This window comes from Acinetobacter baylyi DSM 14961 = CIP 107474, from assembly GCF_000368685.1.
GTDB classification, from domain to species: domain Bacteria; phylum Pseudomonadota; class Gammaproteobacteria; order Pseudomonadales; family Moraxellaceae; genus Acinetobacter; species Acinetobacter baylyi.
On record NZ_KB849627.1, the window covers coordinates 24,963 to 82,633 of the forward strand.

Genomic DNA, 57,671 nt, shown 5'->3' on the forward strand with positions numbered 1-57,671 from the left:
AAGTCAACATCATCTTTGGTGGCAACGTTATACACGGTTTGACCATTGGCGCCTGTCGTTGAGGTCACTGTAACATTTTTGCCTTCGGTTACTTCAGTTTGAGTATTTTTGATTTCTTTCGCTAAAGTATCTGCAACCGCATATAGCTGACTACCATTGACAGCATCTGTCGATGTTGAACTCACTTCACCTGCTGCGACATTTTTGATCTGACGTTCATTTCCAACACTACCCACTGAAACCTGATCACCTGAATCAATATTGCTATTTCCTGCAAACTGACTTGCCGAAATTGTAATATCGTTACCATTTCCATCTTTAATAGTAACATCACTAGCAGCTGTAGCATTAGTTGCAGTGTTACTACCTGCACCCAATGCCACTGCGCCAGTTTGACTCGCTAATGCAGAATCACCAATCGCGACTGCATTATCTATACCTTTAGTATTTGTTGCACCGTTTCCTAAAGCTAAGTTATCCGCAAAAGTTACAGAAGATAGCGTAGCTGCTAAAATATAAACCCCCAAAGTGGTTTTTTTAAAAGTCGTGTCAATTTTTTTCATACGTACAATCAGCCTTGAATTTTAAAAATAAAGTAATAGAGAGTGTTTTAAATTTATAAATTCACTCAATGCATCCCCAAAAACAATTCTATTTTTTATCGTTATTATAAGTTAATTGCATATTTTAATTTTATTAACACAATATTAAATTCAATATAAAAATCACTTCATAATATTTATATGTTTTTAACATAAAAAACATATAAATATTTTTAACAAAATAATTTGAGAGATAAAAAACAAATATTTAAAGAAAAAATCAATGGCATAAAAAAATAATTTTAATATATATCAAAAACTTATATGATAATTTTACACTAAAAACAACTGAAAGCAAAATACATTAAACAAATATTTATTAATTTTATCAGCAACTTAAAATTTACTCACTGTATATTTCATGTGAATTATTATTAAAAAGAAATTTTTACCAAAAAAAACACAAGAAATATCCTAAAAAAACATAAGCATTACACATTTTAATAAAAAATTAGTCATCATGATTATTTTAAAATAATTAAAGCAAACCATATCACAACAACAGAAAAATTATTTATTTATTTTATAAAAAATCATTCAATTTTTTATAAAATAAATGTGAAAAATAACATGAAAAAATAAAAAAGTAAAAATAAAAACGATACAGTATGTTTATAATTTTTAATGATTATTTTAAATAATGACTAGAAAATATAATTTTAATTCTATTAAAATACTTTTTTATAAAAAATTTTTAATAGAATATTCATATGAAGAATTAAAATTTCAAAAAAATTCCAATATAGAAGAAAAAATTATAGTATAATAGAAAAAACTTTCTCTTATAGCTGATGGATATAAATCAACACCTCTCACAGCGTATTAAACAGCTTCGCTTGGAGCGAGGCTATACGCTAGATGAACTCGCAAATCGTAGTCATGTAAGTCGCGCGATGATTTCAATGATTGAGCGTGCAACAACCAACCCGACAGCCGTAGTTTTAGAAAAACTTGCTGTAGCATTAGATATCACACTTGTAAGCTTATTTAATATTCAAACAAGTGATTTAAAAACCCAACCATATACTCGCTATTCTGAACAGCCTGTGTGGACAGATCCCGAATCAGGTTATACCAGACGTGTTATATCGCCTTTAGGCGTTGAATCACCCATTCAACTTATTGAAGTCGATTTTCCAGCATTCGCTAAAGTCACCTTTGAAACTCCAATTCGACATTCTGTGCAAAAGCAACAAATCTGGATCATTAGTGGTTGTATGACGATTTTAGTCGCTGGATGTACCTTTCATTTAAGTACAGGTGATTGTTTGGCTATGGATTTAGAAGGTCCAATTATATTTAGTAATCCTCACCCGACCAGCACGCGCTACATTCTAGCCATTGCAAATCCCTCTGCTTAAATGATGTAGCTGAAAATTACGTTTAATCGCATTTATTTTAATTAGGACTTTTCTGGCATGTTTTCTCCATCCACTACAACCTTATTTCGTTTTGTTGAATGTACAGAAGATCAACATGCGTTAGAAATCTTAGAGATTTTAAATGATGCCATTATCAACTCAACTGCCTTGTATGACTATAAACCACGTAGTAAAGAAAGCATGGCAGCATGGTTTGCCACTAAAAGACAAAATAACTTTCCTATTATTGGTGCAGTAAATGAAGTTGGTCAACTTCTTGGCTTCGCAAGTTGGGGATCATTTAGAGCATTTCCAGCGTATAAATACACCGTTGAACATAGTGTCTACATACACAAAGATTATCGTGGATTAGGGTTGAGTAAACACTTGATGAATGAACTGATCAAACGAGCTGTAGAAAGCGAGGTTCATGTGATGGTTGGCTGTATCGATGCCACGAATGTTGCAAGTATTCAATTGCATCAGAAACTGGGATTCATACACTCTGGTACAATTCAACAAGCTGGATTTAAATTTGGGCGTTGGTTAGATGCAGCATTTTATCAACTTACGCTAGACACACCATTACACCCTCAAGACGATTAATAATCATACTTGAAAGCGAATTTCACACTGAGTTCACACCCTTTAATTTAAATTATGACGGATAAAAGATAAATCAAAGGGTAACATCCATGATGAAAACCATTACCACATTAGCTTTATCAACAATAACAATATTCAGTCTGACCGCATGTAAAAGCATGCCAAGTTATTCTGCCGATTATGCAAAAGCACGTCAGCAAACCAAAGGCATAGTGCTAGATACGCAACAAGCCTCAGATATTGGTTCGCGTTTTGTTGCAGCTTTTAATACCTTAGGTACACCCGCTTTTGTCAGTAATGCTGCCCACCTATATGCAGATCAACTTTATATTAATGATACTTTGTCACAGTTTTCAAACAAGCAAGAATTGATCAAGCACTTTGAAGGCATGAATAAACGGGTCAGTAATGTTAATGTTAAATTGCTTAGTGCAACTTACCATGACGATTCTGCTTACATTCACTGGCATATGGCTTATGACTTTAAAATGTTTGGCAGCACCAAAACCATGGATTCTTACGGAATCAGCGAAATCAAAGTTAACTCTCAACGACAAATTATCTTCCAGCAAGACTTTTGGGATCCAGCAAATGGATTGTACCGTTCACTGCCAGTATTTGGAGGAGCATATAAATGGGTATTACCATTCAAAAAGTCTTGATCACGGCTACGGCTAGTCTGTTATTGCTATCTAGCCACTCCGCCTTGGCAAATCCACTTAAACAGTGTAGTACGGCACCTTTGATCGTGACGCTCAAGAATGTTGGGAAAGTGACTTATTTTGCTGAGGACTGCGAGAAATCCTGGGAAAATCAGGACATCCGTCTTGATTTTCATTATACCCACGATATTCCAGAATGGGCCTTTAAAAAAGCTGCAACTTATTATTTGAAAAAGAATATTGCCGATTTTAATAATCAATCAGCACTTAACCAAGTCACGGCATTGTACAAACCCGTAAAATCTGGTGATACCTATAGCCTCTCATATCACCAAGATAATCAAAAACTTGATTTAATCCTGAATCAGAAGTTGCTGGGTTCTATTCGTGACGCTCATGCAAATCATTACTTTAAAATCTGGTTTGGCAGTACTCCATTTAATGTTAAGTTAAAACAACAACTACTAAACTGATGAGATAAAAGATTAAGTTATGGGTCAGCATTTTATTCTTATTGTCGAAGATCATTTCGAACTAGCTGCAACGGTATGTGAATTTCTGGAAACACATGGTTATGTCGTTGATCATGCGCGCAATTTAGATGCAGCCCGCACGCGATTAAAATCACAGCCTTATCATTTATTACTTTTAGACATCAATTTACCTGATGGTTCAGGATATAGTCTATGTGACTGGTTACGTGTCGAGCAAGGACTGGATTTGCCTGTATTGATGCTGACAGCCCGAGATACTGTCGGTGATAAACTTAAAGGTTTCTCAGCAGGTGCTGACGATTACTTGGTCAAACCTTTTGATTTTAATGAACTGGTTGCCCGTATTCGTGCGCTCATCAAACGCGCTTCAGGTGAAGTGTCTAACACTCAGCTCAAGATTCACGATCTTGTATTAGATACCTCGACTCAAACTTTAACCCGAATGGGGCAAACTATCGAACTGCCCCCGATACAATTTAAATTATTGAAAATCCTGATGCGCCATTCGCCCAAAGTTATTACCAAACAGGAACTTATTATGGAACTTTGGGGCGAAGAAGAGCCAGAAAGTGATGCCTTACGTAGTCATATCTATAATTTACGTAAAATGATCGATAAACCGTTTCAACAAAAATTGCTGCATACGGTCTCTGGTGTAGGTTTAAAAATTGCGTTGGACTCTTGAGCTTATACAATATTTAGCAGAGATAGACCACCACGATCAATCCTGTGGTATGTGCAAGATTTAATTCCGAATGCGTAGATAAATAATATTCACGATCAAACAGCTCAACCCGCCAATTGAGTTGTTTGCATAGCTTTTGTACGAGCTGTAGTCCAATGCCATGACCTTTTACATTCACATCAAGCTGAGACTCATTCAATGCCTTCACTTTAACATCTTCTGGTAAATTCAGACCGATTCCATCGTCGGCAATCAAAATACTGTTTTTTTGAAGAACAATATCAATGCTCTTTCCTTGAGAGTAATTGAGAGCATTTCGAAGAATATTACCAAACACCATTTGAGTCATGGACGGATATAACCAACGAGGCTGTTCTTCCACATCATGCTGAATCTGGGTATCAATTCCTTTAGCTTGACTAATGGGCTCAAGATCTATTATCAGGTCATGAATAATTTTTGATAGCAAATATTGCTCGGCATTCAGATTCTCCACAGTATTTCGAGCAATCGCCAGTAAGGTATCGACTAAGAGCTGCATATCCTCAATGGTATTATGAATTCGGGTAAGAGCTTTATCATGTCCATAACGTGTCTGGCATAACTGTACATTCCCTTTCAAAATAGTGAGTGGCGTTCTAAGTTCATGACTCACATCTCCTGTAAATTCGCGTTCACGGCGAATAAACTGGCTAAGTACCTGATGATATTTTTCCAGTGCTGCTTTAAGGTATTCAGCCTCCATATTGCCATTGGTGCTGATATCAGAAAATAGAGAATCCTGTTTATCTTGATGTGTCCAGTCAATTTGCTCTAAGGTATTAGCCAAACGGGTGATCGGTGAAAAATAGCGTTTTGCACGACGGTTTGACCACCATAAAAAGCTATACAAGACAAATAAACTAAACATGAGCGGCGCAAGGCCAAATAACCACACCAGTTTGTTGACATTACTTTCGCCAAATACGAGCAACACATGTTGACCACTTTTTTCACCATATACGGTCATGCGCTCTTTACCATCAATAAAAATACGATGAACACCTGTTTTCAAATGCATATCTTGAAACCGTAAAGGTGTTTGCGCGCCATTCCATCGATAGCCATAAAGATTTTTAGTATCGGGTAAATCTGCTTTTGGATTACGCTCTATGCGTAACCAATAATGCTCCATTTCCTGCTCAAGCGCTGTCTTGAGTAAAGACCCCTTAATTACCCACGCACTACACGCCAATCCCACCACAATCGATAAGGCAATTAAAGCAATTTGCAGCCAATAGTAACGATTAAAGATTTCCGCTACACGGTGGCCTGAAGAATCATTGCGGTGGGGTTTCAACATATCGTAATCAATACTTCCTTACTGTTTCAGTTAAATTTTAATTTAACTTATAATCACTTTCTTTTTAAACAAGAAGTGACCAATGACCCATTCCTGTCCTTGTTCCAAACCAAACAGTTCTGCACAGGCCATGAAAAAAATACGCCAGCGTTGCCACCAAGCATCAGCGTCTTTTGCATAAATTTTTTCAAACAATGGCTTGAGCTGGGCTTCATGCGTATCCATGTTATTTAACCATGCATTGGCCGTTTTTTCATAATGTTCTCCAGACCATTGCCATTGTTGGGTCAATTCTAAATGCTGTTGAAAATGTAAAAATGTAGACACTGCTGGCATTAATCCGCCTGTAAAGAAATATTTTGACATCCAATCATATTCGTTCTTAATTTCAAAAGGATAATGCAAAAATCTGTGGCAAAAAATATGACACCATAATAAACCTTCTGGCTTCAGCCAGTTTTGTATTTTTTCAAATAAGCGCTGATAGTTCCGTACATGCTCAAACATTTCGACCGATACCACCCGATCAAAATGACCATTTTGTAATTCAAGAACGTTGACATCGCAAGTGACAATCTCGATATTACTTAGCCCACGTTGTTGCGCTTGTTCGAGAATGTGCTGACGCTGGGTAGCAGAATTGGAAACACCGGTAATGTGAGATTGCGGATAATGCTCTGCCATCCATAAGGTAAATGACCCCCAACCACACCCTAACTCTAAAACCTTCTGACCATTTTGAAGCTTGGCACGTTCACTATAAAGCTGTAATGAAAATTCTTCTGCCTCATCTAGTGTGGTTTTGGCGTGAGGAAAATAGCACGCACTATATTTTAGACGCTTGCCGAGTACAGTCTGAAAAAATTCGGTAGGTAACTCATAATGCTGTTCATTGGCTTTGTCTGTTTCAATGGCAATTTCACTATTTTTAAGCATGGTGAGCACATCCATATAGCGCTGTGCCGCTTGCTCTGGGTCGTAACGACCTTCCTGAATTAAACGTTTTTTACTCAATGCTCGAATTGCGGTACGAATTGCCTGATCAGGCACCAAACCACTTTCGACCAGCTTGAGCGACTGCTGAATAATAAATTCCATAATGTATGCCTGCCTATTGTTTTGGTTTTCGTGGAATAAACATTGATGTTCTTTGCTGATAATCACGATAATTTTGTCCGCGATTTTTTAGCGCTTGTTGTTCACTAAATGGAATGCCTGTCACGTAATATAAAAATAACCACATCAGTGCTGGATAAATCCAGAGTACATATTGCTCTGCTGCCAGACCAAGAACAGGATAGGCAAACCAGTGCAGCCATTCAAAAAAATAATTAGGATGTCGGGAATATCGCCATAAACCCTGATCCATAGTTTTGCCATGATTATGTTTATCTTGTTTAAAGCGATAAAGTTGCTGATCGGCAACAACCTCTCCACAAAATGCGATCAACATGATTGCGCCTGCAATCAGCATTAACGCACCTGTCCAATTTGACCATTGCGATTCATTGGCGTTCAGTAATAGCCACATTGGAAGAAAAAACAACCATGCTAGTCCTGCCTGAAAGATAAAAAACAGTAAAAAACCAATATGCTGAAATTTCCCCATGGCTTGTCGCATATTGGCATAACGTCGGTCTTCTTCGGTCTCACCAAGATAGCGCCTCAATAAATGCCAACTCAAACGCAAGAACCACGCGCCACTGAATACACCAATAAAGATTCGGATAGAAACAGGTGCGGATTCAATCAGCCATGCACTTAACACGACATTTACAGCAATACAAAACGCCCATGTAACATCCACAATACCCACACGGCGATTAAAGGTGGCGATGAGCCAACTGATCAACATCATAGCTAAATTCAGGATGACCAAATTCCATAACATCGCCTCTCTCCTTTATCCTATCTTTTATGATGATCAATAGGCACTTGCTTCAAACAGCATGTGGACATCACTAATCACACCTTCTTTAAAGCCACCCTCGCAGTAACACAGATAAAAGTCCCACATACGGATAAAGTTTTCATCAAAACCCAGTGCAAGCACTTGATCTTTCTGAGCAAGAAACCGTTCTCGCCAATGATGTAAGGTTTTGGCGTAACTTAGTCCAATATCATCCAGTTGCTTGAGACGTAATTTTTGCTCTGATGCCCGTTGAGTCAGTACACTAATTGAGGGAATAAAACTTCCTGGAAAAATATAGCGTTTGATAAAGTCTACTGTGTTAAGTGCTTTTTGATAGCGCGCATCTTCAATGGTAATGGCTTGTATTAATGCCAAACCGTGTGGCTTTAATAAATTTCGGCATTGATTAAAATAAGTCGGCAGATACTGCTCACCAACAGCCTCAATCATTTCGATGGAAACCAGTTTGTCAAATTTTCCTTCAAGTAATCGATAATCTTTTAATTGAACATTTACTCGATGACTTAAACCTGCTGCGTTCACTCTGGCTACTGCTTCATCGTATTGAGCCTGTGAAATGGTAATCGTGGTCACCTGACAACCATAATTTTGTGCAGCGTAAATTGCAAATCCGCCCCACCCACTTCCAATTTCCACCAAATGATCCAGTGGTTTTAATTGTAATTTTTGACAAATACGTTCTTTTTTTAGATCTGATGCTGCTTCCAACGACATGCTGTCATTTTCAAATATCGCACTGGAATACATCATTGATTCATCCAGAAACAACTTAAAAAAGTCATTACTGAGGTCATAGTGATCGGCAATGTTTTTTTGACTACCACTCAGCGAATTTTGACGAGATTTATACCAGACTTTTAAGACCGCCTGACTGGCTTGCGCCACCACATTCTGGTTGAGTTTATCCATGACGTCACGATTACGTGACAAGATTTGAATCAACTCAACCAGTTGTTCGGTGGTCCAGTCACCACGGATATAACCTTCCGCGGCACCCAATACACCGTTTTTAAAGATAAGTTGCATTAGCGCAGGATTATGTACATCAATAATTGCATGTAAATCGGAAGCTTCACCAACCGTACCCTGCCATGCACCGCGAAACGTAATCTGGCCATGCTGAATTTTTAACAGGCTTCTTAACCAAAGTGGTAATGCATCTTGCTCACCGTAAAGAAATGTTTTAATCATCGCTTATGCATCCTTATTTTTCTTGGGGTGACGATAGAATGGAATCTTTTTTTGCCAAAGCCGAAAAGCCTGCACATAAATAGAAAACAGCATCTTTATAGGCTCCATACTATATTGAAAAGCATAGCGATACTGCTGTGAAGGAAACGTGATGGGTTCAAGGTGAAAACGCATTGTGGCATCAAACATCAATGCGTGTTGCTGATAAAGCTGCATGTGAATTATATTTTGGGACTCTGAAAAGCTAAATTTCCAACAATAACCAAGCTGCATTGGCATAAATGGAGACACATGAAACGCTTTATCAAAATCAAACTCAAAACTTTGATAATCTCCAATGATTTGTAATGCCTCACGACAATCATGTACATACACCGTACGTTCATTCCAAGGCGTATTGGTAATCTCACTCAAAATAAATTGAAGTTTGCCATGTTCATCCAATACAAAATAAAACACCACAGAATTGAAGCGAAATCCTAAGCAGCGTGGTAAAGCCATAACTCGAATTTGCCAATGCGAGGCAATAAACGTATTCGCATGCTGCAAGACAGCTTTTTTGACTTTTTCCCGAATACTTCCGCTATACATCCTCAAAAAATCAGATGCTGTAATCTTTAAAAGATTCCAGCGAGAGGTCGACCAGAATAAACAGGATTTTGATTTTTTTTCAATCTGGTCTGGATCAAACCATAGATAAGTGAGTTTGGCCTCAAAGTGATGTGCCTTAGGCAAAAAACGCCGATGTCGGATTTGGGCTGGGGCAAAAGCAAGTGGAGTCAATAACATCATTGCCTCCGGATACTAATCAGTATATTGCTGTAAATGCTGAACGACACGCTCCGAACTACGCGCGCCATCTTCATGGAACCCCCAGCCCCAGTAAGCACCACAAAATGAGCTGCGCTGTAATCCATTAATTTCTTGCCAGCGTGACTGTGATTGTATGGCCATTGAATCAAATACAGGATGTCGATAATGCCGCTCAACTAATATACGTTTTGGGTCAATTGGCATATTGGGATTAAGTGTTGAAAATATCTGGGTTTTACAAGATAAATTCTGCAAAGTGTTCATCCAGTAAGTAAACCCATAATGAGCCTGATGCTGTATCTGCCGATCTCGCGTTACATGAACATGCCAGCTCGCCCACTGAGAACGGGATTTAGGCATAATCGACTGATCTGTATGAACCACCATTCGATTATTTTGATAACCAAACTTCTCAAGAATGTCCTGCTCCAGCGTTGTGGGGTCTTTTAATATCGACAAAGTGTCATCTGCATGAGTCGCAAAAATTACCCAATCAAATGATTGCTGCTGCTGATCAGTTTCAATCAGCACATGATCATCAAATCTTTGTACACCTTTTACCTGCGCATTTTGCCATTTTATCGAGGGACATTGTGCTTGAATTGCACTGATATAACTGGCGGAACCATGTTTCACTGTTTGCCATTGTGGACGATCTTTGAGCTGCAACATACGATGATGCTGAAAAAAGCGAATTACAAACTTATATGGAATTTGCCCGACTTGCTCGACTGGGCTAGACCAAAGTGCCCCACACATTGGATACAAATGTTCACGACGAAATGCCTGAGAATAATCATTTTTGTTTAAATAATCTTCAATGGTCATATCAGAATCAAGCTTGTCTACATCAATGGTTTTATTATTTTCATAAAATCGTAGTAAATCTTTGATCATGATGCGAAATGTTTGATTTATAAAATTCTGAGGTCGGGTGAGCAAAGACCATTTTTTTGAAGGATTGTATTGCAGACCCGTAATTTGATTATTAACCGAAAAACTCATATCACTATGTTGCGAAGAAACGCCTAGTTGTGCCAGCATCTTGCTAAATAGTGGATAATTATATTGATTAAATACAATGAACCCGCTATCGACGGCCACATGTTTGCCATCAATGAACAAATCGTGCGTATCTGTATGCCCGCCGAAATAGTGATTCTTCTCGAAAATCGTCACCTGATGATGTTTCGAGAGCTTCCACGCAGCGTACATACCAGAAATACCAGAGCCCACAATGGCAATCTTCATTAAGTTTCCTCGCCTTAAATATTGGTAATATTAATTTTTTTATCTTTTAATGAATTTGATTTTTTTGAACTGGTATAAATTCGCTCTGGAACTGGTTTGATTGCCCACACCAACCCACACCACGACATAATTTTGAGCAAATAATAAGTCACATCAATCTGCCACCAGAAAAATCCTTGTCGGGTACTGCCTGCGTAGAAATGATGATTATTATGCCAGCCCTCACCTAAGGTAATAATCGATAAGAAAAAGTTATTGCGACTTTGATCATCTGTTTCAAAATCTTTTGAACCATAACGATGCGCCAGTGAATTTATACACAATGTAGCGTGAGTTAATAAAACGGTTGACACTACAAAACCCCACACCAGAAGTTGCAATCCATTGGTTTTAAGTTGTGGTGCATAAATCGCTAAAACCTCGCCCAAAGCATAGATAGCAAAAGCCGTTGCTAAAACCACAGGCAAGCTAAAACGGTCTAACCATATCAGTTCTGGGTATTTGAGCCAGTCTTTAATAATTGACTTTCGAATCGCAAAATTTTCTTCATTCAAAAACCATCCGACGTGACTATACCAAAACCCTTTGGTAGATGAATGCGGATCCTGATCTGTATCAGTAAATCGATGATGATAACGATGATGCGCAGCCCACCATAATGGTCCTCTTTGAGCACTCATTGTACCAATCAGAATAAATAAGAACTGAACTGGACGCGAAGTTTGAAAAGTTTTGTGGGAAAGATAACGATGAAAAAAAGCAGTAATTGCAAACATGCGAATGACATAAAAACCCAACATGAAGAAGATCGCAAACCAGGAAAATCCGATCCAGAACACAGCTAGACAGGCAATATGCAACACAATAAATGGGATAATACGCAGCCACTGTATCCGTTGAGGTTGTGAAGAATACACTTGCGTCGATACTTGCGTATGGTTTAAATTTGACCAGCTATCGATCCATCGTAGAAAAAATTTAGGCATTGATTTTCTCGGTCTGCTGCATTTCTTTTATTATGATTTTAAGATATGCGATATGAATTTTATGTGAAGCATAACATATGCCCCAGTTGAACCGAAAAATCAAATCGGTTCAACTCGATTTATACTTATTTGTGCTGCGGTGTCTGTACCAGTTTAGATACGTCATACCCATAATCGCGCGCAGTTTGTACATATGATTGATAAGTCGATGCATCTATATGAGGATCTCGCGATAATATCCATAGATATTTGTGCGATGGCCCACCAACCAGTGCAACACGATAATCTGGATCTATTCGCAATACCCAGTAATCACCTTTTGTAAATGGGATCCATCTTAGACCTGCCGGTAAGAAACTCACTTTTAGCTGACTATTTCCTGCATTTTGAGAATAAGCCACCCCTTGCGAGCTGATCATTTTACCTGTTTTGGTACGGCAGCTATTCAGTACTGCAATTGTTTTATCCGAATTCACTGCATAATTTGCGGTCGTATCACTCACGCATTTACGCTGAAAATACATCGGGAAGTGTGCAATTTCGTACCATTGACCTGCATACTTGTTTACGTCAATCTGTTCAACTGCTTTTGGCATGGGACTTTCGGCTTGTAAAGCAAAAGAACTGAATAAGCTCGCACAGGCAATCAAACTAGAAAAAATAATAGAATGATCAGTAGCTTTCATAGAGAACACCTTTTATTTCTTTAATATCTCTAAAATAGCGTATTCAGGTGTGAATAAAGCGTGAAAACAGGCATTGATACTGATCAAGGACTACTCATTTATTATATATAAAGAAATTTCATTAATTGTGGCACGTTGTTGGGTGACACAATTAAGATAATCTTTGTTTTGCGAAATAATTTGAGAACGATTTAAGAACCCCAATTAAGTAGAAAAAGGTAAGTAAATGGCAATAACGAATACGACCAGTGCAAAAATACGCTGTACAGTTTGCACCTGAATTGACCGACTGATTAAGCGTCCACAGAGCATACCCAGCATACATGCTCCAATAAAACCCATGGTGATCTCTAAGGGATAATCGAATCCATTCACTGCATGAATTGCAATACTTACTCCGCCTACTAAAAAAATGATCATTAGCGAGGTAGCCACAATACTTTGCATATTTAGATTAGTCACTTTTCTAAGCGCAGGCACAATGACAAAACCACCACCAACACCCAACAACCCAGTAAGTAATCCAGCCATCATTCCTAAACCACCTAATACCAAAGCTGTTTGCAGATTCCAGATAAACTGTCCAGTAGATGGATTGATCTTACAAGGCGGATTTTGAACATCGTGTAACTTATTAAAAAACACACGATAGGCAACAATTAACATGACAACACAAAAGGCGATTGTCAACCAAAATGCAGATACTAATCCAGCAAGATGAACCCCATACCTCGCAAATGGAATACTAAATAAGGCGATCCAGATCGCTGCTTTGTAACGCACCATTTTTTTAATTAAGCCTTCACTTGCACCTAGCATTGCTGCCAACGTTACAGCCAAAAGGCCTACGGGTGCCGCTTGACTAACAGTCCAGCCTTGACTCAGCATCAATGCTGGAACTGCTAATATTCCACCGCCTGCTCCAGTCATGCCAAGCAGCAAGCCAATCACTGAACCTTCGAGTACGAGTATCCACATGTTAATGTTTATCCATGTAAGTCAAAAAATATATGCTGCTCAAAAGCCTCAAACCTCTTGATTGATTGCCGAATACATAAACTCAGATTTCTATATTCATATTTTGCAAATAAAATGCCAATGTAGAGCATTATTTTTATATAAAATAAAATCAAATATTTATATCAATTCATTGAAATTTATAATTGCTAATTGTTTAATTTGTTCCATAATTTAAAACTAAATATTCTATTTTTGAAACATATAATGAAACAGCATATCGAACTTCAATCAAGGTTCCATAGTGAATCTGCTAAAATGCAGCATATGTTTTCAATTATAAAAAAAGTTGCCATAACTGAGTTTCCAGTATTGGTTCGAGGAGAATCTGGCAGTGGCAAAGAACTTGTGGCGCGTGCCATTCATGATTTGAGTCACCGTAAAAATGAGGTATTTATTGCGGTCAATTGTGCGGCTTTAAATGAGAATATTCTTGAAAGTGAGCTTTTTGGACATGTTAAAGGTGCATTTACAGGTGCAATCCGTGAGCATAAAGGTGTGTTTGAACGCGCCAAAGGCGGTACACTTTTTCTAGATGAAATTGCAGAAATTCCAATGGCTTTACAAGCCAAATTATTACGTGTTTTGGAAGCTGGAGAATTTACCCCATTGGGTGGAGAATATGCGATCAAATCTAATGTACGTATTGTGACTGCAACGCATCGTGCCTTAAGAGAAGAAGCAAAAGTTGGAAATTTTCGTCAAGATTTACTCTATCGTTTACGCGTGATTCCAATTTTTGTTCCACCTCTACGTGAGCGTAAAGAAGATATTGCTCATATCGCTCAGTATATTCTTGATCAACAACACCATGATTCGACCTCTAAACCCGCGTTGACTCAGGCTGCACTTGAAGTTTTGCTTAATTACGACTGGCCAGGCAATGTACGTGAACTTAAGAACACTTTACTCTATGCACTCACCATGACAGATCATCCCTCAGCAATTGATGTTCATGACTTACCTGATGAAATATATAATTTAGAAGATTATTCTGTGCAATCATCAAAATCTATTAGCGAACACTTTCCAAAGTATGGAAAATTTACTTATCACTTGATTCAAGAAACACTCATAAAATATCACTATGATTTAGCTTTAACCGCTAAAGCATTAGGAATCGGGCGTACGACCTTATGGCGATATAGAAAACAATATAATTTATAGTCTTTTCACATCAAGTATTCAACTTAACTTGGATGTTGATACAACATGAATATGCTGGATCGTCTGATTACAGATTGGTGAACAGATATTGGAGATTTATAGGCCAACAGTATCAACCTTAGCATTTGCCATATGAAGAATTTTTAAATCAGTGATTCTTAATACAATTAGTATTTTTTATTGCGTTATCAAGCACTTGCTCAGTTAAGCTTAGTTTGTGCTTGCAATTAGCTGCCTAGATACAAAAATAGTGCTCTTATACTTATGCAACTATCTTCCCAGCATATCTTTTGGATTAAATATGCAACAAAATAAGATATCTTCGCCAACAACAAGAGCACATGCACATTTTTGGGCACATTTCTTTAATCTTGGTATATCAATAAGCAACTTTATAAACAATCCAGCAAATGCTTAATCATTAACCCAAACTTAACTACTACTCAATTTTTTAAAATCTTCTCTTGGTGAAATGCCAAAGGCTTTTTTAAATGCATGGCTAAAATGTGAAAAATCAGTAAAACCATAGTCTAGCGCTGCTTCTGATACACTGGTGACTCTACCACTTTTCAATGCTTCACGGCTTGCATTAAGTCTTTCAGACCAAATGACAGACATGACTGTTTTCTGATGTCTGGCAAACGCTCGACTTAATGTACGTACTGATACACAGTGGGCTTGGGCGACTTTTTCTAAGTTTAATTCTGGGTCACATAGATGTCTTAAAATAAAATTCATGGCCTTGCTATACAAGTCTCGTTCAATCGCTACTTTGCTTAGATCTTGTACTTCCAGACTTAATACCAATAATTCTAAAGCTGATTTGGTAAAGCGTTCAGCAAAATCTATATTGCTAAAATCATAAGTCGCATCCACAGATTGACGTAACATTTCACGTAAAGGAATAATACCAGGTCGGCTTTCATCTAAAACCTGAGCTGTTAATTGCTCAATATTGGGCACTCGGTTTGCCAATAAATGGCGGGGAATTCGAATGAGATGATTTTTTTGACCTGACAAATTAAACTTGAATGTTTGTGCTGCATCGTAAAGCATCAAGCTGTTGTTTTGATATTTTGTGCCACGTCCTCCCTGAACCAGCTCTCCATTTCCATCTTCCATAAATCCAAGCCATAAGTCATCATTTGGGCCAGTACGTAAATGTTTTTCTGTACGCTCCCAAAAGTGCATAGTTGATGAAACTGTACAAATGTCAATCAAACCTACGTGACGCACATTTAATTCGCCATTAAAATTTCTTTTATCTTCAGGCTTGCTTTGGGCGGGGATGCAGTGCCGTAACACCACATCATTCCAGTATTCAAAGCGTTCAGATGCATGTATATCTTGAGTTGAATAATGAATCGGATTTAATGACTGATAATGATTCATGGTAATTTAATCCCTTATACGACTACACAAGATGTCAAAAAATATGGCCTTGCTTTTATAAAGCAAATTTCAAGCCAATTTTTATCTACCCTGTCTCTGCATAGTTAAAGTCTTTTCCATAAGACTCATCTGTTTTATTCATCTCGTTATTTTTTACACATTGATCAAGCAATCCTGCCGCATCAATAATTACTATAAATTAAACGATACCTTCTTTTAGATCAAATTAAAACCTGTCTTTTTCAAACAAGAAATTGTCTATTCTGAACAAGTTTCATTTTATGCCTTACGTAATATCAATATAACAACGGTACTCCAGAACGTACTTCACCGTTAAAACACTGCCTAATTTTTTGATTAAGGCAATACACGTTTTGCGATAGAAACCACTGCAATAAAAGATGTAGGAGAAATAAAATGGAATCAGCAATCGACAAACATCTCAAGTGCCCCAGAACACTTAGCCGCCGAATTCATGATGAATATGAGCCGCCATTTGCCATGTGGGTTGCACGCGCTGACGAAAGTCTTCAACAGGTTGTCATGGCTTACTTTGGTGTTCAGTTTAAATCTGAACAAAAAGCCATTGCCTTAAAAGCGATGCAGCATATCGTGCAGAGTTTCAGTTTGGACAATGGACCACAAAACCATGATATCACCCATCATACAGATAATCAGGGCTATGAAAATTATATTGTCGTTGGATACTGGCGTGACCCTGGTGCCTATTGTCGTTGGTTTCGCTCAACAGAAGTGAGTCATTGGTGGGATTCTGATGAGCGTCTTAATGATGGTATTGGTTATTTTCGTGAAATTGTGATTCCACGCGCGGATCAATTTGAAACGTTATACGCTTTTAAAGAAGATTTACCAGGTGTCGGTGCTGTGATGGATGATATCAGTGATGATATTCAAGAGCACGGATATTGGGGATCAGCACGAGAGCGCTTTCCAATTTCCCAAACAGATCGAATGCTAGCGAACGGCGAGCTCCATATAATTTCGGGTGATCCTGAAAAAGGTGGCCGCGTATTGGTGCAAGGCCATGACAATATTACGCTCATTCGTTCGGGTCAGGACTGGGTCAATGCCGATGAAAAAGAACGTGAATTGTATTTTAATGAAATGCTACCTTCACTTCAGGCAGGTATGGATTTTCTTCGTGATGAAGGACAAGCTTTAGGCTGCTACAGCAATCGTTTTGTTCGGAATGTTGATATTGACGGGAACTTACTGGATATTGCTTACGATATTGGATACTGGCGCTCTCTGGATAAACTTGAACGCTGGGCAGAATCTCACCCTACCCACCTTAGAATTTTTACCACCTTCTTTAAAGTCGTCACTGGATTACAAAATCTACGTCTCTATCATGAAGTTTCGGTCAGTGATGCAAAAAACCAGGTGTTTGAATATATCAACTGTCATCCTCAAACTGGAATGATGCGTGATGCACAAATGACCTAAGCCACGCTAAAAAACATTGTCTAACAATCACAAAAGTACAGTTTTACTGTGCTTCTAGCCAACTGTTATCTAAAGGAAATTCAAATGAAAAAAAAATATGATAACTATGTCATCATGTTGATTGCCTTACTCGCAGTTTACGCAGAATCTCATGCAGCAGAAGTAACTCCTGGCGATTATGAACAAGTCCCAGGCGGTACAACCTTAGGCTTAATTTACTATCAACATGCCACGACAGACTCAGCATATGCGCAAGGCTCAAAAATTGCGGATGATTTCAAAGTAGAATCTGATGTTGGTATTTTCAGATTTATTCACTCATTTCAATTAAATGATCGCACCACTATTGATCCCCAATTTTTACTTCCATTTGGCAAAGTTTCTGGAAAAGACAATGCCAGCAGTTTAGGAGATACATCAGGTATAGGTGACGTCATTTTCACCGCCCCAGTACGTTATCGCTTAAATGATGCCAAAGATATTATTGCTGGAGCATTTTATATCAATGCGCCAACAGGAACTTACGATCGAGATAAGCCCTTAAATCTCGGAAGTAATCGATGGAAGTTAGATTTTCAGGGTGCTTACGTCAAACACTTTAATCCTTACTGGGCACTCGATCTCATTGGAGATGTCGTCTGGTACAGCGAAAACGATGATTATGGCCCAACTTCGGCCAATCTTGAACAGAATCTTTCGTTTGAATCACAAATTATGGGACGCTATATGCCTGATCCAACGACATCATTCGGTCTTGGTTTGGGGTACAACTGGGGTGGCGAAACAAAAATAAATGATGTCAAACAGGATAATCAAATAAAAACAACCAATATTCGTTTCACCGCAAGCAAGTTTTTTACAGCAAAGGATCAGCTTCAAGTTCAGCTTGGAAAAGATTTATCTGTAGAAAATGGAGTAAAAGAAGATTTTCGCCTAAATCTGCGTTATCTCAGAATTTTTTAATATGAATATCGGGACAATCATGATTTAGGTTGTCCTTTATAAACAAATGTCTGGCGTTTTAAATCAAGTTTTCAAGAAAAGAACAGACTAATTTAAAGCATATCTTCAGTCAGAATGATCAGTGGACGGGTAAAAACATGGCAATTCAACGACCAACAATTGATGTTTTAAAACAGATCGCAAATGATCTACATATACAGTTGACTGATACAGAAGCCGCAGAATACTTAAGTATTATACAAAGCAATTTCGATGCCTATGATCTCATTGATGAACTAGATGATGAGATTCCAGAAGTTCGTTATCCTCGCGCGAATAGTTATCGTCCTGATGCAACAGAAAATCCTTTAAATGCATGGTATTACAAAACTGAAGTAAAAGGCGCCCTATCTGGAAAACTTTCAGGAAAGACCATTGCTCTGAAAGATAATATTTTTCTTGCTGATGTTCCAATGATGAATGGTTCAACAACGCTAGAAGGCTTTGTACCTGAGTATGATGCAACCATTGTCACCCGAATGTTAGATGCTGGTGCCACCATTTTAGGCAAAGCCACATGCGAACATTTCTGTCTCTCTGGTGGCAGTCATACTTCTGACCCTGTTGCTGTCCATAATCCTTATCGACATGGATATTCGGCAGGAGGTTCCTCCTCTGGAAGCGCTGCTTTGGTTTCAAATGGTGACGTCGATTTAGCAATTGCATGTGATCAGGGAGGCTCTATCCGTATTCCTGCTGCTTTTTGCGGTATCTACGGTATGAAGCCAACGCATGGTCTCGTTCCATATACAGGGATTATGCCTATTGAAAATACCATCGACCATGTGGGCCCAGTGAGTCGTACCGTTCGAGACAATGCATTATTACTTGAAGTAATTGCAGGTGGTGATGGGCTAGATCCACGTCAATATCATGTCAAAACAGAAGACTATACAAGTTATCTGGATCGCGGTGTAAAAGGATTGAAAATCGGAGTTGTTCGCGAGGGTTTTAATTTAGCCAATATGGATCCTAAAGTTGCTGAAAAAGTCCGTAAAGCAATCGTCGAATTTGAAAAAATGGGGGCAATTGTTGAAGACATTTCTCTGCCTGAACATGCTCTGGCTGGTGCTCTCTGGTCACCTGTTGGCTGTGAAGGTTTAACCGCACAAATGATGCATGGCAATGGAATGGGATTTAACTGGGAAGGTTTATATGGTGTCAAACTTATTGATAAACATAAAGATTGGCGCAAACAAGCAGATCAACTTTCACCTACCTTAAAAGCATGTATGTTTGTAGGCGAATATGGAATCAAAAATTATTCTGGTCGTTACTACGCAAAATCAAAAAATATCACGAGACGTGCTCGAGCTGCGTATGACCAGAAACTGGCTGAATATGATCTATTGTTAATGCCAACCGTCCCTATGGTTGCACAGCCTCTTCCAGAACCAGGCTGTTCTCTCACTGAATATATTAGCAAAGCATTTGAAATGATTGGCAATACGGCGTCACAGGATATTACAGGCCACCCTGCCATGAGTATTCCGTGTGGATTAGTCGATGATTTACCTGTAGGTCTGATGCTCATTGGACCTTATTTTGGCGAGGGCAAAATATATCAGGCAGCAGCAGCATTCGAAAAAAATGTCGATTGGAAAACAATTTAATCAACAGCAAGATCACATCAAGGATTGCAACATTCTCTTTCTAAGTGAGTTGTTGTATTTCATCTCTACCAAGGAGCGTTACACATGAGTATATCTGTTTCTGAAACATCAAGCTCAACCCCAGGCGAGAGAGCATGGGCGTTACATAAGGTTCTTACCAATAAAGGTTTAATTCCAGAGGGCTTTATTGAAGGTTTAACCGACCTTCTTGCCAATAAATTTGATCCAGCCAATGGTGCTCAAGTTGTTGCCAAAGCATGGACCGATCCTGCTTATCGTGAACTTTTATTGCGTGACGGTACTGCGGCTTGTGAAGAATTTGGTTTTACTGGCCCACAAGGTGAGTACATTGTCGCACTCGAAGATACTACAGATGTAAAAAATGTCATCGTTTGTAGCTTGTGTTCATGTACAAATTGGCCTGTTCTAGGGCTTCCACCTGAATGGTACAAAAGCTTTGAATTCCGTGCACGCTTAGTTCGTGAAGGTCGTACTGTTCTTAAAGAACTCGGAACAGAATTACCCGAAAATATGACCGTCAAAGTTTGGGATACCAGTGCAGAAACCCGCTATCTTGTTTTACCTATGCGTCCTGCTGGAACTGAAAATATGACCGTAGAGGAACTGCAAAAGCTGATTACCAAAGACGTCCTCATTGGCGTTGCACTGCCAAAATTACCTTAATTCTTTTGTAAAAATATATCGTTACTTATATGGAGTAAAATTATGGATGGTTTTCATGATTTAGGTGGTGTACAAGGCTTTGGTGCTATTGATCATAAGATTAATTCTAAAAGCTACAAACCTGTCTTTAAAAAAGATTGGGAACATCTTGCCTACACTTTAATGTTTTTAGGTGCTGGGCATCTAAATAAATTCAATATTGATCAGGTTCGCCATGCCGTTGAACGTATTGGATTACGTCAACATGTTGGAACTGAATATTATGAACGTTATGTGATCGCAACAGCTACATTACTGACCGAAGCAGGTGTAATTACCCAGCAAGAACTGGACGAAGCCCTGGGTTCACATTTCCAGCTTGCGACTCCGAATCATTCTACTGGCAGATCAGCTATTGCAGATCGTCCACCTTTTGAAGTGGGTGACCAAGTGACTGTGCGTGATGAATACGTTTCGGGCCACATTCGAGTGCCTGCTTATGTACGAGGTAAAACTGGCGTCGTGGTTCATCGTACGACAGAAAAATGGCCTTTCCCAGATGCGGCTGGTCATGGACATACTGATGCACTCCCTCAACCTACCTATCATGTGGAATTTAACACCCAGGAATTATGGGGTGATGCAGCAGATGCTGGATATGTAGTAGTCGATTTATTTGAAAGTTATCTCGACAAAGCCACAGCATAGTTGATCAATACAAAATCACTGCCTTTAGGAGAATAAAAACATGACTGACGTTATATTGAATCCCACTAAATATGTTAACTCCACACGCATTCCAGTGACTGTTTTATCAGGTTTTTTAGGTTCTGGTAAAACAACTCTACTCAATTATATCTTGAACCATCAAAAAGATATGCGAATTGCTGTGATCGTGAATGATATGAGTGAAATCAATATTGATGCAGAAGATGTACGTCGTCATGTTAATTTAAATAGAGGCAGTGACCAACTTATTGAAATGAGCAATGGCTGTATTTGTTGCACATTAAGAGCTGATTTACTTGAACAAGTCAGCCTTCTCGCTCGCCAGGCCGAATTTGATTATATATTAATCGAATCTACAGGTATTTCAGAGCCTATGCCCGTTGCCGAAACCTTTGCATTTTTAGACCAACATGGATTTAGTTTAAGCGAATTAGCGCGCCTGGATACCATGGTTACTGTCGTCAATGGTGAAAATTTTGAGCAAATGATTCAATCTCGTGACAAGATCGAAATGGATCATCCTGATGAGGTTTCAGTTCAACGACATTTATCAGATTTGCTGTTGGAGCAGGTCGAATATGCAAATGTTATTTTAGTCAGTCGCATAGATATCATTGGTGAAGATCGATTCAAACATTTACGTTCTTTACTTGCAGAGCTTAATCCATCCGCCAAGATTTTTCCAATTTCTCATGGTGCCATTGACCTCAACAACATTTTAAATACGTATACATTTGATTTACCCGATTTGGTTAAATCACCAGGATGGATGAAACATCTGGATCAGGAACAAGCGGTTCATTCTGAATCTGAAACTTATGGGATCTCGTCATGGGTATACAGTGCGCGCTTACCCTTTCATCCTCAACGGTTCCAGCACTTTTTAGCACACCCCTGGACTAACGGTACGCTACTCCGTTGTAAAGGTTATATATGGAATGCCAAGTGTTATCAGGACATTGGCATGCTTGTTCAAACAGGTGGTCAGTTTGAATGGGAAATCGTTGGGCGCTGGTGGAACTTTATTAATCAATCAGACTGGCCTCAAGACCATTATCGACGCGATAGTATTTTTGAAAAATGGGATGAGCGTACAGGGGACTGTCGTCAGGAAATTGTATTTATTGGCCAAAATATTGACTGGAACACACTCAAACATCAACTTGATGATTGTCTGTTAACACTTCAGGAAATTGAAGATGGCCCCGAAGCATGGCTTAATTATTAATTTTTATCTACCCGCTTAAACATTCATGCACATTTCACAAACTACAATGTGCATGAATAATACAAAGCAATATAATTACAAACTTCTAGAAATGACTATACGCTGCACATCGCTCGTTCCTTCGTAAATTTGTGCAATTCGGACATCTCGATAAATCTGCTCAACTGGAAAATCTTTCAGATAACCATAGCCACCCAAAGTCTGGAGAGCACCTGAACATACTTTTTCAGCCATTTCTGATGCAAATAACTTTGCCATTGAAGCTTCAACCAGTGATGCTTGATTTGATTCTCTCAGACTTGCAGCATGCCAGACCATTTGTCGTGCCACTGCAACTTGAGTTGCCATATCTGCCAAGCGGAAGCCAACAGCCTGATGTTCAATAATGGGTTGACCAAAAGCAGTTCGCTCTTTGGCATATTTAATTGCCACATCCAATGCTGCCTGGGCCATCCCCACCGATTGTGCTGCAATACCAATACGACCACCTGCCAAATTATCTAGCGCAATCTTATACCCCTGACCTTCTTCACCAAGAAGATAATCTTTTGATAAGCGAACTCCATCAAGCTGGATCTGACCTGTGTCAGAGGCATGCTGCCCCATTTTTTCTTCAAGTCTTACAACACTATAACCAGCCGTATCAGTGGGTACAAGAAAAGCACTAATTCCTTTTTTACCAGCATCAGGATTTGTTACGGCAAAAACAATAACAACATCTGCATGCTGTGCCGAGGTAATAAACTGCTTGCTGCCAGTAATAATGTAATCGTCACCGTCTTTAATCGCTTTGGTTTTTAAATTACTGGCATCTGTACCCGCTTGAGGCTCTGTTAGTGCAAAAGCACCTAACATCTGACCTTGCGCCAAAGGAATTAAAAATTGATGTTTTTGCTGGTCATTACCATATTTCAGGATTGGCATACATACGACTGAATTATGTACACTCATAATGGTAGAGCAAGCGCCATCTGCCGATGCAATTGCTTCAATAGCAGTCGCATATGCGATATAGCCTGTATCTGATCCACCCCATACTTCAGGAACCAACATCCCCATCAATCCAAGTTGTCCCATTTCTTTAATGATATCGTGGGGAAATTGATGTTTTTGATCCCACTCTGCCGAGAGTGGCTTAATTCTTTCTTGAGCAAATTGTTGAGTCATCTCTCTAATTTGCTGCTGTTGTTCTGTCAAAATCATGTTCTGTCCCTAGAGTTTAATCAATTTCTATTGCAAGAGCTAACGCTTCCCCACCACCAATACAAATAGCAGCAATACCCCGTTTTAGTTGACGTTGTCTGAGTGCATGAATGAGGGTCACCACAATGCGTGCCCCAGAAGTACCCAGTGGATGCCCTAAGGCACATGCGCCACCATGAACATTCACTTTGGCATGTGGAATGCCTAACTCGTGCATTGCAATCATAGGTACAATGGCAAAAGCTTCATTAATTTCAAATAGATCAACTTGGTCAATGTTCCAGTCACATTGTTTAATCAGTTTCTGAATTGCATAAACTGGAGCAGTCGTAAATAAATGGGGTTCACCAGCGTATGATGTTTGTCCAACAATACGAGCTAAAGGCTTAAGCCCTTGGCTTTGTGCATAATTTTTACTGGTCAGAACCAATGCTGCTGCGCCATCTGAAATTGAACTCGCATTGGCTGCTGTAATTGTTCCACTACTGCTAAATGCTGGTTTGAGTTGAGAGATTTTTTCAGGTTTAGCTTTTAAGGGTTGTTCATCTTGCTGGATAATGTGTTGTTGATCTTTATGATGTACAGTTAAAGCTACAATTTCGGCCTTAAACTGATCTGTTTCAATAGCATCACGTGCTCGTTGCAAAGATGTGATTGCAAAATGATCTTGCTGTTCACGACTTAGCTGATAATGTTGTGCACTATCTTCTGCGAAGGTTCCCATGAGGCGGCCAGGTTGGTAAGCATCCTCCAGGCCATCTAGAAACATGTGATCCAACACTTTACCATGCCCCATACGATAGCCAGCACGCGCATGCTGTAACAAATAGGGTGTATTGGACATGCTTTCCATCCCCCCTGCAATCACCACCTGTGCTTGTTGAGTTTCTAGTAAATTTTTTGCAAAAATAATACTTTGTAGACTTGAGCCACAGACTTTATTCAGTGTGGTACAGGCGACAGATACACTTAATCCCGCCTTCAACGTTGCTTGACGTGCAGGTGCTTGCCCTTGACCTGCGGTTAAGACGCATCCCATCAATACCTGATCGATTTGATCAGACTCAATGCCCGCCTGTTTTACCGCTTCCTGAATAGCAAAACTTCCAAGTTCGGTGGCCGAAAATGGTTTTAACTCACCCAGAAAACCACCCATAGGTGTGCGTATTGCACTCAAAATCACAACTTCATTGTTCATTGTCTATCTCTAAAGAACGAATACCTTAATGCTCTGCCTGATGATCAAAAATTTAACCCGATAACTGCATACGGGAGATTTCCTGTTGTTTTAAAACTCCACGCTGGATTTTGCCACTGGCTGTTTTAGGTAATTGATCTACAAATTCTATTTCTTTAGGATAAGCATGCTTTGAAAGGCGTCCGCGGACATATTGTTTAAGTTTTTCGCTCAGTGATTGATCAGCCTGAGACTTGTATTGTGATTTTAAAACAACAAAAGCTTTTACAATTTCAGTTCTGATTGCATCAGGCTTACCAATCACCGCAGATTCAAGAACCTCTTGGCACTCAAGTAAAGTACTTTCAACATCAAAAGGCCCTACACGATAACCCGATGTTGTAATTACATCATCTATACGCCCGACAAAGTCGATACTGCCAAACGCATTCATTTTCACAGTATCACCCGTAATATAATACTGACCAACAAATGCGCTTCGATTGTTTTCGCCGTACCCTGTAAACCAGAATAATGGAGAGGCAGCACTATCTATTGCTAATACACCAATAGAATCAGATGATAGTTCTTGATGATGTTCATCTAATACGACAAAACGATAACCAGGAATTGCATATCCAGCAGAGCCAATCTTTACATGATGCTCAAGTGCATGGTGATTTGCGATGACCATACCCAGTTCAGTTTGACCATACTGATCATAAATATTGATGTCTAAATCATTCTTAAACCAATGGACGACCTCTGGTGTTAAAGGTTCTCCGGCACTACTCACCACACGTAAATAATCTTTAATTTCAGCATCAAATTTTTCTTTAAATCCAAAGAACATCCTAAAGGCAGTAGGCGATCCAATCAAATTAGAGACTTTGTATTTTTTAATTAATTCAATTGCACGATCAACACTAAATCCTTGTTCATCTAAAATGATGCTATGGCCCAGGCTTAAAGGCCCTGTTATCCCGTAGTACAAACCATAGGCCCAGCCAGGATCTGCGAGATTCCAGAAAGAATCTGACTGATTTAATCCAACAGCGTGCGTCATATAGCCTTTAAAAGATAAAATTGCTTTGAGTGGCACAGGCACAGGTTTAGCCAAACCAGTCGTTCCAGACGTAAACATCATCAAAAAATGATCATTAAAGGTAATCATTTCAGATTGATATTGGGCATCAAAATGCTTAAGTGCATTCCAAAAATCAGGTTGATCTAAAATATCAAATGAATCTTTTTCTACTGTTAAGACTTTTAAATTGTTCACAGCATTTAATTTTGCCGCTTGTTCTTTGTTGGTCACAACCAGTTGTGTCTGAGCTACACTCAAACGATGTTCAATTGCTTTTGATTCAAATGCAGTAAATAACGGTTGATAAATAGCTCCCATTCGCCAAGTGGCTAAAATTGTAATCAACAATTCGGGAGTACGAGGTAATAGACCCGCAATGCATTGTCCGGGTTGCACACCTTGAGACTTAAAATAATTTGCCAATTGACCAGAATAAGTTGCCAACTCATCGAAGGTGAATTGCTTTGTCTCACCCTCAAGCCCTTCCCAAATCAATGCGATTTTATTTTGTCCCACATAACGGCCACAACATTCTTCATAAGCATTGATCGATTGGGGATGGCCTATCAATTGCTGCTCTATTAATTGATTCAAATCAAATGCTTGATATGCTTGCTCTAATGTTTGCATTTCATTATTCTCCCTTTTTTCCCTGTTATTCTGATAGATGTATCAAATACAAAAATCGTATTTCCTATATCATCTATAGTCCTTTAAACCCTTATATATCCTGATGATATTATTCAATCCATATATAACTTAGCAGCACATCGTATTTTTTCAATTTCAAAAAACTGCAATTAAATTGCAAGTTTTAGCCATAAATTTGTGATTATTTTAGCATCGTGCTGCATACACAATTTAAGTCAAGTTTTTGAAAAAAATAACTGCTCAAATAGAATTTGACCCTGATCACCCTGCTTGTGGGCAAGACGTAAGCTGCTCAAATAACTACTGCTTTTAAAGCAATTTTGTTTTGATTAAAGTACAATTTCAAATGGTTTCAATTGCTTTGAAGGTTGTAAAAAAGCATTCTAATCAAAGTAAAAATTAAAGGATTAAGGTTGTAATATGGATTTATTATCCCATTCCAATAAAGGGACAATTTCAATTGCTCTGGTTAATGAGGCTTTGCAGGGAGCTTATACGACAGGCTTGGATGTCGAAAAAATTGTGAAAGCTGTAGGGATTTCGCCCGAACTGCTGGCATTTCCCAAAGCTCGTGTCACTATTGATCAATATGCCCGCCTTTGGATTGAATTAGCCGACGTTTTGAATGATGAGTTTTTTGCAATGGACTCTCATCCCATGCGCAGAGGAAGTTACCGATTACTGGCCAAACTTGCCATGCAATCAGAAACTTTAGAAAAAGCCTTACAAGATATTCTTCACTATTTTTCGAATATTCTGGATGATATTCATCCGCAACTTAAAATAGACAATCATCAGGCTTATATTGTTTTACAGGATCGTCAGCACCCTAAACGCATGTTTGTTTACGCAACACTGATTATGTTAATTCATGGTTTATTATGCTGGTTATCTGATCAAAGAATTAGTATTGATCATATTAAAATAAAATCTGTCAAACCTATCTACCCTCAAGATTATTACATTCGTTTTTGTGAAAAAATTGAATTTTCTTCAGATGAGAATCTGATCGCGATTAATTCAGCATGTTTAAAATTAAAAATCAAAAAAAATAAAAATGATCTGATTAATTTTTTAAAACATACCCCTCATAATTTGTTAGTTCGCTACAAAAATGAAGATGCACTTGGTCTTCTCATTAGAAGGCACCTTATTCGTCATCATCCTTCAGAATGGCCAGAGTTAAAGCAACTTTCCCATGAATTACACATGTCGGAAGCAACCCTTCAACGACGTCTCAAAGCTGAAAATATGAGCTATCAAGCTTTAAAAAATGAAATTCGTTGCGATATTGCGATTGAGCAATTGATTAATACCAAACATACTTTAAATGAAATCAGTGAAGCACTGGATTTTCATGATCCAAGTGCTTTCCATAGAGCATTTAAAAAGTGGATGGGAATGAGTCCAAGTGCATATAGAAAAGCATATTTCCAGCACAAAATTCCGCCTGTCTCTGCATAAAAGCATATTTAGAACTAGCGGAATAGCAGCAAGAAATCTCTTACGCTTGCCAGTAAGTCAGTCTGAAATGACTAACCTAATTGGCCTAATATATTATCTAAAGTCGCATTATGCTGCTGCCATTGCGGTTGTTTATCTTTATCAATAATCAACGCTCGAACACCCTCAATCATATCACCATGTTCAAACCAGATATCCTGTAATTTTCGCTCGATACGCATACATTGCTGTAATGACCATCCACGCCCTAGCAGCTGTAACTTTAAACTGGTTTTTTTTGCAATAGAGGAACGTTGTTGCAAAGTATTTAACACTTTACTTGTCCATACTTGATAGTTGGGATCTTGTTCATTTTTCAAACTTTCTTCGATATCTTGCACATTTTTAAGACCAAAATGCTGACGAATGGCTTCAAGCCATAGACTGAGTTCACTCTGAACAGGGCTGGAGATATAAGCAGAAATAATCTTCTGAATATGAAATTTATCTAAGTTCTGTGATTGGCTGAATGCATTTTCTAGTCGCTCAAAATTCTGACTCGGAACATGATAATCAATCAGATCTAAATACAATGCATCACTACTACTGATTTGATCACCAGTCAGTGCCAAATATACCCCAACATCATCTAAACGAGATAAGAAATAAGTCGCTGCAACATCTGGGAAAAAACCTATTGCTGTTTCTGGCATTGAAAATCGTGATTTTTCACTACTCACCAAGATATGACAAGCCTGTGCTAAACCAAAACCACCACCCAATACATATCCATCCAATAAAACAATCACTGTTTTTTTAGACGTTCGAATGCTATTGAGCATCTCATATTCAGCAATGAAATAATCTTTATACTCTTCTGATCCACTTTTATAACTTTCATAAAGATAGCGAATATCACCACCTGCACAAAATGCTTTAGGACTATTTGATTTAATTAATATGGCCTGAACATTTACATCACCTTGCCAATCCTCAACTTGTTGACGAATCGCATTAATCATTTCTAGAGATAGCGCGTTCAGACTCGCTGGACGATTTAAAATAATTGTTCCTAAAGCGTTTTTATGTTCAATGAGTAAATGATTGTCAGTAGTAGTCATCGCTTCATCCTATTATTGATGTTTAAATTGGGCTGGACGTTTATCAATAAATGCTTGCATGCCTTCTTTCTGATCTAAGGTCGCAAAAACTGAATGGAACATTCGGCGCTCAAAACGTAAACCCTCTGCTAAACTCACTTCAAAAGCTCGATTAATTGACTCTTTAATCATTATGGTAGATACCCGTGATTTTTCCGCTATTTTTTCGGCAGCCTGTAAGGTTTGTTCTAAAAGTTCTTCTTTACTAAAAACGCGTGCCACCAAACCACTTTGTTCTGCCTCAGCAGCCTGCATTTGCCGTGCAGTCAAACACATTTCCATGGCTTTGGCTTTGCCTATTGCAAGCGTTAGACGCTGTGTTCCACCAATACCAGGAATGACACCTAAAGTTACTTCTGGTAGTGCAAACTTGGCATTGTCGGCACAATAAATAAAGTCACACATGAGTGCTAACTCACAGCCACCACCTAAAGCATAACCACTCACTGCGGCAATTAAAGGCTTACGACGCTGTGCAATACGATCTGCAAGACTAAAAAAATCATCAAAATAAATATTTGGAAAAGTTAATTCTGCCATTTCTTTGATATCCGCACCTGCGGCAAAGGCTTTTTCTGAACCTGTAAGGACGATACAACCAATCGTTTGATCATTTTCTAAATCGTCTAAGGCTAAATTTATTTCATAAATTAATTCTGAGTTTAAAGCATTTAATGCTTTTGGACGGTTAAGTGTAATCAAGCCCACACCCTTACGTTTTTCCAATAAAATTGTTGCGAATGTCATTTTTAGAATCCTTATCTTAATTTTATGATAAAAATACAGCAGCAAAGGTCAGTTATAGGCTTCTTGCTATCACTAAACGCTGAATATCACTTGTACCTTCATAAATCTGGCAAATACGTGCATCACGATAAATTCGCTCGATGGGAAAGTCTTTTAAATAGCCATAGCCACCAAAGATTTGCAAAGCAGCAGAACATACGCGTTCGACCATTTCAGATGAAAATAATTTCGCCATTGATGCTTCATTTAAACAAGGTTTTCCAGCTTCTTTAAGCCGCGCTGCGTAATGAACCAATTGTCGTGCTGCTTCAATTTCTGTGGCCATACTGGCTAAACGAAAGGCTAACGCCTGATGCTCAAAAATAGGCTTTCCAAAGGTCACACGCTCTTTGGCATATTTTGTCGCTTCTTCTAGTGCAGCACGTGCCAAACCAACGGCTTGCGCTGCAATCCCAATACGGCCACCTTCCAGATTAGACAATGCTATTTTTAGTCCCTCACCTTCCTGACCAAGCATTAAGCTGTGATGTACTCGAACATCCGTTAAAGCAATTTGGCACGTATCTGACGCATGTAAACCCAATTTTTCTTCGGTGCGAATCACCTCATAACCCAAGGTTTCACGCGGCACAATAAATGCACTCAGCCCTTTTTTCCCTGCATTCGGATCTGTCACAGCAAATACAATAATCACGCCCGCATTATGACCTGATGTTATAAATTGTTTAGCGCCATTAATAATCCATTCATCACCTTGTTTAATTGCTCGGGTTTTAATGGCTGCGGCATCGGAACCTGTATGTGGTTCCGTTAAAGCAAATGCACCGATCATTTCACCTTGTGCTAAAGGCACTAGATATTTCTGCTTTTGCTCCTCTGTACCAAATTTAGCAATGGGTACACAGCCAACAGAATTATGTACACTCATAATGGTTGAAGTCGCACCATCTGCGGCAGCGATTTCTTCAAGTGCCAGCACATAAGCTAAATTTCCTGTATTTGATCCGCCCCATTTCTCACTCACCAGCATTCCCATAAAACCCAATTGCCCCATTTGGGACAAAACGTCTTTTGGAAAAATGCTATGCTTATCCCATTCTGCTGCATTAGATTTAATCTGTTCATTGGCAAAACTTTTCGCCATATCCTGAATTAATAGCTGTTCTTCATTAAATTGCATTTCACATTCCTTGGCTCATTTTTATACAATGCATTAAGCAAAACTGCTTATTTTAAGCAATCATTTTTTAGGTTGAATTGATTAGGATTGCTTGGCAATCTCTTGATTACGCAACAAAAACCGTTGAATCTTACCACTTGGAGTTTTAGGCAACTCTGTCACAAACTCAACTTGTCTTGGATAAGCATGTGCCGATAAACGCTTTTTAACAAATTGGCGTAGTTCCTCGGCCAATTGCTCTGATGGGCTCGTCTGTGCTGTCAAAATCACAAATGCTTTTACAATTTCCGTTCTTTCTGGGTCAGGCACACCAATAACTGCTGCTTCAATTACAGCTTGATGTTCAATTAATGCACTTTCAACATCGAAAGGACCAATACGATAGCCTGATGTGGTGATGACATCATCACTACGCCCTACAAAACTCATACTGCCATCCGCATGTAATTCGGCTGTATCACCTGTTAAGTAATAATGCTTTAAAAAAGGAGATTTTCGACTTTCTTGATAACCACCAAACCACATCATCGGCGACTTTTGAATATCGACGGCCAATATTCCAGCCGTATCCGCTGGAAGTTCATTGCCCTGCTCATCCACTACGGCCACACGATAGCCTGGACTTGCAAAACCTGCTGTTCCTGCACGCACATCATGGCTTAAACCGTGATGATTACATACCACCATACCCACTTCAGTCTGACCATAATGATCAAAAATAGGGGCATCTAAAGTGTGTTTAAACCAACGAAATACTTCTGGATTGAGTGGTTCACCTGCACTACTTATCACACGTAATTTACCCTTTAGGCAGGCGATTTTCGCTGGATCTGCTGCCATCATCATGCGGTATGCAGTCGGTGCACCTGCCAAATTGGTAATTTTATAATCCTCAATAATTTGGCACAAACTATCGATACTAAAACCACCCTCATAAAATAAGGTTGCATGCCCCAAAAGCAGTGGCCCGGTTATGGCATAATATAAACCATATGCCCAGCCAGGATCTGCAAGATTCCAAAAGACATCATCGGTGCGTAAACCAATGGCATCTTTCATATAATGACCAAACGCGATTAATGCCTTTAAAGGCACTTCCAAAGGCTTTGCAGGGCCTGTGGTTCCCGACGTAAACATCAGTAAAAATGGTTTTTGAATGTCTTGTAAAACCAAATCACAGTGGTCAGACGCTTGACTCACTTGCTTCCAAAAATTTAAGTCTTGATCATTTACTGCATGATCTTTTTCGCCAATAACCGTCATGATGGGTGGACAATGCGCTACTTCATCAAGCTTGCTCCGATTACCCAAATCAGTCACAACCAATTTACTTTTTGCAAGCTGCACGCGATGCTCAATCGCTTTCGGGCCAAATGCCGTAAAAAGTGGCTGATAAACTGCACCAATTCGCCAAGCACCTAAAATCACCACCAATAATTCAGGTGTTCTGGGTAATAAACCTGAAATACGATCGCCTGTTTGAACCCCTTGTGATTTTAAAAAATTGGCAAATTGACTGGACCACTTTTGTAATTGTGCAAACGTATATTGATATTGACGACCATCTTTGCCTTGCCAATATAATGCTATTTTTTCGGGGTTTGATTCTGCATGTCGATCACAACATTCGTAACATGCATTAACTTGATCCAGTGAACCAGATAACATTTCATTTGCTGCTCTATGAAAGTCAAATGAGGTTGCGACCGTTTGATAATCCAACATATCAGATACTCCATCCTAGATGTATTGTTATTTTTGAATCGAAATTTCTACTGTTTAATTGCTTTTCTTCGCCTGATTTTATTGCGAATTTTGCGGTAAATATTGCTGAATAATACTTGAAAAATCCAGTTGTGCATTTCCTTGCATACATAACTGTTGATATTGTTGTTGTACCAATCCAGCCAAAAGTACAGGCTGTTTGACTTGTCCTGCCGCTTCTATCGCTAGTCCAAGATCTTTCAACATTAATTGCGTCGCAAATCCATCGCTATAACCGCGACCAGCAGGCGCATTGGCAGAAACATCTGGCCAAGGATTGCACACTTCAGAACTCCAGCAACGACCACTTGAGCTATTAATTACGCCCGCCAAAATCTGCGGATCAATGCCTAGTTTTGCACCTAGCGCCATACCTTCTGCGACTGCCGTCATTGAAATGCCTAAAATTAAATTATTACAAATCTTGGCAATCTGGCCCGAACCGACCTCACCACAATACACAATGTTTTTACCCATTGAACTTAAAACAGACTTCACCTGTTCAAATAGATCAGCATCCGTTCCGACCATAAATGTTAATGTGCCTGCTTGTGCACCAATGGTTCCACCCGATACAGGTGCATCACAAACTTTAATCCCTTTTTCTGCACCAATTTTTGCAATATCTTTAATACTTTGCGGGTCAATGGTACTGCTATCGATACATATACTGCCTTGCTTGAGTACCGTAAATACGCCGTCTTCAGCTAAATAAATCTCTTTGACATGCTTGGCTGCAGGTAGCATGGTGATCACAATATCCGCATTTTTTGCAGCGTCGTGTGGACTATCTGAAGCAATGCCACCTGCCTCAACAAAATGTGCAATCGCAGTTTGACTAAGATCAAAGCCATACACTGTTGCGCCAGTTTTGAGTAAATTTTGGACCATTTTTCCGCCCATATTTCCCAAACCAATAAATGCAATATTCATCCTTGAACTCCTATTTAACGCAAACTAATCGTGGTGTTGACTTCCCCTTTCTCCTGGGTATCTTCAAACCAACGGCTGGTAATGGTTTTGGTTTGTGTATAGAACTGCACCGCTTGTTTGCCATAAGGTCCCAAGTCACCTAATTTTGAACCTCTGGAACCTGTAAAACTAAAAAACGGAACAGGTACGGGGATTGGAATATTAATACCCACCTGACCAATATCAATCGCATTTTGGAATGTTCTAGCTACAGCACCGCTTTGGGTAAATAAGCCCACACCATTACCAAATGGATTTGCGTTAATCAGTGCAATTGCATCTTCAAGCGTGTCTACATGAATAATGGCTAAAACAGGACCAAAAATTTCTTCTTTATAAATACGCATAGACGTTGAGACTTGATTAAATATGGTTGCACCAACAAAATTACCATTTTCATAGCCGTTCACTTTGACATCACGACCATCAAGCAATAATTCAGCGCCTTCCTGCACACCACTATTAATTAAATCAATCACGCGTGCTTTTGCACGTGGAGAAATCACAGGCCCAATATCAGTTTGAGGTTCATGACCTGCATTCACTTTCAACGTTTTGGCTTTTTCGACTAATTGATTTACCCAGTTTTTAGTTTCTCCAACCATGACTGCCACAGATAATGCCATGCAACGTTGACCTGCTGCACCAAAAGCCGCACCAACCAAGGCATTTAAAGTTTGCTCTTGATGAGCATCTGGCATCACGACCACATGGTTTTTTGCACCCATCATGGATTGCACACGTTTACCATGCTGCCCCGCCAAGTTATAAACATGCGTTCCTACAGCCGTTGAGCCCACGAATGAAATCGCTTTTATATCTTGATGTGTACATAAACGATCAACCACCTCTTTACCACCATGTACCACATTAAGAACACCCGCTGGCACACCTGCTTCTGCTGCTAATTCGACCAGCATCATGGTCGATAGTGGATCTTGTTCTGAGGGTTTGAGTACAAAAGTATTGCCACACACTATCGCCATAGGAAACATCCACAAGGGAATCATGGCAGGAAAATTAAATGGGGTAATGCCCGCACAAACGCCTAAAGGTTGCTGCAAGGTATACGTATCTACCCCACGTGCCACACCTTCAATGTATTCCCCCATTTGTAATGTACCCACAGAACATGCATGTTCAACCACTTCTAAACCACGTTGAATATCGCCTTCTGCATCTGCCAAGGTTTTGCCTTGTTCGGCTGTTAATACACCAGCAATTTCTTTCATATTGGTGCGAATCAAATCTTGTAATTTGAGCATAATGCGCATTCGTGCTTGTATCGGTGTTAAATGCCAGGTTTTAAAAGCTTGCTTTGCAGCAGCAATCGCAACATCGACTTCTTCTAAAGTCGCCATAGGAACACGCCCAAGCACCTCTTGAGTGGCTGGATTAAGAATGTCTTGCCACTCGGTAGTTTTTGAATCGATAAACTTTCCATCAATGAATAATTTGGCCGTCTTCAAATGCATATTTGACATGATATTGATAACCTCTCCATAGGTTGTATTTTTATTATGACTTCCGAGAAAAGACTAAAAAATATTTTCTTGAGTCTGCTTGTAAGTCAAATTAACAAAGAAAATATAGATGACCAATATAAATTCACGCACAATGATTGTGCAAATATGCACAGGGATGTCATAACGAATGAAAGTAGATTGGGACCATCTGCAATTCTTTTTGGTTTTAGCACGTGTTAAAACTTTAACCAATACAGCACGAATCATTGGAGTAGAACACAGTACTGTTTCTAGGCGAATACAGGCTTTAGAGCTCGCTTTGGGAAGTACATTATTCAAACGGGAATCAACCGGCTATGAGTTAACCCTAGAAGGTTTAGCACTTATACCGCATGTTGAACAGATGGAGCAGGCTTTTCTTCAAATTGAGAAATCTGGCTCTCCATTACAAGGACATGTGCGAATAGGCACACCAGAAGGATTTGGTACAGCTTTCTTGGCGCAATTATTAGCAGAATTATCTAAGCAATATCCTTTGCTCACAATTGATCTTATTCCTGTGCCCAAAATGATTAAATTGTCGCATCGCGAAGCCGATATCGTGATCTCAATTGATCGTCCTAAATCGGGCCCTTATATCATTACTCGGTTAACTGATTATTGTCTAAAAATTTATGGTAGCAAGAATTATTTGGAAAATACTCCAGACATTAAAAAGCTTGATGATCTAATGCATCATCGCTTTGTCAATTATATTGATGATTTAATCTATAGCCCTGAACTGTATTGTTTGGAACGTTTACCTTTACAGTTGAATGCAAACTTTAGAAGTAGCAGTATTTTGGCGCAGCAAATGGCGGTCAGCGCAGGTGCTGGATTGGCTATTTTACCTAAATTTTTAGCCGAAAATAGGTCAGAACTTCAACAAGTTTTAGAAAACGAAGTTCGGTTCATTCATACTTTTTGGATGTTAACTTTAGTTGATTTACAACATGAACCACGCATTAAATTAGTTTGGGATTTTCTAAGAACACAGGTTGATCAATACCAAGATTTATTGATGGATCGATGAATGGAATGCCATCTACACAGCAATGTTTGCAACTCTGGCTCAGCAACGTAAATATTTTTAATATTGACTCACGTTGCCAAGTAGCATCATCATAAATATACATTGTGTCTATCGAATCACTTCTTATTCTTTTGAAGGTTCCCAATAATTTTCGTAATTCAACTGTTGAATCCCTTGTTCGATAAACTCAGGATTTTGCCATTGTTTTACATCAACATTGCGTTTTATTAGCTTGGCATTCAATGCAGTTTGTACACCTTGTTGTAGATGTCCTAGATAATATTCATCCAAAAGTGGTGAGTATACTGTTTTTAAGGCTTTGTCTTGTAGACTCAATGTATAGAGTTCTGTCGGTAATCCTGCATTTTTAGTGACAAGTTGAATGGCATTGTCCCGATTTTCAGGTTGTGAAACCCAATGTGCTGATTGTAAAACCGTATTGACCAATGTTTGTGTGAGTTCTGGATGTTGTTGAATAAATTCACGACGCCCCACCAAACCTGACTGAATTGTTCCTGCTCCATCCTGTCGCTGCCCAGTACTCAGAGGAACCTCTACAATTTTCTGTTGTTTAAGTGCCAGAATTGACATCAATCCCCAGCTTGCATCAATTTGCTTCGCTGCAAGTGCTGCATTGGCCGCAGTAGGATCCAAATTAATAATGCGGAAATCTTTTTCAGTAAAGCCATATCGTTCGATAAATTGATCAAACGACAATTGCATAGCGGTTCCCTGAAAAATCGCAATGCGTTTGCCTCTTAACTGTTCGAGACTGGTATATCCTTTATTGGGTAAAACTCCCAAATAGGCATCTATATGACGTCCAGTTGCCATCAGTAAGGTGGTATCGACTTGATTCGATTTACCAATAATCGCAGCCAAGTCACCTAAGAAAGCAAAATCTAATTGCTTATTGGCCAAGGCTTCGTTAATTACAGGCCCTGCACCTTTAAAAAATTGCCATTCGATCTGAATATTTTTCTTTGCAAATTCTTTTTCAAGCAATTGATTTAAATATATATAGTCGATTAGTGGTGTGCCACTACTGTGTCTTTCACTACTGCTCAAATCAGGTACAGCAATTCTAATTTTTACAATATCTTCATTCTGATTTGTTGTTTTTGACGATGCTGATGAAGAGGGTTTGAAAATAAACAATAGTAAAGCGACTAGAATAAGTGCAGGAATAATCCAGATCAATCGGTTATGTTTTGATAGTGTAGCCATATCGTTTTTCTCAACAACATATACAACGTCACTGCTTAATGACAGTAACGTTTTGGATGCTTAAAATGGTTATTTAGTTAGCATTTAACACAGCGTGAAGCTTGGCTTTTTCGAGTTGTTCTGCTGATAAATCTTTGGGTAATGTGGTTTTGCCTTTTAAGCCATGTGCGCCAGTCGTTACTTCACCTGCGAGTGTAATTCGGCGTACAACCCGATGTTGATCGCCATAATCGTTAACCGCGTAGTGCTGGGTAGAGCGATTATCCCAAATAACAACATCACCTTCTTGCCATTGCCAGCGCACGGTATTTTCTGGACGCGTTACTTTTTCTTGTAAAATATTAAATAAAAGCTGTGAATCACTTTGACTGAATCCCACAAGTCGTTTAAAAAAATGCCCGAGTAATAGACTTTTCTTGCCAGTTTCTGGATGTACTATAACCACTGGATGCTCTGTCTCGTACTTGGTAGATACAAAAACTTTTTTCAGTCTTTCTAGTTGTTCTGGTTCGACATTTTGTTTTGGTCCACCATAATCATATTCATTTGAATGTACAGCTACCAACTGCTCAGCAAATTGCTTTAAAAGTTCAGGAAGATCTTCATAAGCAGTTTCAGTATTTGCCCAAGTGGTATCACCACCTGTTTCAGGAATGATAAGACCTCTTAAAATACTAATTTTAGGATAGGCATCCACAAAAGTGACATCAGTATGCCAAGAATTGGCGCGTGCACCTTTTTGTGAGTCCAGTTCAAAAATAAAATCTGTACCATCCGCTGCGGGTACTGTTGGATGTTTAACGGGTGAACCAAACAATTCTGCAAATTTCTCCTGTTCTGTATCCCCCAAATGTTGCTGGCCACGGAAGAACAGTACTTTATGCTCTAGTAGCGCATCGTGTATAAACTGAACTGTGGATGAATCAAGCTCAGAGCTCAAGTGAATGCCTGATATTTCAGCCCCGATACGTCCAGTCAATTTTCTAAGTTGAAGTTGCTGTGTTGGATTCTGAATAAATGTGGTCATAATTATTACCTGATATAAAAATATGACTAATTTTTATCAGAAACGGCGGTATATTCTGTTATTTCCGAGACAATCCATCACGTAAAAAATTATTTTGATATTTAAATAATGAATAACACACACATATGAAAATTAAATATGAGATTATATTTAATTTAAATTTGCATAAACTCCAACTCTGCTAGACTGATTAAACTGTTAATTTATATTTATGATTTTCTATGAAAACATCATCGATTATTGAATTTAAAAACCCCATTTCAAAATATCAACATGATGTTGATGATGGATTACACTCAGATTATAAAGTGATTAATAATGAATTTATTCATAAAAGTATTCGTATACTAGAGAATTATCAATTTATTCAATCTTTATCTCATGCAGATAAATCTACGCTTATTCAACATTTAAAAATAAGAAAGTATTACCATAATCAAACCGTATATAATCAAAATGATCCGTGCACTGATATCAATATTTTGCTTGAAGGCGCACTTAAACTGGGCTGGAGCACATCTCAAGGCAAATACCACACCGATATTTTTGTGCCCTCAGGTACATTGATCAATATTGTTCCGATTGTAACGGGACAACCCCTCCTTCACGATCACATTGCACAAGGTAGAACTGTCATTGCCAACCTTCCTGGGCAATTGTTTGTGGATGTCATCAGAAATAACGCAGATGCTTTGTTTATGGTGTTGAAATTAATTTGTGTAAGAACACAACTAAATCGTGAGCAAAATTTTATTTATTCAACTGAAACATTGCAAACTCGGCTTGCTAAAAAATTGGTTTTCCTAGTGGATTATCATTCTTATCAGGACAAAGATAAAATTTTACTGAATCTTAAATTGAGTCAGGAAAATCTGGCAGAACTTTTGCAGACATCAAGACAAAGCATTAATAAAGAACTCGCAGCGCTTTCGAATCAAAACATCATTGAGGTTAAATATAACCAGATCTTTATTTTGGACTTTGAAAAGTTAAGTAATATTGCACAGACTCATCAGTTCCACAGTACCACTAAATTCCTTTGATATATCTACTTTTGTCATAATGATATGATTTTATTAGGAGATAACTGTCGCAATAAAAACAGAATAAAAATTTGTCATATTTACACTAAGCGTTTTAGTCGCTTTGTTGGATAAAACATGACAGATGTAAATATCAAAAACCAACCTAATATTTTATTGATTGTGGCAGATGATTTAGGCTTTTCAGATTTAGGTGCTTTTGGCGGAGAAATCAATACACCTCATTTGAATCAATTAGCATTAAAGGGCTTAAGACTGACTAATTTTCATACGGCATCAACCTGCTCCCCCACTCGTGCGATGTTACTTTCAGGCACAGACCATCATTTAGCTGGTTTAGGGACCATGGCAGAGGCCCTGACCCCAGAACTCGAAGGTAAAGATGGCTACGAAGGTGTATTAAATAACAAGGTTGCCGCATTACCAGAGTTATTAAAAGATGCGGGTTACTACACCATAATGTCTGGAAAATGGCATTTGGGTCTAAAACCAGAATATTTTCCAATTCAAAAAGGATTTGAACGCTCTTTTGCACTATTACCTGGTGCAGCCAATCATTATCTATTTGAAGCGGATATTCCAGAAGACCAAATTCCACGCTTACTTAAGTCAACAAAAGGACTTTATGCAGAGGATGATGAGTTTTCGGAAGAACTGCCTCAAGGGTTTTATTCATCCGATTATTTTACCACTCGCCTTCTGGATTTTTTACAAGATGATGAGGCACGCCAAGGACGTCCTTTTTTTGCATATTTACCTTTCTCTGCACCGCACTGGCCCTTACAGGCACCTCAGGAAGATATCGAACGATATAAAGGACGTTATGCGGATGGCCCTGTTAAATTGCGTGAACAGCGCCTTGAGAAACTCAAGCAACTTCAATTGGTAGATGATGAAACCACGATTCACCCTGTCCTTGCGAGAACTCCATTCTGGGATAATCTAAGCCCGTCTGAACGAGAAAAATCATCACGAATTATGGAAGTCTATGCGGCCATGGTCGATCGTATGGATCAAAACGTTGGACGTGTAGTGGAATACCTCAAAGATCGAGGGGAATTAGACAATACCATTGTTATTTTTCTATCAGATAATGGTGCAGAAGGTGCTCAACTTGAGGCTCTACCCGTCTTTGGCGGCCAACTTAATGAAATTATCGAGCAATATTACGACAACAGTATTGATAATATTGGGCGAGCAAACTCATATGTTTGGTACGGAGAACATTGGGCACAAGCAGCTACTGCTCCTGCTCGCTTATATAAAGCACATACTAGCGAAGGTGGAATTAGAACAGTTTCTTTCATTCACTACGCAGGGTTTAAACGCCAAAATCAGATTAGTCACGAATTTTTGACAGTCATGGATTTATTACCCACCCTACTAGATTATTTAAATATTCAGCATCCAGGTCAGGCGTATAAAGGTCGTCAATTGGTACCGCTACGTGGTCGTTCTATCTTGCCTTATTTACAAGTACAACAAGACCATATTCACAGTGAAGATCATGTCACAGGCTGGGAATTATTTGGGCAAAAGGCTCTGCGCAAAGGAGAATGGAAAGCGCTGTTCATCCCTGCGCCAAATGGCCCAAATCGCTGGCAGCTATATAATCTTAAAGATGATCAAGGCGAAACTCAGGATTTGGCAAAAAAATATCCAGAAAAGCTCAATGAATTACTCGAAGAATGGGCAACTTATGTCAAAGAAAATGGTGTGATTGAAAATGTGCAGCAACGAAGATTATTACAAAATGATCAGCTAGAACCGTTCGAAGCATAAAAATAACCAAGAGATTCGTATTTAGATTGAACTCAGCCAGCACTCATGCTGGCTTTTAAATTTGCCGCCTAAACAATATTTTAAAAGCTCTATATTTAAAAAATTACTATTAAATATAAAGATAAGATCATCAAAATATAAACTTAAGTTTGTATTGATAATGACAGTGTTCAATTACATAAAAATTAAAATCATCACAAAGAAAACACAAATGGAGTCCATTAATGTCAGTTCAAAAGCACACCTTTCATTTCAAGAGAAAAAGATTAGTTTTAAATAAAATTACGCAAAGTCTGTTTATTTCACTTATAGGGTGTGCAGGATATTCATCTCTTGTTTATGCCGAATCCACTTCAGCTACTTCAGGTGCAGTAGTAAAGGAAGTGATTACGTCAAATTCACAATTAAACAATAAAGCAGATGATGTTATTCAGCTTGCAGATGTTATTGTCACTACTCGAAGACGTGAAGAAAAAGCACAAAATGTTCCAACACCAATTAGTATTTTAAGTGCAAAGACACTAGAGACACAGAAACTCAGTAAGCTTGAAGATCTACAACAAGCTCTCCCCAGCCTTAATGTCGCTTTCTTAAACCCACGTCAATCGAGTGTAGCCGTTCGGGGTTTGGGCAATAACCCAGCCAGTGATGGTTTGGAAGCTAGTGTTGGGGTCTATCTGGACAATGTTTACTTAGGTCGTCCCGGCATGGCTGTATTTGATTTATTAGATATTGCTCAACTCGAATTATTACGTGGGCCACAGGGGACATTATTTGGTAAAAATACCACGGCGGGCTTACTAAACATTAGCTCAAAACAGCCGACCTTCGACCCAGACCATTCTGCTGAAATTTCTTTTGGTTCACGCAATTATTTGCAGGCTAAAGGAACGTTTTCAGATGCTCTATCCGAAAATGTAGCAGGCCGACTCTCTTTTTATAAAACGACTCAGGATGGTTTTATTCATAATACTTATAATAACAATGATTATAACAATACAGACCGTGAAGGTGTGCGCGGTCAAATTCTCTGGAAGCCGCAAGAGAATTTTAATTTACGTTTAATTGCAGATTACAACAAGCAAGACGATAATCAAGGCGCAATGGTGTTGTATTACGCTGGGCCAACGTTTAACAGTACCGTATATGGAAATAACTACAATCGTTACTTAGAAAATGCCACACAGTCAGGTGCTAAAAATCTTTACACCAACTGGAAAGACAAACAGATTCATTCAGATGCCCCACAACATATGTCTGTCGAACAAGGTGGTGGATCGGCAGAAGCCAATTGGTCGCTAGATAGCGGTAAAAAAATTACGTCGATTAGTGCATACCGTTTTTGGAACTTCACTCCAACCAACAGTGATTTTATTAGTTCAAATGCATTGACGAATGCCGGTGTTTCGGTTCGAGATAAACAGTACTCTCAAGAGCTACGTCTAACCTCTGCTGGAAATCAAAAAGTGGATTGGGTAACGGGCTTATATTACTTTCAGCAACAGTTAGACAATACGACTTTCTCTTTATATGGAGATACGGCGGACGCATTCTATCTTTACAACGTTCCGAGCGTGAGAACCTTAATTGCAAATGGTCAATCAAATATTTTGAATAATCGAGACTCGTATTCATATGGAACAACTGAAACAAAAAGCTCAGCATTATTTGGTCAAAGTACATGGCATGCGACTCCGAAGCTAGACATCACCACAGGGGCACGAGTCACCTATGAAGATAAATCTGCCAGTATCTATAGAATCGACCCTATCGGGGGTACCTCAGTTTCAGGTTTAAGCGTGGCAGAGCGTAATTTACTCAATGCCCAGCTTGGTGCATACGACTCGGGTGAACTGAAGCAACATGGATTAAGTTACTCTGGCTTACTGACTGGCAGCTATCGGGTAAATCCGAGCACACTGGCCTATGCAACGTATTCACACGGCGAGAAATCAGGTGGCTTTAACCTGAGCATTGGTTCTGCACCAACAGCAGGTGCGAACTCATTAAAGGTTGATCCTGAAAAAGCAGATAACTATGAAATTGGATTAAAACAGAATTTTCTTAATAATACCTTGCAGCTCAATAGTAATATATTCTGGATTGATGTATCAGACTATCAAACCACAAGCTATGAACAAGTGGGCAGTTCTGTCGTGAGCGTATTGGCCAATGCGGGTAAAGTACGCAGCCGTGGAATTGAACTCGATGCAACCTATCAGCCTATTCGGCGCCTTACACTTAATTTTAATGGTTCTCTTAACGATACCACCTATACAGAATATAAAAATGCCCCTGCTCCATCCAATATCAGCATTCCAACAGGTGTTAATACACAAGATCTGTCTGGAGAGCGTGTATATGGCGTACCAAAATGGGTTGCAAACTTCAATTTCCGTTATGACTTAGCTGAGCATAATAACTGGCAGCCCTATGTTTCAGGAAGTTATGCTTGGCGAGATTGGTCATATGGCTCTTTAGATAATAATCCGTACAGTGTCATTAAAGCCTATGGATTAACAAATGCGAGTCTAGGTGCACGACATCGTATTGGTGAAAATGAACTAGATGTTGCGCTATGGGTAAAAAACCTCACCAACGAAACCTATGTGACCAATACATGGAATTCTTCTAATGGTATTGTTCTCGCGAGTTTAGGTCAGCCTCGTACTATTGGTGCCACCTTGAAACTTAGCTTTTAACATATAAAATGTATAATCATTGCAGCATGGGCTTCTTAAAAATCATGCTGCAAATTTTGTATGAAGTTATGGCGTATTTAGAATAGTATCGATCTGAGTCAACTCATCTGTACTAAACATTGTATTTTGCAATGCTTTTAAGTTTTCGATGATCTGCTCTGGTCGACTAGCACCGATAATTGTCGATGTAATCCGCTCATCACGTAAAACCCATGACAATGACAGTTGAGCCAATGTTTGGTCTCGACGCTTTGCTATTTCGTTTAACTGCTGTATTTGCTGTAGCTTCAATGCAACAAGGTGCTCTGACTGTAAATAGCGACTACCACGCCCGATACGTGAGTCCTCAGGTACACCATTCAGATATCGTCCAGCCAATAGACCTTGAGCCAGTGGTGAGAATGTAATTACACCAAAACCTTCTTGTTTAGCAGTCTCCGTTAACCCTTGCTCAATCTGACGTTCAAAAAAATTGTAAATCGGTTGATGCAAAGTAAGTGGAACGTGATAGGCCTGAAGCAATTCTATCAACTGTAAAGTTAACTCTGGTGTATATCCAGAAGAAATCCCCACATAAAGAGCTTTACCTTGTTGCACAATATCAGCAAGTGTCTTAGCTGTTTCTTCAAGCGGTGTTTCTGGGTCATAACGATGTGAGTAAAAAATATCGACATAATCAAGCCCCAGTCGCTGTAAGCTCTGATCAAGACTAGCCATCAGATATTTTCGGCTGCTACCACCTTGCCCATAAGGTCCAGGCCACATGTCCCAGCCAGCCTTTGTCGAAATAATGAGTTCGTCTCGATATGGCTTGAAATCAGTTTTTAAAAAGTGCCCAATATTTTTCTCTGCACTTCCAAAAAGTGTTCCATAATTATTGGCTAGATCGAAATGATTAATTCCATGATCAAATGCCGTGTAAAGTACAGATTTTTGTTGCTGAATTGGAGTGTCATCTCCAAAGTTATGCCAGCAACCGAGTGACAATGGTGGTAATACCAAACCGCTATTTTTAATTTTTCGGTATTGGAATGATTGATATCGTTCTGAATTTGCGAGATACATACTTTGTCCTTTTATTCGGTAGCAGCCAAGAGGCCAAGGTTTTGTCTTAATGTTTGACCTTCGTATTCTTTGCGGAATAAATTGCGCTGTTGAAGGATGGGAATCACCAGATCGACAAAGTCTCTAATTCCGTTTGATATGACAGCAGGCATAATGTTAAATCCATCTGCTGCACCACTAACGAACCACTCTTCAAGCTGGTCGGCGATATATTCTGGCGTTCCAACCAAACAAAAATGCCCCCGTCCCGATGCAATACGTTGATAGAGCTGTTTAATGGTTAGACCCTGCTCTTGTCCGAGTGCCTGAATTAATTGCTGGCGACTTTGCTGCCCCGTTTGGGTTTCAGATAAATCTAAGGAAGCTAAAGGCTGATTCACATCAACACCGCTTAGGTCAAAATTGCCCAACATTCTTCCTAAAAGCCCAAGGCCAATGTCATCATCAATGAGTTCATCTAAAAGCTGTTGCTGTTTCTTAGCCTCTTCATGCGTATGTGCCACAAGCACATACATACCTGGCATGACCACTAACTCATGTTCTTGGCGATCAAAGTCTTCAAGACGTTGCTTTACGTCACTATAAAATTGCTGTGCAGCGGCTAAGTTAGATTGCGCAGTAAAAATGACATCTGCGGTACGAGCTGCCAGATTTTTACCTCGTTCTGAGCTACCTGCCTGAACCACCACAGGGTGAGACTGTGGACTTGGACTAATATTGAGTGGACCTTTTACCTGAAAAATATCACCGTAATGATTGAGCATGTGTACCTTATCTGGATTAAAGAACATACCTCTGGCTTTATCATGAATAGCTGCATCTTCATCCCAACTATTCCAAAGTCCTTTTACCACATCGTGAAATTCTTCAGCACGTGCATAGCGGTCTTGATGTTTGACATGTTCCTTTGTACTGAAATTTTTCGCTTCAAGTGCAAAATCGGTGGTGACGAGGTTCCATCCTGCACGTCCAGCAGAAATCTGGTCTAAAGAAGCAAACTTTCTTGCGAGATGATATGGCTCATTATAGGTTGTCGTGGCTGTTCCAATGAGGCCAATATGACGGGTTTGTGTCGCGATTGCCGAAAGTAATGTGAGAGGTTCAATCTCGTTACCGCGAATTTTGCCTGATGTCGCAGTTGCTGGATCAACAGCTAAACTATCGGCAAAAAAAATGGCATCAAATTTCCCTTCTTCAGCTATTTTTGCTGCACTTAAGTAGCGCTCATAGGGACTCAAGTTTAATTGGCTCGCTGGATGTCTCCAACTGGCCAAATGATGGCCATAACCGTCTAAAAATAAATTAAGGTGAAGCTTTCTTGTAGACGAAGGATTACTCATTTTAATCAGTCCAATGGATGGGCGTACACCTCGAAAAAAAACGAGGCGTACTAGACATACTTTTTAGAAATTTTTACGGAATGAAATGCCAAAATAGCGTTCATCATCTCTAGAGACTTGACGAGTAATACGGCTACCATTTGTGCTCAGTAAGGTCGCATATGATTTATCCGTTATATTTCGTACATTCAATGCCAATCGCCAGTCAGAAGCAGTATCAGCTAAAGCAATGCTCGCATTCAAAAGTCCATATGCACCCTGAATGGTGTTTTGGTTTTGGTCGAGACTGAACTGTACTTTGCTTTGCCATGCATATTGGGTTGAAAGTTCAATTTGCTTGTTATTTGCTAGAGTAAAATAGCGATCAAGCTGGGTATTAAATTTCCAATCCGGAGAAAATGGCAATGGTTTACCATTTACATTTGGGCAAGACGTATCGGCAGCTGGACATTTGAAGTCATCAATTCGTGCATGTGTATAGGCACCTGAAAAGTTTAGTGCCCAATTGGGATTAATCTTATATACCGAATCAATTTCAGCGCCATAGGTAGAGACACTTCCTGCATTAACCAAGCGGGTTATCGGGAAACCATTTGGATCGAGGGTTCTAAAATTTGCCTGATAGTTATCATAATCCGTGTTAAATAACGCCACATTGACACGCAGACGATTATTTAACCATTGAGATTTGAGACCCAGTTCGTAAGAGTTAGCCGTTTCAGGATCAATGACCGGTGTATCATTTTGCTGCATATTAAAATAAACGTTATATGCAGGACCTTTATAACCTCTCGAATAGGTAAAATAACCCAATATATTCGGTGTAAAGTCATATTGAGGTCCAATGCGGCCTGAAACTCCAGTTTCACTGGTCGATCCATCACTGCTAAATGAAGAACGAATGGCATTTCGGACACCTATACTGCTTGGAACAGTTGAAACTCGACTGTGATCATAAGACAACTCATCTCGAGTAACACGTAAACCCGCAATCCATCTCAATCGATTTGTGAAATGAAAGGTACCTTCACCAAATGCAGCATAGTTGGTGCTGTCTGTGTTATAGATTGCCTTACCAAAATCTAAGACATAGGCGTTAGAGGCATTGTTGTACCAAGTTGACTCGCGTTGATAAGTCTCATCGTTTTTGTTTTTTGAAAAATATAGACCCGCGACATAATCAAAAAAACCATGATCGAGTGGTTTAATTCTAATTTCTTGAGAAAATTGCTTACTGTTAACATGACCTAAATCGGCAATTCCAGCAAAATTTGGTGTTGGAGCAGCAAGTTGATCACTGTCACCAATCTGTGTGTTTTTCCATTGGCGAAAGGCTGTAATGGATGATAATTGATGATTGGTTAATGTCCAGTCTGCGGTAAGTGCTACACCCTGATTGGTATCATCAGTCGAGGCTTGAGTATTTTCAACTGTACTTCGATTGGTTGGAGATGCCACAACAGGCGATAATGCTGCTGCATAGTTGGCATCGGTATTTTTAACCACAATGCCTGTCGGAGCACTTCCTTTTTTATGCAGATAATCGGCAGTAAAGCCTAAAACTAAACTATCGGTAGGCGTATATTCAAATTTGGTTCTAAATCCATAGTTTTTATAGCCATTAACATCTTGATTTGTTGTAAGGTTGTCTACATTGCCATCAAAATTACCTAATAGCGCCGAGACATTGGCAGTTAATTTTTCAGGAATTAATGTACCAGATGCTCCTAGTTTAATTCGTTGTTCACCATCGTTCGTGGCATAGGCATCAATATAACCAGAGGTTTCACTGGTTGGATTTTTGGTCACAATATTAACTACACCCGCCGATGCATTTTTACCAAAAAGTGTTCCTTGCGGACCACGAAGGACTTCAATACGTTCCACATCTAATAAATCAAGTGTTGCTTGCCCCGGTCGGCTGTACACAACACCATCGATCACTGTTGAGACTGAAGGTTCGACACCCGGTGAAGTGGTAACGGTTCCAATACCACGAACAAATAAAGAAGTATCTTTATTGGAAGCTCCCGCCCGAAAGTTAACACTCGGTACTTGTGTTACCAATGTTTCAAGTGAGTTTCGCTGTTGCTTATCGAGTTCCTTTCCACTAATGACTGAAACAGCAACAGGTACTTTTTGGAGTGATTCTTCACGGCGTGTTGCTGTCACAACTACGGTCTCTAATTGAGCCACATCCTCTGAAGAACGTGCGGTGCTTGAGACTGTTTCTGCATGAGCTTGTCCCCAAACTGACAAGATACTCAGCGAAAGCAGACTTAAATTTAAAAATTTTTGTTTAGTTGCTAACGTGAACGGATCACGCGCTACACTCTTCGAATGTATCGACATTATTTACCCCATAATTAAGTTTTAAAAGACGGCGCTTATTTCACTGATTTCAAATATTCGTACTGCTGAGTTGGCTTCCAGTAAGTCTTTAAATTTGATTGTTCAAGTGCTTGATTTACAAATAACGGATTAATCCAGCTTTTGACGTCAATATTTTTGCGTATCAACCCTTGTTGCGTAGCCAAAGTAATTTTTTGCTGCAATTGTTGGGTGTAATAGCCATCAAATAAAGGTGAATATAAAAACTTCAGATTTACACCATTGAGTTCTTGAGCATAGATAGATGCCGGATAACCCGATTGGGTAAAAAAGAGTGCGACTTGAGGTACTCGATTTTGCTCATTTGAGAGCCAGTTCAGCCCTTTTACAACCTGAGTCACCACCTGTTGTGTTTCATTAGGATGTTGTCGAATAAAAGATTGACGACCTAAGAACACACCTTGAGTAGATCCTGCACCATTTAACTGACGACTACTGATAGGCAAGTTAACGATGTGTTTGTCACGTAACGCAAAAAATCGAGAAGGTCCCCATGAAGCATCAATTTTTTTTGCGGCCAAAGCAGCGTTGACGGCGTTAAAGTCTAAATTGACCACTCGCACATCGCTAAGCTTTAAACCTTGGCTGTTCAATGCACTCACAAATGACAATTCATCTGCTGTCCCTCTTAACAAACCAACGCGTTTTCCTTTTAATTCAGCAAAGTTTTTTATCGGAAGATCAGATCTTACTGCTAGATAATTGGTGATGCCACGCGCCGTTGGAACAAGTAATTGGGTATCTAATCCATTGGCTTTACCAATGATTGGAGGTAAATCCCCTAAAAAGGCAAAGTCCAGTTGATTGTTGGCCAATGCTTCATTAATGGCTGGCCCAGCACCTTTAAAGAAGTGCCATTCCACTTTGACATTTTTTTTTGCAAGTTCTTGCTCAAGCCATTTTTTGTTGTAAAGCACATCAACAACTCCACCACCCGCGTGTTTTTGACCAGCAGTCAAATCGGGAGAACCAATTCGGATTGTTTTAAGGCTTTCAGCATAACTGGCATGTCCAAAAGCCAATAAGCTCAGCAAGATCAATTTTTTAAAAATTGATGGTTTCATTATATCTTCCATATTTTTATTGATAAATCAGCGTTGTATTGCTTAGAGGCTTAAGACGTAGAAGGCTTAATTTGCCTACTCGCTTTGCCATCGATATCAACAGGAACATCGCCTGCCAACGTAACGCGTCGCATGATACGCAAGGCATTACCATAATCATTGACGGCTAAATGCTGAGTGGCGCGGTTGTCCCAAATAGCGACATCTCCGTCCTTCCACGTCCAGCGAATCGTGTTTTCTGGTTTGGTAATACGATCTTGAAAAATTTCAAATAGCTTGTTGGACTCTTTAGCAGTCAGACCCACAAATCGTTTAAAAAATTGGCCTAAAATTAAGGTTCGCTTACCTGTTTCAGGATGTACTCTGACCAATGGGTGTTCCGCCTCATAGACCGTTGAAGCAAAGATTTTTTGATGACGTTTTACAACTTCATCACTTGCGGAAGGCCGAAAGCCACCATAATCAAAATCATTGGTGTGAATCGCACGGAGCTGATTAGCAAGGAGCTTTAGCGGCTCTGGCAATTCATCATAGGCTGCCTCTGTATTTGCCCATGTGGTATCGCCCCCTCGATGAGGTGTAGTTACCGCTCTTAGAATGCTAATTTTTGGATAATTTGATACAAAGGTAACATCGGTATGCCAAACGTCTGCACGACCGTCATGACGGGAATCAAGCTCAAATATATAAGTCGAACCCTCTGCCACTGGAACAGTAGGATGTGAAATAGGTTGCCCAAGCAATTCGGCAAACTTTTCCTGTTCTTGATCGGTTAAATGTTCCTGATTACGAAAAAAAATAACTTTATGTTCAAGCAATGATTGCCTAATTTGATTCAAGACCTCAGGGTTAAGGTGTGAAGATAATTCAACACCATTAATTTGCGCACCGATACGACCTGCTAAAGGGATCACATCGATTAACTCACTCACTGGTTTTTTTATTAATAAATCTGCCATATCATCGTTCTCGTCATTGATGATATGAGTTTAGAAATTACCCCCTTTAAATTCTGCAACAAAAATTACATAGCATTTCTGCATTTATGAAAAATTATTCATAATTCGTCATAATCTTTTTAGTGCAGTAAGGCCTTTAATTTGTCGATGTCTTTAACAGAGATATGATTGTATTTTGTTTCTATAATGCCTTCTTCAACAAACCACTGAATTTCCTTTCTGATACTTTGTCTCGATATTTTTAAAAGTTCAGCTAAATTTTCTTGTGAGAGTTTTAATAAAACCTCAATGCCTTTTTGAGTCTGAGTCGAAAAAAATTCGATTAAATAGATGAGCTGTCGCGCAATTTGTACCTTTAAAGGTTGCGTAGAGGTGTGATAGATATCATTGTCTAAAAGACGTGTTCTCTGGCATACCAGTTTTAAAACCTGATATAGCATGCGTGAATTGTGCTGTATGGTGTGCTTAAAGATATGCTCTGGAATAGTTGCAATCACAGTTGCTTCGTGTGCAACATATTCATGCTCTAAGGCAGATTCAGAAATAAGATAGACAATATTTAATAGTGCGCCTGTAGGAATAAAACGATGAATAAGATATTTCCCATCGTATGAATTCCAACCTAACTTGAGCACACCACTTAAAACAATGATGATTTCACGACAGTCTTGATTTCTCGAATATAGCACTTGCCCTTGATATAGATGCTTTATCTTAATTTCATTAAATAATTTCTGCTTTTCTTCAAGCGAACATGCGTCCATGAATTCACATTCTGACAGCATTTGTTCAGCCAGTTTTTTATATTCAAAGGTAATGTTGAAATCTTGATAACGATTGATATGAGTTTGATCTAATAAATCTAAAAAATGATCATAGTTATTTCTTCTTTTATCGTTATAAACAAGTGTTGTCATTCGCCATCTCACCATCAAATTGAAGCTCTAAAATAGACCATACAACCTAATCGTGAAATTCAAGTTTAATATAAATTTAGATTAAACAATTATATAAAAATCAAGATCTCAAATTTGGATCTTGATTTTCTTTCGTCTTGTTTATTTTGATAGAACTTAAGACTTAGGCGACGTAATGACTGATAGTTTATCAACGCCTACCCGTTCTATGCTGGCCAGTAACTTGGCAACCGTACCATAAGGAACCGTCTCATCTGCATTCAGGTTCAGAGCCAGTTTAGGATTGGCTGCCTTACGCGTTTGAATGGCCTGTTCGAAGTGTTCAAGAGTGACTTTATCTTTATCCAGATAAATTTCTCCTTTTGGATTAACACTAATGACTACTGCCTTGGTTTGATCTGTCACCTGTGTTGGTGCCGCTTTGGGTAAGTTTACCTTAACAGTATTGGTGAGTAAGGGCGCCGTGACGATAAATACAATCAACAGAACCAACATCACGTCTACTAAAGGGGTAATATTGATCTCGCTGACGACATCATCTTGTTCTGATGTTGAAATTGCCATTATGCATATACCTTTTCTTTATTGTGGGTATGGCTTAACTCGCTGGCTGGAGTGCTCGTATTTGTTGTTTTTGCCTTGACTGTCTTAAGCTGGAAACCTGATTTTTGGTTGAGGCTGACAAAATCGGTCGCAAAGTCATCTAGTTCGGCACCAATAGTTTTTACTTTACGCACGAAATAGTTATATGCAAGTACCGCTGGAACAGCCACTGCAATCCCGATGCCTGTTGCAACTAGCGCTTCACCAATCGGCCCTGCAACGACATCCATACTGGCATTACCCGAATGTGCAATGGCCTGTAAAGCATGGATAATCCCAAAGACTGTACCAAATAACCCAATGAAAGGTGCATTATTACCAATTGATGCGAGCAAAGCAGAACCTTTTTCTAACTGGCGACGTTCTGACAAAATTTGTTTGCGTAAATGACGCTCGAGTAAATCTTGACGACTCCAGCTATGTTGTAAATCTTGATGAGTATCATCGTCTGCATCGGCAAGTGTTTTAAAACCAGTATTTGCAATGCGTGCCACTGGTCCTTGCCCTGCTTCCGATTTTTGAATCGCATCTTGCAGATTTTTGGCACTCCAGAATTCTTCTGCAAAGGCCTTACTTTGGCGGTCAGCTTTTTGGGTTTGAACCAGTTTAATGACAATCAAACCCCACGTCACAACTGAAAAAGCAACCAATAACCAGATAGTCCCATCGTGGATCAGGGAGTTTATATCACTCATGTTAAAATTCCTTATAGATCAATATTAAGTTAAAAATTATTTCGGGAGCTGATAGTGAATAGGAACATCGACCCATCCTTCGACTGGTGTTTTCCCTTTTAAGGCGGGTGAGAATTTCCATTGTTTTACGGTTCTCACCGCTGCACTATCGAGTATTTTTTTGCCACTGCTCTGTTTGACTGTCACGTTATCAGGGCTGCCATTTGGCAAGACTCTTACCCTCAAGATGACTGAACCTTCCCAACCTCGATCAAGAGCCTGTTCAGGATATTCAGGCGCTGGATTACTCAAATAACCTGCATAACCCTTTGCTTCTGTAACAGGCAAGTTGTCATCAGCAGCTTTCGCAGGTGCTTCAGCGGGTTTTGAAACGGGTTGCTGAACAGGAGCAGCCACCACGTTTTTAGTTAAGGGTTCCGCTACAGGTCGTGGTTGCTCTACTGCCTTATGCTGTTCAACAGGTTTATTAGGCTGCTCAACGTGTTTCTGTACGGGTTTTGGTGTCTCTATTTGCTTTTGTACAGGCTCAGGCTTTGGGCTAACAGGCGGTATCTTTGGCTTTTGCACCACTGGAGGGATTTTAGGTTCAATCACCTTAGGTGGTTCAGGCGGTTTGACAATCTCTATCACCACAGGGTCAGGTGTTTTGACATCAAGCTGAGGTGTAGGAAGTTGTTTGGCGATATACCAGATTCCCAAATGTGCCGCAGCAACGGCGACAATCGCAATTGCTAAAGCATTCTTTTTTGGCCCAGCAGGCTCATTTCCAACATCTACGTTATGGCTAAAAGGATCATTAACCGTCGTTGTCTGGCTGACCTGATTGGATAATTGCTCAAATAAAAATGCTTTTCTAATCGAGCCTTGACTAAATTCACTCATCAATAACTCCTATTAACCAATTTTGTCTTCGGTCAAAATCCGAAAAATCTGTTCTTTTAATTGATGCAATTCAAAACTTGAACGATTTCGGGGACGCGGCAAGTTGACAGGAATAATCTGTTCAACACGACCAGGTTTAGGTTTTAAAATCACTACACGATCTGCCAGAGTTACGGCCTCTTCCACATCATGCGTAATAAAAACAGTGGTCATTTTTTGTTGAGATTGAATGCGTAGCAATTCATTTTGCATTTGATGCCGTGTTAATGCATCCAAAGCACCAAACGGTTCGTCTAACAGAAAAATACGTGGCTGCACCACAAGACTGCGTGCAATGGCTACACGTTGAGACATTCCACCAGATAGTTGGTGTGGATAAGCTTTTTCAAAGCCATTTAAGCCAATCAATTCAATTGCTTTCTGGACCAAAATATCTTTATCACGCGCAGTTAACACCTCATTTAATAAACCCAGCTCAATGTTTTGCTCAACGGTAAGCCAAGGAAATAAGCGATGTTCTTGAAAAACGACCGCTCGATCGCCGCCAATGCCGCTTACATCGGCACCATCAATTAAAATTCGACCATCAAAATCTTGATCTAGTCCTGCCAAAAGACGTAAGAGCGTAGATTTACCGCAGCCACTGCTACCTACAATCGCAATAAACTCGCCTTCTTTAATTTCCAGATTAAAGTCGTGAATGACTTTGACAGGTTGTTGATTGACGACAAAAGACTTGTGGACATGGTGAAATGCCACACGTGTTTGAGCATTAGCTTGAAAAGATTGGTGATGTTTTTCAGTATTTGTATTAAGGGTAATTGTCATGGTCTGACCTCAATTTTTTCGCCAAGATGTTGCGTAGTTTTCAGTTATTTTGCCTAGCCATGCCAGAATCGCCCCTAAACCAGCGACTAAAACGGTTGCTGCTATCACACGCTCCATTTCAAAGTTTTGCTGTGCTGCCATCATGTAGCTACCTATGCCAATTCCAGAGCCCATCAAGTATTCAGCTCCAAAAGATGCCATCCACGAATAGAGCAAGGCCAGTCGAAACCCAGCAAACATTGAAGGTGCAATGCTCGGTAAAATCAAAAGCGTTAAGCGTTGAAGCAATGTCATTCTTAAGGTGCTTGAGACTTCAACAAGCTGCATTGGAATGCTCGACATGCCTTTCCATGTCGCAATAAACATCGGAAAAAATGTCGCTATTGAAATGAAAACAATTTTTGATAAATCTTCGAGCCCAAACCAAGCTGTCAGTAGCGGAATCCAAGCAAAAATGGCAATGAGACGTAATGTGTTGAGTGTAGGTGCCAACAGATTTTCAATAGGTTTAAATAACCCCACCACAATTCCTACTGACGCCCCAATTAACCCACCAATAATCAAACCCAAAATTGCACGATAAAGGCTGTAATACATGGCGGTAATGAGAGAGAAATCTTGAATGCCTGACCACAGTGCCTCTAATACTTTCCATGGCGCAGGCAAAATTTGACTCGAAATCAAGTTAAACCAACTGCTCACTACCCAAAGCACCACTAAACTCAAAGGTAAAACCCACGATTTGAAAACATCGGTTCGGTTTTTTTTATGAAAAGTATGAGCACTCAAAGCAGCATGGGGCCAAAACACAAACTTACGTTCAATTCGATGCAGGATAAAATCGAAAATAATTCCGACAGATGCGATCACAAAAATCGTGACAAAGACAATATCAAGCTGAAATAGCTGACGACCTGTTACCATCAAATATCCAATACCTTCCGATGAAGCCAACAACTCAACAGCAATTAAGCTCGTCCAGCCTGCTGCAACAGCTAGTCTTAAACCCGTAAAGAAATATGGAAGTGTGGCTGGCAGTACAAGTTTTGTGAGCAAGGTTAGCCGATTAAACTGTAAGATTGCTGCCATTTCTTTGAGTTTGGGTTGAATGTCACGTACCCCTGCCTGAGTATGTAAAGCAATCGGCACCATTGTGGCCTTAAAAATGATGAAAATTTTTAAACTATTTTCGATGCCAAGCCAGATCATGAGCAAAGGCAACCAAGCCAATGTTGGGATAATAACCAACGCATAAAACGTTGCAGATAAGTATTGTTCTGCAATGCGGCTATAGCCCAATAAAACACCTAGAAATACGCCGCCTAACACACCTGACAATAGGCCAAGACCAAAGCGCTCAAGACTGATCGCAAGCTGTGACCATAGATCTTGAGATGCGATTTCAACGAAAGAATGCCACGTGTCTTTTGGGGTCGGTAAAATTTGAGCAGGCATCCATTGTTCATTTGATGCAATCCACCAAAGCGCAAACAAACACACTGGTACAATCCAAAAGATCGCAAGTGAGTTAAAATATTCAACCGAAAATAACCAGTACTTTTTTGTATTCTTCCAGACAAGGTCAGATGAATTCTTTTGTGAAATGATGTCTTTCATATCTCGATATATATCCATACATTCTGCCGTTATAGATCTCTCAGAATGATTAACTAAACGTATACCTGATGATCATTTATCCACGCTATTCAGATTTAATGTGAGACGTGTTGTGATCATGTTTGGTGTTATGCTCTGGATGAGAGTAAAGAGAAATGTTTTTTTTAACTGTCTACACAGGTACAAAGATCAGACAATATTTATATTTATAAATAAGAGATAAAGATAAACGCTTACTATTTTTAATAAAATCATTTTTATTTGACTCGATCATTTTTTATGAGTTCTTTTTTTATATTTTATATATAGAAATTATATTTAATTATTTTTAAGAATAAAGAATTGGGCATAGCATATTCTTATATTGAAATGATTTAGTTTTAAGGATGCTTTTCATGAATGCCAAAATTAATACATCAGACCATTTAAAATCTGCAGAAAAGATATCGTCGGAGCATATATTCCAACAAGCACAACAATACGCAGAAGATCATGATCTTAATTTCACTGGTAGTGTTTCTCCTGTAGATGCATGGCATTTAATTCAACAGGGACAAGCAGTTCTGGTCGATGTTCGTACTAATGAAGAACGTAAGTTTGTCGGCTATGTTCCAGAAAGTATTCACATTGCCTGGGCGACAGGTACCGCTTTTAATCGGAATCCACGTTTTTTAAAAGAATTGGAGAATAAAGTCGGTAAAGATAAAACGATCCTGC

49 protein-coding genes and 2 pseudogenes (1 of these 51 only partly in view) are annotated in these 57,671 nt (G+C 39.2%); 18 read left to right on the top strand and 33 right to left on the bottom strand.

Going from position 1 to position 57,671, the window contains the following annotated elements; genetic code table 11:
- Positions 1 to 563 (bottom strand): annotated as a pseudogene (locus F952_RS17150) (hypothetical protein); the annotation flags it as partial.
- An 830-nt stretch (positions 564 to 1,393) separates the two neighbouring features.
- Here F952_RS17150 and F952_RS07235 point away from each other — a divergent pair.
- The 5 genes from F952_RS07235 (at position 1,394) to F952_RS07255 (ending at position 4,410) form a co-directional block, all read left to right on the top strand.
- A complete protein-coding gene (locus tag F952_RS07235; protein ID WP_004924972.1) occupies positions 1,394 to 1,963 on the top strand; it encodes a helix-turn-helix domain-containing protein in 570 nt (189 codons plus the stop codon).
- Positions 1,964 to 2,020: 57 nt separating this feature from the next.
- Positions 2,021 to 2,569, top strand: a complete 549-nt coding sequence (locus F952_RS07240; RefSeq protein ID WP_004924975.1) for a GNAT family N-acetyltransferase — start codon at positions 2,021 to 2,023, stop codon at positions 2,567 to 2,569.
- A 92-nt stretch (positions 2,570 to 2,661) separates the two neighbouring features.
- Positions 2,662 to 3,231 (top strand): nuclear transport factor 2 family protein, encoded by a 570-nt coding sequence (locus F952_RS07245; protein WP_026056869.1) that lies wholly within the window; start codon positions 2,662 to 2,664, stop codon positions 3,229 to 3,231.
- Entirely contained in the window at positions 3,204 to 3,704 is a 501-nt protein-coding gene (locus F952_RS07250) for a chalcone isomerase family protein (RefSeq protein ID WP_004924980.1), read from the top strand. The genes F952_RS07245 and F952_RS07250 overlap by 28 nt, the downstream gene beginning before the upstream one ends.
- A gap of 19 nt (positions 3,705 to 3,723) precedes the next feature.
- Positions 3,724 to 4,410: a response regulator transcription factor gene (locus F952_RS07255; RefSeq protein WP_004924983.1), complete on the top strand. Its 687-nt coding sequence runs from the start codon at positions 3,724 to 3,726 to the stop codon at positions 4,408 to 4,410.
- 13 nt (positions 4,411 to 4,423) lie between these two features.
- Here F952_RS07255 and F952_RS07260 read toward each other — a convergent pair whose 3' ends face one another.
- The 9 genes and pseudogenes from F952_RS07260 to F952_RS07300 form a co-directional block, all read right to left on the bottom strand.
- Positions 4,424 to 5,752 carry a sensor histidine kinase gene (locus tag F952_RS07260; RefSeq protein WP_004924986.1) on the bottom strand — a complete coding sequence of 443 codons (1,329 nt, stop codon included), beginning with the start codon at positions 5,750 to 5,752 and terminating at the stop codon, positions 4,424 to 4,426.
- 42 nt (positions 5,753 to 5,794) lie between these two features.
- A complete protein-coding gene (locus F952_RS07265; protein WP_004924989.1) occupies positions 5,795 to 6,850 on the bottom strand; it encodes an SAM-dependent methyltransferase in 1,056 nt (351 codons plus the stop codon).
- Between the two features lie 13 nt (positions 6,851 to 6,863).
- Positions 6,864 to 7,643 carry a DUF1295 domain-containing protein gene (locus tag F952_RS07270; RefSeq protein WP_004924992.1) on the bottom strand — a complete coding sequence of 260 codons (780 nt, stop codon included), beginning with the start codon at positions 7,641 to 7,643 and terminating at the stop codon, positions 6,864 to 6,866.
- A gap of 33 nt (positions 7,644 to 7,676) precedes the next feature.
- Positions 7,677 to 8,876: an SAM-dependent methyltransferase gene (locus F952_RS07275; RefSeq protein ID WP_004924994.1), complete on the bottom strand. Its 1,200-nt coding sequence runs from the start codon at positions 8,874 to 8,876 to the stop codon at positions 7,677 to 7,679.
- A gap of 3 nt (positions 8,877 to 8,879) precedes the next feature.
- Positions 8,880 to 9,665 (bottom strand): DUF1365 domain-containing protein, encoded by a 786-nt coding sequence (locus tag F952_RS07280; protein WP_004924995.1) that lies wholly within the window; start codon positions 9,663 to 9,665, stop codon positions 8,880 to 8,882.
- A gap of 15 nt (positions 9,666 to 9,680) precedes the next feature.
- Complete coding sequence (locus F952_RS07285) at positions 9,681 to 10,940, bottom strand: NAD(P)/FAD-dependent oxidoreductase (protein ID WP_004924998.1); 1,260 nt, start codon at positions 10,938 to 10,940, stop codon at positions 9,681 to 9,683.
- Between the two features lie 39 nt (positions 10,941 to 10,979).
- Positions 10,980 to 11,926, bottom strand: a pseudogene (locus F952_RS07290) (acyl-CoA desaturase).
- 125 nt (positions 11,927 to 12,051) lie between these two features.
- The gene (locus tag F952_RS07295) at positions 12,052 to 12,612 is read right to left on the bottom strand and encodes a lipocalin family protein (protein ID WP_004925004.1); all 561 of its coding nucleotides are present in this window, start codon (positions 12,610 to 12,612) and stop codon (positions 12,052 to 12,054) included.
- A gap of 204 nt (positions 12,613 to 12,816) precedes the next feature.
- Positions 12,817 to 13,590: a sulfite exporter TauE/SafE family protein gene (locus F952_RS07300; RefSeq protein ID WP_004925007.1), complete on the bottom strand. Its 774-nt coding sequence runs from the start codon at positions 13,588 to 13,590 to the stop codon at positions 12,817 to 12,819.
- 246 nt (positions 13,591 to 13,836) lie between these two features.
- Between F952_RS07300 and F952_RS07305 the strand changes: the two genes are divergently transcribed.
- Entirely contained in the window at positions 13,837 to 14,796 is a 960-nt protein-coding gene (locus F952_RS07305; protein WP_004925012.1) for a sigma-54 interaction domain-containing protein, read from the top strand.
- 432 nt (positions 14,797 to 15,228) lie between these two features.
- Here F952_RS07305 and F952_RS07310 read toward each other — a convergent pair whose 3' ends face one another.
- A complete protein-coding gene (locus tag F952_RS07310) occupies positions 15,229 to 16,188 on the bottom strand; it encodes an AraC family transcriptional regulator (RefSeq protein ID WP_004925014.1) in 960 nt (319 codons plus the stop codon).
- 417 nt (positions 16,189 to 16,605) lie between these two features.
- Here F952_RS07310 and oxdA point away from each other — a divergent pair, with 417 nt between their 5' ends.
- The 6 genes from oxdA (at position 16,606) to F952_RS07340 (ending at position 22,890) form a co-directional block, all read left to right on the top strand.
- The gene (oxdA, locus tag F952_RS07315; RefSeq protein WP_004925018.1) at positions 16,606 to 17,655 is read left to right on the top strand and encodes an aliphatic aldoxime dehydratase; all 1,050 of its coding nucleotides are present in this window, start codon (positions 16,606 to 16,608) and stop codon (positions 17,653 to 17,655) included.
- An 84-nt stretch (positions 17,656 to 17,739) separates the two neighbouring features.
- Positions 17,740 to 18,618, top strand: a complete 879-nt coding sequence (locus F952_RS07320; RefSeq protein ID WP_004925022.1) for a transporter — start codon at positions 17,740 to 17,742, stop codon at positions 18,616 to 18,618.
- A gap of 137 nt (positions 18,619 to 18,755) precedes the next feature.
- The gene (locus tag F952_RS07325; protein WP_004925025.1) at positions 18,756 to 20,270 is read left to right on the top strand and encodes an amidase; all 1,515 of its coding nucleotides are present in this window, start codon (positions 18,756 to 18,758) and stop codon (positions 20,268 to 20,270) included.
- Between the two features lie 84 nt (positions 20,271 to 20,354).
- On the top strand, positions 20,355 to 20,954 hold the full coding sequence (nthA, locus tag F952_RS07330) for a nitrile hydratase subunit alpha (RefSeq protein WP_004925028.1): 600 nt from the start codon (positions 20,355 to 20,357) through the stop codon (positions 20,952 to 20,954).
- Positions 20,955 to 20,996: 42 nt separating this feature from the next.
- Positions 20,997 to 21,641: a nitrile hydratase subunit beta gene (gene nthB, locus F952_RS07335; RefSeq protein ID WP_004925029.1), complete on the top strand. Its 645-nt coding sequence runs from the start codon at positions 20,997 to 20,999 to the stop codon at positions 21,639 to 21,641.
- 40 nt (positions 21,642 to 21,681) lie between these two features.
- A complete protein-coding gene (locus tag F952_RS07340) occupies positions 21,682 to 22,890 on the top strand; it encodes a GTP-binding protein (protein WP_004925030.1) in 1,209 nt (402 codons plus the stop codon).
- 75 nt (positions 22,891 to 22,965) lie between these two features.
- Here the strand turns inward: F952_RS07340 and F952_RS07345 are convergent, their stop codons facing one another.
- The 3 genes from F952_RS07345 to F952_RS07355 are packed head-to-tail and all read right to left on the bottom strand — an operon-like array spanning position 22,966 to position 26,987.
- The gene (locus F952_RS07345; protein ID WP_004925034.1) at positions 22,966 to 24,093 is read right to left on the bottom strand and encodes an acyl-CoA dehydrogenase family protein; all 1,128 of its coding nucleotides are present in this window, start codon (positions 24,091 to 24,093) and stop codon (positions 22,966 to 22,968) included.
- Positions 24,094 to 24,109: 16 nt separating this feature from the next.
- A complete protein-coding gene (locus tag F952_RS07350; protein ID WP_004925037.1) occupies positions 24,110 to 25,291 on the bottom strand; it encodes an acetyl-CoA C-acyltransferase in 1,182 nt (393 codons plus the stop codon).
- A gap of 52 nt (positions 25,292 to 25,343) precedes the next feature.
- Positions 25,344 to 26,987, bottom strand: a complete 1,644-nt coding sequence (locus tag F952_RS07355) for an AMP-binding protein (RefSeq protein ID WP_004925041.1) — start codon at positions 26,985 to 26,987, stop codon at positions 25,344 to 25,346.
- A 441-nt stretch (positions 26,988 to 27,428) separates the two neighbouring features.
- Between F952_RS07355 and F952_RS07360 the strand changes: the two genes are divergently transcribed.
- Positions 27,429 to 28,472: an AraC family transcriptional regulator gene (locus F952_RS07360; RefSeq protein ID WP_004925042.1), complete on the top strand. Its 1,044-nt coding sequence runs from the start codon at positions 27,429 to 27,431 to the stop codon at positions 28,470 to 28,472.
- 71 nt (positions 28,473 to 28,543) lie between these two features.
- Here the strand turns inward: F952_RS07360 and F952_RS07365 are convergent, their stop codons facing one another.
- The 6 genes from F952_RS07365 to F952_RS07390 form a co-directional block, all read right to left on the bottom strand.
- Positions 28,544 to 29,572, bottom strand: coding sequence for an enoyl-CoA hydratase/isomerase family protein (locus tag F952_RS07365; protein ID WP_004925046.1), 1,029 nt, complete (start codon positions 29,570 to 29,572; stop codon positions 28,544 to 28,546).
- Positions 29,573 to 29,584: 12 nt separating this feature from the next.
- Positions 29,585 to 30,358 carry an enoyl-CoA hydratase gene (locus F952_RS07370; RefSeq protein WP_004925049.1) on the bottom strand — a complete coding sequence of 258 codons (774 nt, stop codon included), beginning with the start codon at positions 30,356 to 30,358 and terminating at the stop codon, positions 29,585 to 29,587.
- Between the two features lie 52 nt (positions 30,359 to 30,410).
- Complete coding sequence (locus F952_RS07375) at positions 30,411 to 31,538, bottom strand: acyl-CoA dehydrogenase family protein (RefSeq protein ID WP_004925053.1); 1,128 nt, start codon at positions 31,536 to 31,538, stop codon at positions 30,411 to 30,413.
- Between the two features lie 81 nt (positions 31,539 to 31,619).
- Positions 31,620 to 33,263: an AMP-binding protein gene (locus F952_RS07380; protein WP_004925055.1), complete on the bottom strand. Its 1,644-nt coding sequence runs from the start codon at positions 33,261 to 33,263 to the stop codon at positions 31,620 to 31,622.
- Positions 33,264 to 33,341: 78 nt separating this feature from the next.
- The gene (mmsB, locus tag F952_RS07385; protein WP_004925057.1) at positions 33,342 to 34,235 is read right to left on the bottom strand and encodes a 3-hydroxyisobutyrate dehydrogenase; all 894 of its coding nucleotides are present in this window, start codon (positions 34,233 to 34,235) and stop codon (positions 33,342 to 33,344) included.
- Between the two features lie 14 nt (positions 34,236 to 34,249).
- On the bottom strand, positions 34,250 to 35,758 hold the full coding sequence (locus F952_RS07390) for a CoA-acylating methylmalonate-semialdehyde dehydrogenase (RefSeq protein ID WP_004925059.1): 1,509 nt from the start codon (positions 35,756 to 35,758) through the stop codon (positions 34,250 to 34,252).
- A gap of 169 nt (positions 35,759 to 35,927) precedes the next feature.
- Between F952_RS07390 and F952_RS07395 the strand changes: the two genes are divergently transcribed.
- On the top strand, positions 35,928 to 36,812 hold the full coding sequence (locus F952_RS07395; RefSeq protein ID WP_004925061.1) for a LysR family transcriptional regulator: 885 nt from the start codon (positions 35,928 to 35,930) through the stop codon (positions 36,810 to 36,812).
- 123 nt (positions 36,813 to 36,935) lie between these two features.
- Here F952_RS07395 and F952_RS07400 read toward each other — a convergent pair whose 3' ends face one another.
- Positions 36,936 to 38,039 (bottom strand): ABC transporter substrate-binding protein, encoded by a 1,104-nt coding sequence (locus tag F952_RS07400; protein WP_004925064.1) that lies wholly within the window; start codon positions 38,037 to 38,039, stop codon positions 36,936 to 36,938.
- Positions 38,040 to 38,112: 73 nt separating this feature from the next.
- Positions 38,113 to 39,066: a TauD/TfdA dioxygenase family protein gene (locus F952_RS07405; protein ID WP_004925066.1), complete on the bottom strand. Its 954-nt coding sequence runs from the start codon at positions 39,064 to 39,066 to the stop codon at positions 38,113 to 38,115.
- A gap of 221 nt (positions 39,067 to 39,287) precedes the next feature.
- Here F952_RS07405 and F952_RS07410 point away from each other — a divergent pair, with 221 nt between their 5' ends.
- From F952_RS07410 to F952_RS07420, 3 genes are all read left to right on the top strand, one after another.
- Positions 39,288 to 40,109: a Crp/Fnr family transcriptional regulator gene (locus F952_RS07410; protein ID WP_004925069.1), complete on the top strand. Its 822-nt coding sequence runs from the start codon at positions 39,288 to 39,290 to the stop codon at positions 40,107 to 40,109.
- A gap of 117 nt (positions 40,110 to 40,226) precedes the next feature.
- Positions 40,227 to 41,891, top strand: a complete 1,665-nt coding sequence (locus tag F952_RS07415) for an arylsulfatase (protein ID WP_004925074.1) — start codon at positions 40,227 to 40,229, stop codon at positions 41,889 to 41,891.
- A gap of 224 nt (positions 41,892 to 42,115) precedes the next feature.
- The gene (locus F952_RS07420; protein ID WP_004925076.1) at positions 42,116 to 44,593 is read left to right on the top strand and encodes a TonB-dependent receptor; all 2,478 of its coding nucleotides are present in this window, start codon (positions 42,116 to 42,118) and stop codon (positions 44,591 to 44,593) included.
- Between the two features lie 66 nt (positions 44,594 to 44,659).
- On the opposite strand, the gene mgrA is transcribed toward F952_RS07420, so the two are convergent.
- From mgrA to F952_RS07475, 11 genes are all read right to left on the bottom strand, one after another.
- Entirely contained in the window at positions 44,660 to 45,658 is a 999-nt protein-coding gene (gene mgrA, locus F952_RS07425) for an L-glyceraldehyde 3-phosphate reductase (RefSeq protein ID WP_004925080.1), read from the bottom strand.
- Between the two features lie 11 nt (positions 45,659 to 45,669).
- Positions 45,670 to 46,998 carry an LLM class flavin-dependent oxidoreductase gene (locus tag F952_RS07430; RefSeq protein ID WP_004925083.1) on the bottom strand — a complete coding sequence of 443 codons (1,329 nt, stop codon included), beginning with the start codon at positions 46,996 to 46,998 and terminating at the stop codon, positions 45,670 to 45,672.
- Positions 46,999 to 47,061: 63 nt separating this feature from the next.
- Positions 47,062 to 49,257 carry a TonB-dependent receptor gene (locus F952_RS07435; protein WP_100222840.1) on the bottom strand — a complete coding sequence of 732 codons (2,196 nt, stop codon included), beginning with the start codon at positions 49,255 to 49,257 and terminating at the stop codon, positions 47,062 to 47,064.
- Positions 49,258 to 49,385: 128 nt separating this feature from the next.
- On the bottom strand, positions 49,386 to 50,453 hold the full coding sequence (locus tag F952_RS07440; protein WP_004925088.1) for an ABC transporter substrate-binding protein: 1,068 nt from the start codon (positions 50,451 to 50,453) through the stop codon (positions 49,386 to 49,388).
- 50 nt (positions 50,454 to 50,503) lie between these two features.
- Positions 50,504 to 51,412, bottom strand: coding sequence for a TauD/TfdA dioxygenase family protein (locus F952_RS07445; protein WP_004925090.1), 909 nt, complete (start codon positions 51,410 to 51,412; stop codon positions 50,504 to 50,506).
- A gap of 119 nt (positions 51,413 to 51,531) precedes the next feature.
- Entirely contained in the window at positions 51,532 to 52,329 is a 798-nt protein-coding gene (locus tag F952_RS07450) for a Crp/Fnr family transcriptional regulator (protein WP_004925093.1), read from the bottom strand.
- A 156-nt stretch (positions 52,330 to 52,485) separates the two neighbouring features.
- A complete protein-coding gene (locus F952_RS07455) occupies positions 52,486 to 52,893 on the bottom strand; it encodes an ExbD/TolR family protein (RefSeq protein WP_004925095.1) in 408 nt (135 codons plus the stop codon).
- On the bottom strand, positions 52,893 to 53,627 hold the full coding sequence (locus F952_RS07460) for a MotA/TolQ/ExbB proton channel family protein (RefSeq protein WP_004925098.1): 735 nt from the start codon (positions 53,625 to 53,627) through the stop codon (positions 52,893 to 52,895). The genes F952_RS07455 and F952_RS07460 overlap by 1 nt, the downstream gene beginning before the upstream one ends.
- A 36-nt stretch (positions 53,628 to 53,663) precedes the next feature.
- Positions 53,664 to 54,509 (bottom strand): energy transducer TonB, encoded by an 846-nt coding sequence (locus tag F952_RS07465; RefSeq protein ID WP_004925102.1) that lies wholly within the window; start codon positions 54,507 to 54,509, stop codon positions 53,664 to 53,666.
- 12 nt (positions 54,510 to 54,521) lie between these two features.
- The gene (locus F952_RS07470; protein WP_004925104.1) at positions 54,522 to 55,337 is read right to left on the bottom strand and encodes an ABC transporter ATP-binding protein; all 816 of its coding nucleotides are present in this window, start codon (positions 55,335 to 55,337) and stop codon (positions 54,522 to 54,524) included.
- A 9-nt stretch (positions 55,338 to 55,346) separates the two neighbouring features.
- Positions 55,347 to 56,972: an ABC transporter permease gene (locus F952_RS07475; protein ID WP_004925105.1), complete on the bottom strand. Its 1,626-nt coding sequence runs from the start codon at positions 56,970 to 56,972 to the stop codon at positions 55,347 to 55,349.
- A gap of 377 nt (positions 56,973 to 57,349) precedes the next feature.
- Between F952_RS07475 and F952_RS07480 the strand changes: the two genes are divergently transcribed.
- Positions 57,350 to 57,671, top strand: the 5' portion of a protein-coding gene (locus F952_RS07480) for a rhodanese-like domain-containing protein (protein ID WP_004925107.1). Its footprint extends 173 nt past the window's final position; the window shows 322 of its 495 coding nt (coding positions 1-322); its start codon is at positions 57,350 to 57,352; its stop codon lies beyond the right edge, outside the window.

Coding starts and splice junctions, on each gene's coding strand:
- F952_RS07235 (WP_004924972.1), top strand. CDS start 1,394: ATGGATATAAATCAACACCTCTCACAGCGTATTAAACAGCTTCGCTTG.
- F952_RS07240 (WP_004924975.1), top strand. CDS start 2,021: ATGTTTTCTCCATCCACTACAACCTTATTTCGTTTTGTTGAATGTACA.
- F952_RS07245 (WP_026056869.1), top strand. CDS start 2,662: ATGAAAACCATTACCACATTAGCTTTATCAACAATAACAATATTCAGT.
- F952_RS07250 (WP_004924980.1), top strand. CDS start 3,204: ATGGGTATTACCATTCAAAAAGTCTTGATCACGGCTACGGCTAGTCTG.
- F952_RS07255 (WP_004924983.1), top strand. CDS start 3,724: ATGGGTCAGCATTTTATTCTTATTGTCGAAGATCATTTCGAACTAGCT.
- F952_RS07260 (WP_004924986.1), bottom strand. CDS start 5,752: ATGTTGAAACCCCACCGCAATGATTCTTCAGGCCACCGTGTAGCGGAA.
- F952_RS07265 (WP_004924989.1), bottom strand. CDS start 6,850: ATGGAATTTATTATTCAGCAGTCGCTCAAGCTGGTCGAAAGTGGTTTG.
- F952_RS07270 (WP_004924992.1), bottom strand. CDS start 7,643: ATGTTATGGAATTTGGTCATCCTGAATTTAGCTATGATGTTGATCAGT.
- F952_RS07275 (WP_004924994.1), bottom strand. CDS start 8,876: ATGATTAAAACATTTCTTTACGGTGAGCAAGATGCATTACCACTTTGG.
- F952_RS07280 (WP_004924995.1), bottom strand. CDS start 9,665: ATGTTATTGACTCCACTTGCTTTTGCCCCAGCCCAAATCCGACATCGG.
- F952_RS07285 (WP_004924998.1), bottom strand. CDS start 10,940: ATGAAGATTGCCATTGTGGGCTCTGGTATTTCTGGTATGTACGCTGCG.
- F952_RS07295 (WP_004925004.1), bottom strand. CDS start 12,612: ATGAAAGCTACTGATCATTCTATTATTTTTTCTAGTTTGATTGCCTGT.
- F952_RS07300 (WP_004925007.1), bottom strand. CDS start 13,590: ATGTGGATACTCGTACTCGAAGGTTCAGTGATTGGCTTGCTGCTTGGC.
- F952_RS07305 (WP_004925012.1), top strand. CDS start 13,837: ATGAAACAGCATATCGAACTTCAATCAAGGTTCCATAGTGAATCTGCT.
- F952_RS07310 (WP_004925014.1), bottom strand. CDS start 16,188: ATGAATCATTATCAGTCATTAAATCCGATTCATTATTCAACTCAAGAT.
- oxdA (WP_004925018.1), top strand. CDS start 16,606: ATGGAATCAGCAATCGACAAACATCTCAAGTGCCCCAGAACACTTAGC.
- F952_RS07320 (WP_004925022.1), top strand. CDS start 17,740: ATGAAAAAAAAATATGATAACTATGTCATCATGTTGATTGCCTTACTC.
- F952_RS07325 (WP_004925025.1), top strand. CDS start 18,756: ATGGCAATTCAACGACCAACAATTGATGTTTTAAAACAGATCGCAAAT.
- nthA (WP_004925028.1), top strand. CDS start 20,355: ATGAGTATATCTGTTTCTGAAACATCAAGCTCAACCCCAGGCGAGAGA.
- nthB (WP_004925029.1), top strand. CDS start 20,997: ATGGATGGTTTTCATGATTTAGGTGGTGTACAAGGCTTTGGTGCTATT.
- F952_RS07340 (WP_004925030.1), top strand. CDS start 21,682: ATGACTGACGTTATATTGAATCCCACTAAATATGTTAACTCCACACGC.
- F952_RS07345 (WP_004925034.1), bottom strand. CDS start 24,093: ATGATTTTGACAGAACAACAGCAGCAAATTAGAGAGATGACTCAACAA.
- F952_RS07350 (WP_004925037.1), bottom strand. CDS start 25,291: ATGAACAATGAAGTTGTGATTTTGAGTGCAATACGCACACCTATGGGT.
- F952_RS07355 (WP_004925041.1), bottom strand. CDS start 26,987: ATGCAAACATTAGAGCAAGCATATCAAGCATTTGATTTGAATCAATTA.
- F952_RS07360 (WP_004925042.1), top strand. CDS start 27,429: ATGGATTTATTATCCCATTCCAATAAAGGGACAATTTCAATTGCTCTG.
- F952_RS07365 (WP_004925046.1), bottom strand. CDS start 29,572: ATGACTACTACTGACAATCATTTACTCATTGAACATAAAAACGCTTTA.
- F952_RS07370 (WP_004925049.1), bottom strand. CDS start 30,358: ATGACATTCGCAACAATTTTATTGGAAAAACGTAAGGGTGTGGGCTTG.
- F952_RS07375 (WP_004925053.1), bottom strand. CDS start 31,538: ATGCAATTTAATGAAGAACAGCTATTAATTCAGGATATGGCGAAAAGT.
- F952_RS07380 (WP_004925055.1), bottom strand. CDS start 33,263: ATGTTGGATTATCAAACGGTCGCAACCTCATTTGACTTTCATAGAGCA.
- mmsB (WP_004925057.1), bottom strand. CDS start 34,235: ATGAATATTGCATTTATTGGTTTGGGAAATATGGGCGGAAAAATGGTC.
- F952_RS07390 (WP_004925059.1), bottom strand. CDS start 35,758: ATGTCAAATATGCATTTGAAGACGGCCAAATTATTCATTGATGGAAAG.
- F952_RS07395 (WP_004925061.1), top strand. CDS start 35,928: ATGAAAGTAGATTGGGACCATCTGCAATTCTTTTTGGTTTTAGCACGT.
- F952_RS07400 (WP_004925064.1), bottom strand. CDS start 38,039: ATGGCTACACTATCAAAACATAACCGATTGATCTGGATTATTCCTGCA.
- F952_RS07405 (WP_004925066.1), bottom strand. CDS start 39,066: ATGACCACATTTATTCAGAATCCAACACAGCAACTTCAACTTAGAAAA.
- F952_RS07410 (WP_004925069.1), top strand. CDS start 39,288: ATGAAAACATCATCGATTATTGAATTTAAAAACCCCATTTCAAAATAT.
- F952_RS07415 (WP_004925074.1), top strand. CDS start 40,227: ATGACAGATGTAAATATCAAAAACCAACCTAATATTTTATTGATTGTG.
- F952_RS07420 (WP_004925076.1), top strand. CDS start 42,116: ATGTCAGTTCAAAAGCACACCTTTCATTTCAAGAGAAAAAGATTAGTT.
- mgrA (WP_004925080.1), bottom strand. CDS start 45,658: ATGTATCTCGCAAATTCAGAACGATATCAATCATTCCAATACCGAAAA.
- F952_RS07430 (WP_004925083.1), bottom strand. CDS start 46,998: ATGAGTAATCCTTCGTCTACAAGAAAGCTTCACCTTAATTTATTTTTA.
- F952_RS07440 (WP_004925088.1), bottom strand. CDS start 50,453: ATGAAACCATCAATTTTTAAAAAATTGATCTTGCTGAGCTTATTGGCT.
- F952_RS07445 (WP_004925090.1), bottom strand. CDS start 51,412: ATGGCAGATTTATTAATAAAAAAACCAGTGAGTGAGTTAATCGATGTG.
- F952_RS07450 (WP_004925093.1), bottom strand. CDS start 52,329: ATGACAACACTTGTTTATAACGATAAAAGAAGAAATAACTATGATCAT.
- F952_RS07455 (WP_004925095.1), bottom strand. CDS start 52,893: ATGGCAATTTCAACATCAGAACAAGATGATGTCGTCAGCGAGATCAAT.
- F952_RS07460 (WP_004925098.1), bottom strand. CDS start 53,627: ATGAGTGATATAAACTCCCTGATCCACGATGGGACTATCTGGTTATTG.
- F952_RS07465 (WP_004925102.1), bottom strand. CDS start 54,509: ATGAGTGAATTTAGTCAAGGCTCGATTAGAAAAGCATTTTTATTTGAG.
- F952_RS07470 (WP_004925104.1), bottom strand. CDS start 55,337: ATGACAATTACCCTTAATACAAATACTGAAAAACATCACCAATCTTTT.
- F952_RS07475 (WP_004925105.1), bottom strand. CDS start 56,972: ATGGATATATATCGAGATATGAAAGACATCATTTCACAAAAGAATTCA.